Raw genomic sequence first — 57450 nt, forward strand, 5'->3', positions numbered from 1 at the left:
AGGAGGCGTTCCAGCAGCTGGCCGAGAGCGTCGACGCCATCGTGCACAACGGTGCCCTGGTCAACTACGTCCGCACCTACGACGCCCTGCGGCCCACCAACGTGGCCGGCACGCACGAGCTGCTGCGGCTGGCCATGACCTCACACCGGAAGGCGTTCCACCTGGTCTCCAGCACCTTCATCTACGGCTGGAGCACCATGCCGGTGGTCGGCGAAGATTATGCGAACGAGGAGATGAGCGGCCTGGACTTCGGCTACTCGCAGACTAAATGGGTCGCCGAGCAGCTGGTGCTGGCAGCGCAGCGCCAGGGTCTCGATGTGCGTATTTATCGTCCGTCGCTTATCTCCCCCACCAGCGCGGGCTTCGGCAGCCAGGACGACATCCTGGTGCGGCTCACCGCGTTCATGATCGAGCACGGGCTGGCCGTCGACGCCCGCAACCAGATCAGCCTGCTGCCGGCAGATTTGATCGCCGATCACGTCGTCGCGCTGATGGGCCTTCCGGCCGAGGCGGGCACGGTGTTCAACTTGACCGCCGACGACTACTACAACCTCACCGACATCACCCGGATGTTGTCCGAACGGCACGGCTACCGCTTCAGCTACCTGGACATCCCGTCGTTCACCGACGAGGTGAACCGCCGGTGCACGCCGGGCGATCCGCTCTATCCGCTGGTCGACTTCCTCACCCGCTCGGCGGGCAAGATCCAGGCAATGCGGGACAAGCGCTACGACAACAGCCAGTACCGGCAGGCGCGCTCGCTGGCCAAGGTTCGTCGCCGCGAGCCGGCGCTGGCCGACACGGTCGACGACCTCGTCCGGTTCCTGCGCCGCGAGCGTCTGATCACCGAGGCGGAGAGCGAGGCGCGGTGCAGCGCGTAACTAGACTGGGAGATTGCGATGTTCACCGTCGATGACCAGGCAGCGGGCCCGCACGACGAGACGCTCGATCACGAGCGAATCGTCCTGCAGGCGCGCGACGTCGACTTCGACTGGGCGAGGCTGCCGTTCTACTACGTGCCCAACGAGGTCTTCGCCACCCACTTCTGCAATGTCCTGCATCTGCTGCTGCCGGCGGGCGAAGAGTGGATCGTCGACGTCTTCAAGCGGGCGTTACCGCTGATCCGCGACGACCAGCTGCGGCTGGACGTGCAGGGGTTCATCAGCCAAGAGGCCATGCATTCCCAGGCGCACGCCGGTGTGGCCGAGCACCTGACGGCCAAGGGCATCGATCTCACGCCGTTCACCAGCCAGATCCGTTGGATGTTCGACAAGCTCATCGGGGACCGCCCCTGGTGGAGTGCGCGACGACGGCAGAGCTGGTTGGCAGAGCAGGTGTCGATCGTGGCCGCGCTCGAGCACTACACGGCCATCCTCGGCGAGTGGATTCTGGACACGCCGCAACTCGATGAGCTTGGCGCCGACCCGGTGATGCTAGACCTGCTGCGCTGGCACGGCGCCGAGGAAGTCGAACACAAAGCGGTTGCCTTCGACACCATGAAGCATCTGCGCGCCGGGTACTGGCGCCAGGTGCGCACCCAGTTGCTGGTCACACCGGCGATGCTGTGGTTGTTCGCACGCGGCGTGCGGTTCATGTACTCGATCGACCCGCACCTGCCGCCGGGAACCAAGCCGCGCTGGCGGGACTACTTCGACGCGGCGCGCCGCGGTTTGGTGCCCGGGCCGTTCGAGTTTCTGCGGGTGATCGGCGCCTACTACAAGCCGAGTTTCCATCCGTCGCAGCTGGGCGGGGTCGGGCGCGCGGTCGAGTACCTGGCCCGCTCCCGCGCTGCCCGCGCCGCGCACTGAGCACTCATGACCACCTCCTCTGTGACCGCGTCGGACGGCGTTTGTTTGGCGGTGCACGCCTACACCGAGATCGACGCACGGCGGCCGACCATCCTGGCCATTCACGGCTACCCCGATAACCACCACGTGTGGGACGGCGTTGCGGAACGACTTGCCGACCGCTACAACTTTGTGGCCTACGACGTGCGCGGGGCCGGCGAGTCGTCCAAACCGGCGAACAGGTCGGCATACCGCTTCCCCCAACTGGTTTCGGACATCGCCGCGGTGATCGACAGCCTGGGGGTCGACCAGGTTCACCTGGTGGCCCACGACTGGGGCTCGATTCAAGCGTGGGCCGCGGTAACCGACGAGCCGCTGATGGACAGGGTCGCCTCGTTCACGTCGATCTCCGGGCCGCACCTGAACTACGCGGGCAAGTTCCTGCGGTCACCGCGCACGCCACGCGCCGTGGCCGACGTCGCCAAACAGGTCCTGGCGTCCAGCTACATCTGGTTCTTCCTGTGCCCGGGTCTGCCGGAATTGACGATCCGGTCCCGGGCGACGGTGAAAGTCTTTGACGCCGTTGAACGTATCGGCCGGTCGAGTACCCGGAGTCAGCGCCCTGCGCCATACCGGTCGACTCACGACTACCTCAACGGGCTCAACCTGTACCGCGCCAACATGCCCGCGCCAATACTGGCGCCGCCGGAACAGTTGCCGGAAACACGGGTTCCGGTGCAGGTGCTGGTTGCGCGCAAGGACTACTTCGTCTCACCGCCCTTGCAGCGGTTCACCGGCTCTCTCTTGCCGGGCGGCAGGGTCGTCCCGATCGAGGGCGGGCACTGGGTGGTGACGTCGCGTCCCGACGTCATTGCCAGGCTCACCGGCGAATGGGTGGACCTGGTCACCGCGGGCGCAGCGGGCGATTCGGTCGTCAACACCGGATCCCGTGATGTGGTAGGCAAACTCGCGCTGGTCACCGGGGCCGGCGCCGGGATAGGCCGGGCCACCGCGGTGGAGCTGGCACGCCAGGGTGCGGCCACCGTCGTGGTGGTCGACCTTGATGTCGACAGCGCCAACGACACCGCCGAGGCCGTCCGGGCCGCCGGGGCCGAGGCCGCGGTCTACCAGGTCGACGTCAGCGACGAGACGGCAATGCATGAGCTTGCCGCACAAGTACACGACAAGCACGGTGTGGTCGACATCCTGGTCAACAACGCCGGGATCGGGATGGCCGGCCGGTTCCTGGAGACGACTCCGGAGCACTGGGACACCATCATGGGGGTCAACGTGCGCGGTGTCATCAACGGCAGCCGGGCGTTCGGCGCCCAGATGGTCGAGCGCGGCCAGGGCGGAACGATCATCAACGTGTCGTCGGCGGCGGCGTTCTTGCCGTCGAAATCCATGGTCGCCTACGGCACCACAAAGGCCGCGGTGCTCGCATTGAGCGAATCGCTGCGCGCGGACCTCGCCGACGAGGGCATCACGGTGACGGCGGTGTGCCCGGGTTTCGTCAACACCAATATCGCCAAAAGCACTGTATACACTAACCTTTCGACCGAGCAGCAGGAACGCGCCCGGCAGAAGGCCGACGCCGCCTATCGGCGTCGTAACTACACCCCGGAAGCCGTCGCAAGAGCGATCGTCAAGGCAGTCCGGACCGGTCCGGCGGTGCTGCCGGTCGCGGCCGAGTCCAGGGTGGGCTACGCACTGCGCCGCATCAGCCCGTCGCTAGTGCGGCTGTTCGCGAGATTCGACCTTCGGCAGATGTGAGCGAGACGACTGTGGCGCAAGGTATTTGGAGCAGTAGACCCGCCGACTTGTACGGCCGGCGCAAGCGCGACCGCGCGCTGACCGCGCTGTACGGCGTGGGCACACTGTTCGGCGGCCTGGCGTCGGCGTCGCGGTGGACCCCGTCGCGGGTGGCGCCGGTGCAGCGCACGATCCACGCGGTGGTCACCAAACGCGAAGTGCTGGCCCCCGATGTGGTGGCGCTGACGCTGGCGGATCCCGATGGTGGACTGCTGCCGTCGTGGACACCCGGTGCACATATCGATGTCCGGCTCCCGTCGGGACGGCGTCGGCAGTACTCGCTGTGCGGTCCGCCCGGCCGGCGTACCGACTACCGCATCGCGGTGCGCCGCATCGCTGACGGCGGTGGCGGCTCGATCGAGATGCATGACACCTTCGACGTGGGTGACACGCTGGTGTTGGAAGGTCCGCGCAACGCGTTCTATCTCGTCACGGACGAGCGTGAGGTGTTGTTCGTGATTGGCGGTATCGGGATAACGCCGATCCTGCCCATGGTTCAGGTCGCTCAGCAGCACGGAATCAATTGGCGCGCAGTGTATGCCGGCCGCACCCGCCAGTACATGCCACTGCTGGACGAGCTGGTGGCAGTGGCGCCCGACCGGGTCACGGTGTGGGCGGACGACGAGCGCGGCCGAATCCCCACCGCGGCGGACCTGCTCGCGGACGCGGGGCCGGCGACCGCCGTCTACGTCTGCGGCCCGACCGGCATGCTGGAGTCGGTGCGCGCAGCGCGTGACGAACATGCCGATGCGCCATTGCATTACGAGCGGTTCAGTCCGCCGCCGGTGGTCGACGGTGTTCCCTTCGAGCTGGAGCTCGCGCGGTCGCGGCAGGTGGTCAGCGTGCCGGCGAACCGCTCGGCGCTGGCCGTCATGCTCGACCGCAACCCGGCCACCCCGTACTCGTGCCAGCAGGGGTTCTGCGGAACCTGCAAGGTCAAGGTGCTGGCCGGCGAGGTAGAACGCAGAGGGCGCGCCGCGGAGGGCGATGACGAAATGTTGGTCTGCGTCTCGCGAGCCAAGGGCGATCGTGTAGTGATCGACGCTTAATCTTCTGCCGACTGTGCGGTTTCATACGCGACACACCGCGAAGAGCGTATGAGGACACACAGTCGGTGCATCGGTTGGGCGGTGACGAAACGTCAAGTCGCTGATGTAACCCTCGAGCGCACGTAGATCTCAGCGAGGAACTGCTCGACGGCCACCGCCGCGTGCTGGGCACGCACCGAACCGAAGATGTCGAAAGCGTGCTGCGCGTAAGGTAATTCGGCATACGCGACGGGAGCCTTGCTGACCCCGCGCAGCCGCACCGCGAAAGCCCGCCCCTGTTCGACCGGGATCAGCGAGTCGTTACACCCATGCAGCACGAAAAACGGTGGCGCTTCGGAACTGACGTGGCTGATCGGCGAGGCGGCGCGGAGAGCCTCCGCAGTTTCGTTGCGCGACAGCTTGAACACGTACTTGCCCAGCGTCGGCGTCATCAGTGGATGCAACGAATCGGAATAGGTGAAGTCGTAGACGCCGTAGAACGGGACCGCCGCTCGCACGCTGGTGTCAGCATCCTCGAAACCGGGTTGGAATTGCGGGTCATTCGCGGTCAACGCGGCCAACGCGCTCAGATGCCCACCTGCTGACCCGCCGGTGATCGCAATCCAGTCCGGGTCCCCGCCGTACTTGGCGATGTGCTCCTTGATCCAGGCCAGTGCACGTTTGACGTCGACGATGTGGTCGGGCCAGGTCGAGCGCGGGCTGAGCCGGTAGTTGATCGCGACACAGACCCAGCCCAATTCGGCCAGATGACTCATCAACGGATACGCCTGGTGGCGTTTACTTCCCAGCATCCACGCGCCGCCGGGAACCTGCAGTAGCACCGGGGCCTGTCCGCCGCGATCCAAATCTGGACGCCGCCAAATGTCGAGGTGGTTCCGGGAACCGTAAGGGCCGTAGCTGATGTTGGTGTCGTGCGCGTAGTCACCGTAGACCCGCATCATGCGGATGACGCCCGGTGTCTTGGCCGTGCCTGCGCCCGCCGGCCGCTTCCAAAGGTCGCCCGATTCGGTGCGACGGCCCGCACCCAACCCGACATCCAGTGCGGCCGTGAGCGGCCGGTCGGACTGGCGACCGATGCGATGCAAGCCCAGCAGCCCCAGCCACGACACCGCCGACACCAGCCAGCTGAACCAGCGCACCCGTGGCGAGAGCCTGCGGGTCACCGCGGCAAGCGCCGCGAGTTGGCCACCGAGAACCTGCAGCGGCAGTTCCGAGGCGAACACGCCGTAGGCGAAGGCGAACAGCGAGGGGTAGCCGCGCTTGCTCAGCGGGCGGTAGCCGTTGGCGGTGAACGCCAACCCCGTCAGGGACCCGAAGACAGCTGCCAATTGCTTCACGACGGCCACTTTAAGCGGCCACGCCGGATCCACTGTTGCTGGCGGGTCCCGAAACCCTCTTGAACCACTGTAACCACTTGCGCCACTGTGGTTTTGCTTGTGGGTTACTGGTGGCAGTTGTCCCCTCGGCCTGATAGTATTCGAACATGCGTTCGGATAGTCGGGAGGAGATCGTCGAGGTCTTCGACGCGCTCGAAGCCGACCTCAAACGCGCCCTAGACCTGTCCTTCGACGTGCTCACCACTCCGGAATGCCTGGCCATGCTGGAGCGCTGCGAAACCATCCGCCGGCGACTGCCCGCCGTGGAGCATCCGCTGATCAACCAGCTGGCCGAACAGGCCAACGACACCGAGCTGGGCGGCACACTGCGCTTCGCGCTGGCCGAACGGCTACGCATCACCCCGGCCGAAGCCAGCCGGCGCATCCACGAGGCCGCCGATCTGGGCGACCGACAGGCGCTCACCGGCGAACCGTTGGCGCCGCGGTTGCCCGCCACCGCCGCCGCCCAGCGCGGCGGACAGATCGGCACCGCTCATGTGGCAGTGATCCGCAGCTTCATGCACCGACTGCCCGGGTTCGTCGACGCCGAAACCCGCGAACACGCCGAAGCCCACCTGGCCGAATTGGCCGGGCAGCATCGCCCCGACGACCTAGCCATGTTGGCCCAGCGGCTCACCGACTGCCTCAACCCCGACGGCGACTTCACCGACGACGACCGGGCGCGCCGACGCGGCCTGACCCTGGGCAAGCAAGGCCCCGATCTCATGTCACACCTAAGCGGCTGGATCACCCCGGAACTGCGCGCCACCCTCGAAGCCGTGTGGGCCAAACTCGCCGCCCCCGGCATGTGCAACCCCGCCGATTCGGCACCGATTGTCGACGGCACCCCTTGCGAGGAGACAGCCCGCCGCGACACCCGCAGCACCGGGCAGCGCAACCACGACGCCCTGCTCGCGGGGCTGCGGGGGTTGTTGGCCTCCGGAAACCTCGGGCAGCACAACGGGCTACCGGCCAGCATCATCGTCACCACCAACCTCAAAGACCTCGAAGCCGGCACCGGACACGGCCTCACCGGCGGCGGAACACTGCTACCGATGTCCGATGTGATCCGGCTGGCCTCCCACGCCCACCACTACCTAGCCATTTTCGACAAAGGCAAAGCGCTAGCGCTGTATCACACCAAACGCTTAGCCTCGCCCGCCCAACGAATCGTGCTCTATGCGAAGGACCGCGGGTGCACGTTCCCGAATTGCCCCGTACCCGGCTATCACTGCGAAGCCCACCACTGCACCCCCTACGCCCAATGCCACACCACCGACGTCAACGACCTCACCCTAGGCTGCGGCGGCCACCACCCCATCACCGAAGACGGCTGGACCACCCGCAAACTGAAAAACGGCGACACCGAATGGATACCACCCCCACACCTCGACCACGGCCAACCCCGCACCAACCGATACCACCACCCCGAAAAGCTCCTTAGAGCCGATGACGACGAAGACGACGACGACCCGTAGGCCTTGTGCGTCCGAGCACACAAGCACATGCTTGGAATGCCCAAGCATTTGATTGGATGACGCCGTGGCCGACAGCACCCGCGATCGGATCCTGAACGAGGCGCTGCGGCTGTTCGCCGAACACGGTTATGCCGGCACGTCGGTCGCCTCGATCGAAGAAGCGGCCGGGCTGTCGCCGCACTCCGGAGCCCTGTACACCCATTTCGGGTCGAAGCAACAGGTCATGGCCGCCGCCGTCGAGCGGGCTATTCAGACCGCAGATGCGAGTTTCACGCTCGCGCCGATGCTGTCGCTGGGCAACCTCGAGGCCGAGCTGACGCTGGTTGCCCGTGGCTCGCTGGTGCTGATGACCAACTGGCGCAACCTGATTCGCGTGATGGCCAAGGAAGGCGACCGGTTCCCGGAGGTGATGGCCGACGCCCGCGACCGGCTATTCGCCCGGTCGCGGCAATTTCTGGCCAAGTGGCTCCAAGACAAAGCACCGCAAGACGATTCAGTAGACCGCGACTTCGAAGCGATCACCGCAATCTGGCTCGGTGCGATCGAGAACTATTGGATCGCAACGTCTATCCACAATGATCGTCCGCTGGGAATCGACGAGGACCGATTCATTCGCCAGTGGGTCCGCACACTGATGACCGCGATCGGAGCGCCCACATGACCCACAGTGTCTTCGATTTGAACGATCCGGCCGTCATTGCCGACCCGTACCCGCACTATGCCCGGCTGCGCGACACGGCGCCGGTGTATCACAGCAACGATCCGGATCTATGGATCCTCAGCCGCCACGACGACGTGGCGGTCGCGGTGCGCGATGCACAACGGTTCTCCTCGGATCTCGGCACAGCCTCACGCTTCGACGACAACCCGTTCAACCCCACCATGAAGATCCCGCACCGGCTCGCGGGTGCGCTCGGACGCGTTGTGCCGCTTCGTACCCTGCTCACCAGCGACCCGCCCGAGCACACGGTGCTGCGCCGCAAAGTGAGCCGGGCGTTCACCCCGAGACGTATCGCCGCGTGGGAGCCGCGCATCCGGCAGATCGCCGAGCACCTCGTCGACGACATCGCCGCAAAAGCCGGGCCGGGTGATCTGGTCACCGATCTGGCATCCCCGCTACCCACAATCGTGATCGCCGAGATGATGGGTATCCCCGCCGATCGTCACGACGACTTCAAGCGCTGGTCGGACAATCTGGTCAACGGGCTACTCACCGGCGGCAGCTTGACCAAGATGCTTGCCAGCGCCGCCGAGATCTCGTTGTTCTTCGCACGAACCGTGCGCAAGCGGCGCCGAAATCCCGGCGACGACCTGGTCAGTCTGCTGATCACCGGCGACAATGACGCACTGAGCCTCGCCGAACTCATCAACTTCTGCGTCCTGCTGCTGGTCGCCGGCAACGAGACGACCACGAACCTCATCTCCAACGCCATGCTGGCGTTGTTCGAGCGCCCAGATCTGTGGCGGCAGATCACCGCCGACCCGGCGCTGGCGGCGGCCGCCGTGGAGGAGACACTGCGCTTCGACGGGCCCGGCCAGGGCCTGCTCCGGATTACCACCACGGACGTCACCGTCGGCGGTACCACGATCCCCGCCGGCGCCAGAGTGCTGCCGCTGATCGGCTCCGCCAATCGCGACCTCCGCCACTGGGAAGACCCCGACGAGTTCCGGCTCGACCGAGAGTCCAACGAGCACCTTGCGTTCGGGTCCGGAATCCACTTCTGCATCGGCAATGCCCTGGCCCGCATGGAAAGCCGGGCGGCGATCGAGATGCTCGCACGTCGGCTACCACACCTAGCGCCAGGCGGGACTCCGACGCGGATCGCCGGCCCGGTACTGCGCGGACTTCGCCCGCTGCCGGTCGTCGTCGAACCCTCGGCCAGCCGGCGCGACCCCCGGATCGTGATCGTCGGCGCCGGCATGGCGGGCATCGCCGCCGCTCATACCTTCCGGCAAGCCGGGTTTACCAACTTCACGATTCTGGAAAAGGCTTCCGACGTCGGCGGCGTCTGGCATTGGAACCGCTACCCGGGTCTGCGATGCGACGTGCCGTCGCACACTTACCAGTTCGCGTTCGCGCCAAAGCCCGACTGGAAACACGTCTGGGCCACCGGCGAGGAGATCCGGCAATACCACCGCGACCTCGTCGGCCGCCTGCACCTGGGTCCACATCTTCGGCTGGACTGCGAGGTCACCTCGGCAGCGTGGACGGAAAACCGATGGCAGGTGTGCACCGCCGACGGTGACACGATCGACGCCGACTTCCTGGTCGCCGCAACCGGTGTCTTGCACCATCCGTCGATCCCGGACATTCCCGGACTGGACTCGTTCGCCGGGCCGGTGGTGCACACCGCCCGCTGGACAGAAGTCGGCACCGCCGGCCGACGCGTGGCGGTGATCGGCAGCGGATCCACTGGCGTACAAGTCTTTTCCGCACTACAGCCCGACGCCGCGCATATCACGCATTTCGTCCGCACCCCGCAGTGGGTGATGTGGATGCCGATGGGTCTGCGCCAACCCCGCGTCGTCGGTCGGCTGCTGCAAGCACTGCCAGGGCTCGCCTGGACCGTCGACCGTGCGCAGCGCGTCGGTTCCGATCTCGTGGTCGACCTGGTTACCCGGCCGACCTGGCGGAGACGCCTGGCCCAGCGCTACGCGCGGATGTGCCTTCGAGTGCAGGTGCGGGACAAGGACCTTCGCGCTCGCCTCACCCCCGGCTACCAGCCGTTCTGCAAACGTCAGGTGGTCTCCGCCAGCTACTACCGGCGGATCGGCAAGCCCAACGCCAGCTTCGTCACCGAGGCCATTGCCGCGGTCACCCCGACCGGGATACGAACCGCCGACGGCGTCCACCATGATGTCGACATCATCGTGCTGGCGACCGGGTTTCAGGCGCACAACTACATGCGACCAATGAACCTGCGCGGCCGCGACGGCCTGTCGATCGACGACGCCTGGTCAAAGGGACCGCGCGCGTGGGCGATGACCGCAATCCCCGGATTCCCCAACCTGTTCACCATTTTGGGCCCCAACTCCCCCTCCGGGTCGATGTCACTGCAACACGTCGCCGAACTGACCGCGCACTACGTCACCGGATGGCTGCGCCGATTCCGCGACGGCGAGATCACCGCCGTCGAAATCACCGAGGAAGCCACCAACCGCTTCGCCGACGACATTGCGGAAGCAATGAGACCAACAGTCTGGAATACCGGCTGCAACTCCTGGTACTTCGCCGACGACAACCACATCGACCTGTGGCCCTTCGACCGCAAGCGGCTGACCACGATGCTCACCGAGACCTGCGACCACGACTACAACCTCACTTCCTGAAAAACCTGTTGCCGAGGCTTGCGCAACCCCCCGCCACGGGGCGCATCATCGGGACATGGACGAATCAGCCAAGGTGATAACCCGTGGTTGGTTGGCCATGCTCGTCGGCACCGCCCTGCTCGCCGGCGGGCTTATCGTGCTGTGCTTGCCCGTCTACCTCGACGCACACGACCGGTGGGGCATCCAGATCAAATGCGGCAACGGCTACTACACCCAGTTGCTGCAGGCGACGGTCAGCGATCAAGAGCCCGCGCAGCATTCCAGGCCGGTCACCAACTACGTGGACCAATGCAAGAGCGCCCTGCTGCACCGTCGCGTCTGGGCGATTCCGTTGACCGCTGCCGGCACCCTGATCGTCATCGGCGAACTGGCGGCGTGGATGCGCGGCGATTCCCCGAGTGTTCCAGAGCCCGGGTCTCCGGAACCGGCGAGTGCGCGGCCGGCCGCCCTCCCCGAAGAGCAATTCCACGAAGCCGCCGCGCTGGATCGCCGCTACCGGTCACATCGGCCGCCGGCCCACGACACGACGTTGTGATCCCGGGGAGCGGCTGACATTACGTGATAAACGCAGCAGTCCCGCAGTGCAATCCAGTTACGCGACGACGACGTTGAGGAACGCCTGAGTGGGCGAGCGTCGATGATTTCTTCGAGCAACTGGACGACATTCGGCGGCAGGCATGCTTTGACACCGCCCCTTCGGAGCCACTTCCGGCGGCGGAACGAAGGCGTCAGGTGGCCCGATTGCCTCCGCGCTTGTCGGTTCTCGGCTGGTCCGACGGCCGCCCGCCGGCGAGTCGACCCAACGTGGTGACTCCCGGGAGGCTGGACAGCGCCTTGAATACGTCGTTGCCGGTCGCGACCAGCGCCTCCAGCTGTGGCAGCAAGCGGTCCATCGTTCGGAGCATAGGGTCGGCAAGCGCGATGTACCTTTCCGCGCGATCGATCGTTGTGTTGAGGCGCTCGGTCGCTACCGCGAGGTTCTCCACGAGATCCGGCAGCTGTGCAGCGATCTGAACCGAAGCCGGCGGAATTCGCATCGCACCGCTGGCGACCGACTGCGCCGTCTCCACGGCGGCCTGAGCGGCGGATTTGATGTCGCCGGGTTTCGGAACCTTCGGGTTCGGCGTCATGCCACTAAACTCTGCCACTGATTGGCGCACGACGTGAACGAACAGCCCTGCTACGCCGATTCCACCGGTTCTTCGATCACCTGGTACACCGGGTCGACCATCGACATCGGACGATTGCCGCCGCCGCGCACCTTTCCGGTGATGCGGAGCAGTTGGCCGGGCTGGACGTCGTCGCCGCGCCCCGGGTGGAAGGTCACCCGTATTTCTCCGCTGTCGTCGCCGATGACGATCCACCGAAATGTCTGGCGGCGCTTGGTGATGTCCTCGACCTGACTGACCCGTCCTTCGATGGTGGCCCGCTGTCCCTCGATGAGCCCGCCCACGGGAACCACCGCCGGCGGCCGTTCGGGGTGTTCGTATTGCTGGACCGTTTGTTGTTCCCCGCGGGAGATCCGCGCTTCGATCTTGTCCAGTTTGCGCGCGATCCGCTGCTCGAAGAGATCGGGGAACGCCTCCGCGATCCGGGATTGCACGTCGTAGGGCACGATGGTCGCGGCCGCGTCCGGGATCCGGCTGATGGCCCGGGCGATCTTGTCCGCGGTGCGGTCATGGAGCAGTCGCCCCAGCAGCGGCGCGTAGGTGCGACGTGGCAGCAGTACCGTCACGTTGGTGTCGGGATGCTCGCTGAGCGCCCGAAGCACCAGTTCTTGTGCCCCGCGGGTGATCTGGCGATCCGGACAGTCCACGACGCGCAACCGGGTGTCGAGTTCGAAGCGGTCCCAGCGCTTGCGCAACTGCGCGGCGTAGGCCGCGTCCACCATGAAATGCACCGCGATCAATTCGTCGGCGCGCAACCCTCTCCCGTAGCGCAGCGCCTCGATCACCGCCAGGTCGACGGAGTTGACGAAGACGAACACCCGGTGCCGCGCGTACTTGACCAATTCGGGGCGGTCGGTACGGAACATCTCGAGAATCGCGGCCTCGGCGCGGTATTCCTTGTTGAGCCGCATCAGCGCCAGCACCATCAACGGGAAGACCACTACCACCAGCCAGGCGCCTTCGGTGAACTTCGCCACCGCGAAGATGCCGACGATGATCGTCGACAAGATCCCGGTGGAGAGGTTGATCGCCAGCTTGTGCCGCCAGCCGGGCTGGCGGTGCGTCAGATGGTGTTTGGTCATTCCGTAGCCGGCCATCGAGAACCCGGTGAACACACCGATCGCGTAGAACGGCACCAGTGCATTGACCGAACCACCGGTGGCGATCAGCAGCGCCACCGACAGCGCGGTGAGCGCGATGATGCCGTTGGAAAACACCAGGCGATGACCGCGCTTGGTCAGCTGCCGCGGCAGAAACCGGTCCTCGGCAACGAAGCTCGCCAACGCCGGGAAACCGTTGAAACTGGTGTTGGCGCCCGTGAACAAGATGGCTGCGGTCGACGCCTGGACGAGGATGTACAGGGCGTTGCCGATCACCCCGTGACCGAACACCGCCCGGGCGATTTCGGAGAGCATCGACGGGTATTCGTCGACGTACGGGGTGGAGTGGGTGACATGGGCGAGGTAGGCCACACCGGCCAGCAGGAACCCGAGGATGCAGGCCATCGTGGTGAGGACGCGACGCGCGTTGACGCCCTGCGGTTTACGGAAGACGTTGACCGTGTTGGAGATGGCCTCGACGCCGGTCAGCGACGATCCCCCGTTGGCGAAGGCTCGCAGCAACACCAGGATCGTCGCACCCATCACCAGCCCGTTGCCCTGGTGAACCGGCACCGCTCCGGGAATGTGCTGCGGGTCGTATGTCGGTAAGCCCCAGAAGATGTGGCGGATCACCCCGGTCACGATCGTCAACGCGATCATGACGACGAACGAGTAGGTCGAGATCGCGAACGGCAGGCCCGCCTCCCGCAACCCGCGCAGGTTGGCGTAACAGATCACAAGCACCACGGCCACCGTGATTTCCAGGCTGTAGGGACCGAGCGCGGTTATCGCCGACACCACCGCGACCGTGCCCGCCGCCGACTGCACCGCCACGGTCACCACGTAATCGATCAGCAGTGCCGCGGCGGCGATCTGTGCCGTCCGGGGCCCGAAGTTCTCCCGGGCAACCACGTACGAGCCACCGGCGCGGGTGTAGGCCATCACCACCTGCCGATACGATGCGGCCACCAACACCAGGATCAACAGAATCACGCCGGTGATCGGCAGCAGCAACGCGAACGCGGCCAGGCCCGCATGTGGCAGCAGTTCGATCATGATCTGCTCGGGACCGTAGGCGGTGGACGAGATCGCGTCGGGCGAAAGGGCGCCCAACGCAACAGGATTCGAGAGCCGCTCGGAACTGAGCTCCTCGGTGATCAGCGGCTTGCCGAGGAAGATTCGCTTGAAGACGTCGGTGATCGACAGCGGGATGCGCGGCTGCCCGGCGGGCGACGTCATCAGTCGGTGACCAGCGCGCCGTCGACGAGCTCGTCGAACCGCTCGATCGCCTCGTCGCTGTCGGTGTCGATGCCGCGCAGCGGCCCGCGGTCGGCCAAGTATCGCTGCGCGTACAACCGGGCGACCAGCGCCTTACGGTCGGCCGCCCTGGTTTCGCGCTCCCAGGCGGCCTGCTCGGTGAGCAACGCGCCCGCGTACACGTCGCCCATGAATTGCGCGAGCGGGAATAAACGCGCTTCGGCCACATCGCCTTCCAGCTTGGTCCAGGCGGTGATAGCCGCATCCAGATCCGCGATGCGCCGGCTCACCAACTGCGTCGTGGCGTCGTCGTCGGACACCGACACCGCGTCGTGCAAGCGCTCCAGCAGCGGCTGGTGAGCCTGGATCTTCTCGATACCGCGACGCACGTCCAAGCACAGGATGTTGTCGGGCCCCTCCCAGATGGTGTTGACCTGCGCATCGCGCAATATCCTTGCCACCGGCCAGGTTTCGATGTAGCCGTTGCCGCCGTGGATCTCTATTGCGTCCGAGGCCATTGTGATGCCCAGCCGGCACACCTTGAGCTTGGTCACCGGCACGGCGATACGCTGCCTGACTGCCCGGGGTTGTCGATGGTTGGCGAAGCCGGTGCCGTCGAACACCAGCGCCAACGCGGCTTCGACGTCGACGATCATCTCGGCCAGCTTGCGCCGCATCAACGGCTTGTCGATCAGCGCGCCGCCGAACGCCTCTCGCCGCCGGGCGTAACACAGCGACTCGACCAGCGCCCGGCGCGCGTTGCCGACCGCGAACAGCGCGATACCCAGCCGCGCGGCGTTGGTCAGCTCCATCATCCGGCCCAGCCCCCTCCCGTCGTGCGAGCCTTCATCGGACGGTTCGCCGGACAGTAGGAATGCTTCGGCGTCAACGAATTCCACCTCACCGGAGGCCACCGACCGGGTGCCGAGCTTGTCCTTCAGCCGCCGGATCCGCACACCGTTGCGCGACCCGTCGCGACGGGTCCGCAGCACCAGGAAGTTCGCCACGCCGCGGCCGGAGTCGGGCGCACCGTCGGGTTTGGCCAGCACCACGAACACCTGGCCGTCGCAGTTGGACGCAAACCACTTGAAGCCGTTGAGAAGCCAGCCGTCGCCGTGCCGCGTCGCCGTCGTCTCCAGCGCGCCCAGATCCGAACCTCCGGTGCGTTCGGTCAGCAGCTGGGCGGTCTCGCCCTCCCACTCGCCCGTCTCGAACTTGGCCAGCACATGCTCGCGGACATCGGCCGGCGCGTACGCCGCGACCAGCGCCTTGACCATGCCGCCGCCGGTACCCAACGCGCAGCCCATGCCGATGTCGGCCTGGTCCAGCAGATAGTTGGCCGCGAACAGCGGCAACGACGGATTGACCCCGGCCCGCCGGGCGTCGTCCTTGAGCTTTTTGTGCGCGTCGAGCACCGCCCGCTTGGATTCGGTGAACGACGGCGGCTGCACCACCCGGCTGACGTCGTGGCCCCAGCGGTCGTAGCGCTCGAGCCGCGCCGGGTTGCGATCGGTCTCCTCGGCCCACCGCGCCACCGGCCCGCCCATCAGCTCGCCGATGCGGTCCAAATGCGGCTCGACCACGGCCAGCTCGTCGGGTTGCAGGTAGTAGGCCATCGTGAACTGCAGGCTCGGATCGGTGCGATACCAGTTGAGCCCGACCGCGCCGGTGTAGTTCTCCGTGCGATAGCGCTCGGATTTCTCTGGCGAGCTGAACGGCAGCCGGTCCACGGCCTCGACGTCGTAGTCGCTCATCCTGCGACCGTATTACAGCCGGGCGGCCGCCGCGGCGATCCGTTCATCGGTGGCGGTCAGCGCCACCCGCACATGGCGTGCGCCGCGGGGGCCGTAGAACTCGCCGGGCGCGACCAGGATGCCGCGCTGAGCCAGCCAGCCGACGGTGTCGCGGCAGGGCTCGCCGCGGGTCACCCACAGATACAGGCCGGCCTCGGAATGGTCGGCGGTGAAACCCGCCGAGCGGAAGGCGGGCAAAAGCAATTCGCGCCGCAGACGGTAGCGGTCGCGTTGCTCGCGCTCGTGCTCGTCGTCGTCGAGAGCAGCGACCATCGCGGCCTGGACCGGGGTGGGCACCATCATCCCGGCGTGCTTGCGCACCGCCAGCAGTTCGCTCACCACGTGCGGATCGCCTGCGACGAAGCCCGCCCGGTACCCGGCCAGCGAGGAGCTCTTGGACAGCGAATGCACCGCCAGCAGACCGGTGTGGTCGCCGTCGCACACCGACGGATGAAGGATCGACAGCGGCTCGGCGTCCCAGCCGAGGCCGAGATAACACTCGTCGGAGGCCACCAGCGCGCCGCGCTCGCGCGCCCAGCCCACGACCTTGCGCAGATGATCCACACCGAGCACTCGCCCGGTCGGGTTGCTCGGCGAGTTCACGTACACCAGCGCCGGGGTCTGCGGCCCCAATTGGGTGAGCGAGTCGGCGTGCAGCGTCTGCGCCCCGGCCAGCCGCGCGCCGACGTCGTAGGTCGGGTAGGCCAGCTCGGGCACGACGATCAGATCCGCGGCGCCCAGGCCCAGCAGCGTCGGCAGCCACGCGATCAGCTCCTTGGTGCCGATCACCGGGAGCACAGCCGTCTCGGCCAAGCCGGTGACGCCGAAGCGCCGGCTCAGCGCCTTGACGGCGGACTCCCGCAACTGCGGCGTGCCCGCGGTGGTGGGGTAGCCCGGCGAGGCACTGGCGCCGGCAAGTGCCTCCCGGATCAGCGGCGCGACCGGGTCGACGGGTGTGCCGACGGACAGGTCGACGATGCCGCCGGGGTGCGAATCGGCCAGTGCGCGTGCTTCGCTCAGGGTGTCCCAGGGGAACACCGGCAGCAGGGCTGACACGGCCGACCGGCGCCGGCGGATCACTTTCTCGCTCAGTCGCCCTCACCCTGTGGCGGCAGATCCTTGACCACCTGCGGGTCGTTTTCGGTCATGCCGACCTTCGCCGCGCCGCCGGGGGAGCCGAGTTCGGCGAAGAAGTCCGCGTTGATCTGCGTGTACTGGCTCCACTGCTCGGGCACGTCGTCTTCGTAGAAGATCGCCTCGACGGGGCAGACCGGCTCGCAGGCGCCGCAGTCCACGCATTCGTCGGGGTGGATGTACAGCATCCGAGCGCCCTCATAGATGCAGTCGACCGGGCACTCCTCGATGCATGCCTTGTCCTTGATGTCGACGCAGGGTTCGGCGATCGTGTACGTCACGAAGGTCTCCTCCAAGTGCTGTTCAATGACGCGGATCCGTTGGTTACTGATACTAGACGTTGCATCTAACACACCCGCCGCGCCACCCGCTATGCACCCCGGTGCAGTGCAACTAGTTGCATAGGCTTCGACCGGCCCCCTATGCTGCCCTGGTGGCGCTTCCCCACGCGATCCTGGTCTCCTTGTGCGAACAGTCCGGGTCGGGCTACGAGTTGGCCCACCGATTCGACCGCTCGATCGGGTACTTCTGGACCGCGACCCATCAGCAGATCTATCGCACGTTGCGCGCGATGGAGGACGACGGCTGGGTGCAGGCGACACACGTGGTCCAGCAGGGTCGCCCGGACAAGAAGGTCTACACCGTTTCCGAGGCCGGACGTGCCGAACTGGCCCGCTGGATCGCCGAACCGCTCACCGGCAGGGGCAGCGCGCTGTCGGACACCCGCACCCGCGACGTGGCCGTCAAGGTGCGCGGCGCAGCCTACGGCGACGTCGCCGCGCTGCGCACGCAGATCGCGACGCTGCGTGCCGAACACGCCGAATTGCTGGACGCCTACCGGGGATTCGAGAAACGGCAATTCCCCGATCCGTCGAAGCTGCGCGGCGCCGCCCTGCATCAGTACCTGGTGCTGCGCGGCGGTATCCGCGCGGAGGAGAGCGCAGTCGACTGGCTCGACGAAGTGGCCGCGGCGCTATGACGTATCCAAACCTGTTGTCGCCGTTGGACCTCGGGTTCACCACCCTACGCAACCGCGTCGTGATGGGGTCGATGCACACCGGGCTGGAAGACCGCGCCCACCACATCGACCGGCTGGCCGAGTATTTCGCCGAACGCGCCCGCGGCGGCGTCGGGCTGATCATCACCGGCGGCTACGCACCCAACCGCACCGGCTGGCTGCTGCCGTTCGCCTCCGAGCTGGTGTCCTCCACCGAGGCGCGACGGCACCGGCGCATCACTGCGGCCGTGCATGACGCCGGCGGCAAAATCCTGCTGCAGATCCTGCACGCCGGACGCTATGCGTACCATCCGCTTTCGGTGAGCGCGTCGTCGATCAAAGCGCCGATCAACCCGTTTCGGCCGCGGGCGCTGTCGTCGCGCGGTGTGCAGAGTACCATCTCCGATTTCGCCCGCTGCGCCTCGTTGGCCCGCGAGGCGGGCTACGACGGTGTCGAAATCATGGGCAGCGAAGGCTATTTGCTCAACCAGTTTCTGGCGCCCCGGACCAACAAGCGCACCGACGCCTGGGGCGGCAGTGCTGCGAATCGGCGTCGGTTCCCGGTGGAAATCGTGCGCCGCACCCGCGCTGCCGTCGGTCCCGACTTCATCGTCTGCTATCGGATGTCGATGGCCGACTACGTCGAGGACGGTCAGAGCTGGGATGAAATCGTCGCGCTGGCAACCGAAGTCGAGGCAGCCGGGGCGACCATGATCAACTCCGGGTTCGGCTGGCACGAAGCGCGGGTTCCGACGATCGTCACCTCGGTGCCGGCCGGCGCGTTCGTCGACATCAGTGACGCCGTCGCCGAACACGTGAGCATTCCCGTGGTGGCGTCCAACCGGATCAACATGCCGCAGGCCGCCGAACAAATCCTGGCCGACACGCGGATACAGCTGATCTCGATGGCCCGGCCGCTGTTGAGTGACCCGGAGTGGGTGCTCAAGGCCGCTGCTGATCGCGCCGACGAGATCAACACCTGCATCGCGTGCAACCAGGCGTGTCTGGACCATGCGTTCGCGCATAAGGCGGTGTCGTGTCTGCTCAACCCGCGGGCCGGCCGCGAAACGCAACTGGTGCTGGCCCCGGCCCGACGTGCTCGCACAGCGGCGGTGGTCGGGGCGGGGCCCGCCGGGCTGGCCGCCGCGGTCAACGCCGCGCAGCGCGGCCATGCCGTCACGCTGTTCGAGGCCAACGAGTTCATCGGCGGCCAATTCGACCTGGCCCGACGGATTCCCGGCAAAGAGGAATTCAGTGAAACGATCCGCTATTTCACCACGATGCTTGCCAAACACGGTGTCACTGTGCGGCTCGGCACCCGGGTGGCCGCCGCGGATTTGACCGGCTACGACGACGTCGTGCTGGCCACCGGTGTGGCGCCGCGGATTCCGCCGATTCCCGGCATCGAGCATCCCATGGTGATGACCTACGCCGAGGCCATCACCGGCGTCAGGCCCGTGGGTACGAGTGTGGCCGTGATCGGCGCCGGCGGTATCGGCTTCGACGTCAGCGAGTTCCTGGTCACCGGCTCCTCACCGACACTCAACCTCAAAGAGTGGAAGGCCGAATGGGGTGCGGCCGATCCGCAGGAAGCCCGCGGCGCGCTGGTGGCGCCGATTCCCGCGCCGCCGGCCCGCGAGGTGTATCTGTTGCAGCGTAGCAAGGGCCCCCAGGGCAGACGACTGGGCAAGACCAGCGGGTGGGTACACCGTGCGTCGCTGAAAGCCAAAGGCGTGCAACAGCTTTCCGGGGTGACCTACGAACAGATCGACGACGACGGGCTGCACATCAGCATCGGGCCGCGGCGGCAGCTTCTCGCCGTGGACAATGTCGTGATCTGCGCCGGCCAGGAGCCGGTCCGTGACCTCGAAGAAGACTTGCGCCGCAACGGGATTGAGCCGCATGTGATCGGCGGTGCAGCGCTGGCCGTCGAGCTGGACGCCAAGCGAGCCATCCGCCAGGGCACCGAGCTAGCCGCCCGGCTGTAGCCCCCATTTTGCGCGAGCGTGCGTGTCCTCGGCCGACACGCCGAGCGTGTCGCCGGGATCCCGCACGCTCGCGGCTACCCGCTGAACAAGCCCACGGTTGTGCCCTGGGCGCTGGCCGCATCCGCGATCGCTTTAGTCGCTTCGGGCGCCGGCGTCGTGGGAGCCAGCGCCAACGGCTTGTTCAGGGCATACAGCTGGAAACGGTAGTGATGCACTCCGCTGCCGGCCGGCGGGCACGGCCCGAAATACTCTGGCTTACCGGCGGAGTTCAGACTGACGCTCGCTCCCGGCGGTAGTGGCCCAAGCTCTGTGGTCGCCGTCGGGATGCCGGTGACCACCCAGTGGATATAGAGCCCCGAGGGCGCGTCGGGGTCGTCGACCACCAAAGCCAGCGACTGGGCGCCGGTCGGCACGTTGTCCCAGCGCAGCGGCGGCGGCACATTGCGGCCCTTGCAAGAGTATTCGACCGGGATCTGCGTGTTGTCGGCGAACGCGGGACTGCTCACACCGAGCTTGGCGGCTTTCGACGGCGTCGGCTGGTTTTGCGGATTCTCTTTAGCTCCGCTGCATCCGGGGAGCATCAGGATCAGCACCGCAAGAGCGGCCAACGCCGGTCTCATGAGCGTGTGTATACCCGCTCTCGGTCAGCGAGTAAAGGCCTGGCCCTGGCGCCATCGCCCGCGAGCGTGCGCAAACCCGTATGTCAGCCCGGCGTGTCGGGCCGGGGACACGCACGCTCGCGGCAAGAAGAGGCCCAAAAACGTTACGCGGCCAGCGGCGCGTACGTCGTGGTGCGCTGGCGGGCGGGACGCCCGATGCCCTCGGCGATCGCGACCAGCTCCGCGACGGTCTTGGCCGAGCCGTGTTCCGAACCGGCCATCCGGGAAATGGTCTCCTCCATCAGCGTGCCGCCCAAGTCGTTCGCGCCGCCGTTGAGCATCACCTGGGTGCGCTCGACCCCGAGCTTCACCCAGCTGGTCTGGATGTGAGAGATCCTGCCGTGCAACATGATCCGGGCCAGCGCGTGCACCGCGCGGTTGTCGCGGTGGCTGGGCCCCGGGCGCGACGCGCCGGCCAGATACAGCGGCGAACTCTGATGGACGAACGGCAGTGGCACGAACTCGGTGAATCCCCCGGTGCGGTCCTGGATTTCGCGCAACACGTTGAGGTGGCCCACCCAATGCCGGGGATTGTCGACGTGGCCGTACATCATCGTCGAGCTCGACCGCAGCCCCACCTCGTGCGCGGTAGTCACGATCTCGATCCACATCGAGGTGGGCAACTTGCCCTTGGTGAGCACCCAGCGCACCTCGTCGTCGAGAATCTCGGCGGCGGTGCCGGGGATGGTGTCCAGCCCGGCCTCGCGCAGGCTGATCAGCCACTCCCTGATCGAAAGCCCGCTCTTGGTCACCCCGTTGGCGATCTCCATCGGCGAGAACGCATGCACGTGCATCGACGGCACCCGCGCCTTGACCGCACGCACCAGGTCGGCGTAGCCGGTGACCGGCAGCTCCGGGTCGATGCCGCCCTGCATGCATACCTCGGTGGCGCCGGCGACGTGCGCCTCCCACGCCCGGTCGGCAACCTCGGCCGTCGACAGCGAATACGCGTCGGCATCACCCTTGCGCTGGGCGAACGCGCAGAACCGGCAACCGGTGTAGCAGATGTTGGTGAAGTTGATGTTGCGGTTCACCACGAACGTCACGTCATCGCCGACAGTGTCGCGACGCAGCGAATCCGCTAGCGCCGCAACGGCGTCCAGCGCCGGACCATCCGCACAAGCCAACGCCAGATATTCGGCGTCGCTAAGGCCGGCCGGATCACGTTCGGCCGAGCGCAGCGCGGCCAGCACGTCAGTGTCGATGCGTTCGGGCGCGCGGGCGGCCAACTCGTAGACATGCGCGCGGATCGAATCCCAGTCACCGAAAGCACTATCCAGGTCGCTGCGGGCCTCACTGGCACGGCCCTGCACGTCGATCGCCGCGTGCAAATCCACCCGGCCACTGGAACCCACGTCGTCGGGCTCCTGCCACGGCAACCCGACCGGGTTGACGTCGCGCGCCCAACCGGTGGCCGGATCTGCCAGTGCCGCAACATGTTCGCGTACCCGCGGGTCAATCCACGCGGCCCCGGCCTGTACGTACTTAGGCTGCGCGGTCAGCCGCTCCACCAGGTCGTAGCCCGCCTCGGCGGTCACGGCGGCCAGCTCATCCAAGGCGGGCCAGGGTCTTTCGGGGTTGACGTGGTCGGGGGTCAGCGGTGACACGCCGCCCCAATCGTCAACGCCTGCGGCGATCAGAGCCAGGCATTCGTCGCGCGACACCAGGTTCGGCGGCGCCTGGATGCGCATTCCCGGGCCGAGCACCAGGCGCGCGACGGCCACCGTCGCCAGGAAGTCGTCGATACCGGCGTCGGGCGTCGCGGCCATCGCAGTGTGCTCTTTGGCCCGGAAGTTCTGCACGATCACTTCCTGGACATGCCCGAACTCCTTGTGCGACTTGCGGATCGCATGCAACGTCTCGGCACGCTCGGCCAGCGTCTCGCCGATGCCCACCAGCAGACCGGTCGTGAACGGAATCGAGAGGCGCCCCGCGTCGGTCAATGTGCGCAGCCGCACCGCCGGGTCCTTGTCCGGGCTGCCATAGTGGGCCAGCCCGCGGGTTTCGAACAGCCGCCGCGACGTCGTCTCGAGCATCATGCCCATCGAGGGCGCAACCGGCTTGAGCCGCGACAGCTCCGACCAACTCATCACCCCGGGATTCAGGTGCGGCAACAGCCCGGTTTCCTCCAGCACCCGGATCGCCGTCGCGCGCACATACGACAGCGTGGAGTCATAGCCGCGCTCGTCGAGCCATTGCCGCGCCTCCGGCCAACGGTCTTCGGGCCGGTCGCCGAGCGTGAATAACGCTTCCTTGCAACCGAGTTCGCCACCACGGCGGGCGATGCCGAGGATTTCGTCGGGTTCCAGGTACATGCCGGCGCCCTGCGCACGCAGCTTGCCCGGCACGGTGACAAACGTGCAGTAGTGGCAGGTGTCGCGGCACAGGTGAGTCACCGGAATGAACACCTTGCGCGAGTAGCTGACCGGCAGCCGGCCATTCGCGCCCCGCCGTCCCGCCGATTCCAAACCCGCGTCGCGCACCCGCGCCGCGCTATGGCACAGATCCGCCAGATCCTCGCCGCGTGCGGTCATCGCGATGGCGGCCTCGTCGACGTTCAGCGCCACCCCGTCACGGGCCCGCCGCAACACACGGCGCAGCGCAGACGACGGCACCACAGGGGTCGGCAGGTCATCCGGGGTCAGCGGCACGTTGGTGTAACTTCCGCCCGGTCGAATTTCATCCGCGGTCCTGCCATACGGGCAACAGTAATCCCGGGCCGCACCGCTAGGTCTGCTCCCCCGACCTATGCGCCCGCCGCCGCCACAGCACCCACCCGGGTGGCAGCGCACCGAGCACGATCAGCAGAAGCGCGCTGTAGGCCATTACTCCGCGGCCACCCAGAAGGACGTCGTCACCGGGGCCGCCGAACGTCATCGCCGCCACCGTCAGCAACCACGTCCACAGCGGCAGCGCGGCCACCCGCGCCGACGTGGTCCACCGTCCGGCGGCCCAGACCAGGGCCGCGTTGACCAGGCCACTGATCAACGCGCTGATCGGAAACGGAACGGAGCCGATGTAGGCCGGCAGCAGCAGCGCGCCGGTGATCGCGGAGAGAACGCCGTCGACCGCCAGCAACGTCAAGACCACCAGACGAATGGCGGGATCCGTCGCGCCGGTGTCGTCGACTGGCCCGGCGCTCGGCTTGGTGGCGGTCAGGTGGGAATGCTGTCCAGCTGCGCGACCAGCGATCCGATTACCCACTGGAAGCTGTCAAGTCGGTCCTGCCAATGCTGCTGGTTGTAGTCCAGATCAGGATCCATCCCAAGTCCTTCCGCGGCTGCTTGGTCAGCAGCCTACCGGGTGGCCGACTCGGCGAGATCGAGTCCGGCGAGCAGATCGGTCTCCCAGCCGCGTTCGTCGCGCTTTCCGGCAGTGCCACTGGCCAGAACATAGTGCTCCTGGCCGAGGATGGGCAGGGCGAGATTGTTCGACAAGGCGCACGCCCGCCCGGTCGGGCCGACGACCACCTGGGTGGCGTGCGCGGCCAGCGCCGCCCGCTTGGCCGGCAGCGCGTGCTCGGCGTCAACGACGGCGTCGATGTCCTCGTCGGCGTAGCCCATACCGTCGAAGTCGGTGGCCTCGCCGGCTGGCACCGTCCATTCCGGCCGCAGATCCTCGGGCGTCAGCGCGGCCCAGCCCGCCAGAAAGGCGCTCCTGGCGATCACTGTCCAATAGAGCTTCGGCACCGACCACGGCGCGCCGGGGCAGTCGTCGGTGGCGGCAGCCGCGACCGCGGCGGTGGTGACGACGTGGGTGTGGATGTGGTCGGGGTGCCCGTACCCGCCGTCGGGGTCGTAGGTCACCACGACGTGCGGGCGCAGCTGGCGGATCAGCGCGACGAGGGCGCCGACGGCTTGGCGTTCGTCGGCGTCGACGAAACGCCGCTGCCGGCGCGCTGGCGTGCCGGCCATGCCGGAATCACGCCAGCGTCCCGCGCCGCCCAGGAAAATCGGTTCGCCGACGCCGAGGGCTTGCAAGGCCGCGGTGAGCTCGGCGATGCGGTAACCACCGAGCTGGTCGGCGTGGTCGACGGTCAGCTGTGCCCAGCGGTCGCCGATGACCTCGCCTTCCTCGCCGAGCGTGCAGGTGACGACGTGCACCTGCGCCCCGCGCGCGGCGTAGTGGGCGATTGTGGCGCCGTTGGTCAGGCTTTCGTCGTCGGGATGCGCGTGCACGAACAACAGTCGCGGCGTCTCCGGCATGCAGGCACCATACCGAGTGCAAAACGCTTGGGCCGCAGCCGGAGTCCGAACAACCGTCCGCAAAGAGAAACGCCACCGACTACTATCGGGGGATGGCCCAGCAGAGCAGCACCGTCCGCACCCGTCGGCGCGGCAAGGAACTCGAGCACGCGCTGTACGACGCTGCGCTGGCCGAACTGACTGCCGTGGGCTATGCCGGGCTGACCATGGAGGGAATTGCCGCGCGGGCCCGGACCGGCAAGGCTGCGCTGTATCGCCGTTGGCCCAGCAAGTATGCGCTGGTGCAGGACGCGCTGCGGTACGCGCTGCCGCCGCTGCCCGAGCCGCGCGACGATCGATCGGCCCGGGAAAATCTGCTCGCCGTGTTCACCGCTCACTGCGATGTGCTGGCCGGCAAGACCGCGTTTCCCAGCCTGGCGATCATGGGCCAGCTCATTCACGAACCCGAACTGCGCGCCATCTTCGCCGACGCCGTGGTGGCGCCCCGCCTGCGGATCATCGAATCGATCCTGCGCGCCGGCGAACAAAACGGCGAAATCGACTCCGCGGCGCTGACTCCGCTGACCGCGCGGGTCGGCCCGGCGTTGATCAACCAGCATCTGCTGCTCACCGGCGCTCCGCCGAACAAGCGCCAACTGATTCGCATCGTCGACACCGTGATCCCGCTCTCGGCAGCGGTGCGCGTCTAGCACTAAATAACTTGCGCAGCAACGTAATTACTGCGCAGTCTTCACCCACTGCCCGGCGTCGCCGACGATGCCGACCGGCACCGCACCGGACAGGCTCACATTAAGCACGCTCGGACCGGCCGCAACGATCGTGGTGTCCTGCAGGATCGGCAGCACCGTCGACATGTTCCACAGTCGCGGCTCGACGGCGTTGATCACGTCGTTGATGTTCTTGGTGCCGCCCAGCGCGGCGTCGATATTCGACTGGATGCTGTGGTCGCAGATGCCGGTGATGTTCGACGGCGCCTGCACCAGCGCCCCGGGCTCGGGTGTGCGGCTGGCCGTGGTCGGCGTCGTGCTTTTGGCGGTGGGGGCCGGTGCCGGCCTGGATGTCGGCGACGTGTCCGACGCCGGGGCCGGCGGCGGGGCCGACGTCGACACCGCCGTCGCCTCCAGCGCGGGGCAGCCGTACCGCGAGGCCAGCAGCGTCGCCAGGTTTCCGCCGGCTTGGCGCCACCCGACGATGGCGTCGACCCGGTTGTCGATCAGCGCGTCGCGGTACAGCACAACCGGGTCCAGGCCCAGCACGGTCGCGGCGATGCCGACGTTGCGCAACTGGTCGGCCGCGGTGTTGGCGACGGCGACCGCCGTCGGGTCGTTCGACGCCACACCGATGACCAGGGACAGCTGGTTTCCGTCCTTGCTGATCCGCCCGCGGGTGACCTCCGGCGGCCCGGTGGTCGCCGGGGCGGCTCCATCCGGTGGCGTCACCGCCGGCGAAGTGTCGTTTTCGATCTGGTACCCGGCCGCCTGCAGCAGCCCCAGCGCCGTCGCCTGGCTCATCGCCGGCGGCGCGGTCGGCACATAGCCGGGGTCACTCGGCGAGCGGATCTGCGCCTGGTCCAGCGTGACGGTATTGTCGCTGCCGGCGCCCACGGCGGCGAGCAGGTCGACGTCGAGAAGCCCGAAAATCGCTTTGCGCACTTGGGAATCCGCCAGCTTGGACACGTTCGCGCGCAGCGTGAGCTGCATGACCCGCGGCGTCATGATCCGGGCGGTCCGCACGTCCGGGATCGCCGACAGCTGCGCGAAGGCCGCCGAACCGCCGTGCACCTGAGCCACCTGGGTATCGCCGTTGCGGATGGAATCGGCCAGCGCCGCCGGCGCCCCCGCCCGCCGGAACAGGATCAGGTCCGGCTTGGCCGGCGGGCCCCAGTACCGGTCGTTGCGGGCGAGCAGGATTTCGTCGCGCTGCGGGTCGATGTTTTCCACCCTGAACTGTCCGCCGGTGACCGGCAGGGCACGCACCAGCCCGGCGGGGAAACCGCCCGGCACGTCCTTGACGATGTGGGCCGGCAGGATGTTGCTGAACAGCTCCCGCCAGGCCGGATACGGCCGGGAGAACGTGACCACGGCCTGCTTGCCGCCGTCGATCGACTGCACGCCGGTGATCAGGTCGTAGCCGGCCGGGTCCACCACACCGGGCTGGCCGACCATCTGGCGCCACAGGTACCAGAAGTCGTCGGCGGCAATCGGCGCGTTGTCGGTCCACGACGCCTCGGGCCGGATCTTGTAGGTGACCGTGAACGGGTTGTCGTTGGTCACGTCCGCCGACACCAGCAGCGTCGGGTCCATCTCCCAGCGCGACCCGGTCGGGGTGTTCGGGTCAGGCACGGGCCGGAACGCGCTCGGCAGCACCAGCGCACTGATCGCCGCGTTGACCGCCGACAGATCGGACACCAGGTGCGGATTGAAACCGGCGCCAATCGAGTCGATGCCCATGATGATCTGCGTGACCCGATGCGGCGGCGGAGCGGTGCTCTTCGACGTCTCGGTGCTCTGCGGCGCCGGCGGCGGGCTAACCGTGCAGCCCGAGACCAGCAGCGCCAACGACGAGATCAGCGCGCCGATCCGGAACCGGGTGCGGCGGGCTGGTTTCGGCACGCCCCACAGGGTATCGGGATGTGGTCTGGGCGATAGCCCCATCTACGCCCGGGCCTTGGCGCGGGCGCGGCTGCGGGCCCGAGCGGTGGCGTTCAGTTCGACCTTGCGGACGCGCACCACCTCCGGTGTCACCTCGACGCACTCGTCGGGCCCGCAGAACTCCATGGCCTGCTCGAGGTCGAGCTCGATCGGTTTGGCCAGCGTCTCGATGACGTCGGCGGTCGACGAGCGCATGTTGGTCAGCTTCTTCTCGCGGGTGACGTTGATGTCGAGGTCTTCGGGCCGAGGGTTGATGCCGACGACCATGCCCTCGTAGGTGTCCTGCCCGGGCTCGACGAAGAACTGCCCGCGGTCGGCCAACTGCAGCAGCGCGAACGGCGTGATGGTGCCGGAGCGGTCGGAGACCAGCGACCCGGTGTGGCGGGCCCGGATCTCGCCGGCCCACGGCTTGTAGCCGTCGAACACCGCGTTGCCGATGCCGGTGCCGCGGGTCTCGGTGAGGAAGTCAGTGCGCCATCCGATCAGCCCGCGGCTGGGAACCACGAAATCCATTCGTACCCAACCTGTTGCGTGGTTGGCCATCTCCACCATGCGGCCCTTGCGGGCGGCCATCAGCTGGGTGATCGCGCCGACGTACTCCTCGGGGCAGTCGATGGTCAGCGCCTCGAACGGCTCGTGCAGCTTGCCGTCGATGGTCTTGGTCACCACCTGCGGCTTGCCGACGGTCAGCTCGAAACCCTCCCGGCGCATCTGCTCGACGAGCACGGCCAGCGCCAGCTCGCCACGGCCCTGGACCTCCCAGGCGTCGGGGCGGCCGATGTCGAGCACCCGAATCGACACGTTGCCTACTAGCTCGGTGTCCAACCGCGACTTGACCATTCGCGCAGTCAGCTTGTGCCCGGGCACCTTGCCCGCCAGCGGCGAGGTGTTGGTCCCGATGGTGACCGAGATCGCCGGCTCGTCAACAGTTATGCGCGGCAACGCTTTCGGTTCCACAAGGTCGGCGAGCGTATCCCCGATCATGATGTCCGGGATGCCGGCGACGGCGACGATATCGCCGGCGACGGCCTCCTCGGTCGGTGAGCGCTCGACGCCCTCGGTGGCCAGCAGCTCGGTGATCTTCGCAGTGCCGGGACCGATCTCGCGCAGCCAGGCCACCTGTTGGCCCTTGCGCAGCCGGCCGTTGTAGATGCGGACCAACGCCAGCCGGCCGAGGAACGCCGACGCATCCAGGTTGGTCACCAGCGCCTGCAGCGGCGCGTCCGGGTCACCGGACGGCGGTGGAATGTGTTGCAGCAGAACGTCGAACAGCGGATCGAGGTTGTCGCCGTCGGGCACCTGCCCGTCGGCGGGCTGCACCGTGCTGGCCACCCCGGCGCGCCCGGACGCGTACAGCGTCGGCAACCCGAGTGCTTCCTCGGCGGCCTTGGCGGCCTCGTCGTCGAGATCCGCGGCGACGTCGAGCAGCAGGTCGTGGCTGGCCTCGACTACTTCGGCGATCCGGGCGTCGGGCCGGTCGGTCTTGTTGACGACGAGAATCACCGGCAGATGCGCGGCCAGCGCTTTGCGCAGCACGAACCGGGTCTGCGGCAGCGGACCCTCGGAGGCGTCGACCAGCAGCAGCACCCCGTCGACCATCGACAGCCCGCGCTCCACTTCGCCGCCGAAGTCGGCGTGGCCGGGCGTGTCGATGACGTTGATCACGGTCACGCTGCCGTCCGGGTGGTGGCGGTGCACGGCGGTGTTCTTGGCCAGGATCGTGATGCCCTTTTCCCGCTCCAGGTCGCCGGTGTCCATCACGCGTTCGGTCAGGCCGCCTCGTTCGTGCAGCGCTCCCGACTGCCGCAGCATGGCGTCGACCAGGGTGGTCTTGCCGTGGTCGACGTGCGCGACGATGGCGACGTTACGGAATTGCACCGGGCGATTCTGCCAGGCTGCCGGCTTCTCGCCCAATCTGGCCGATGCTGAGCCGTTCGACCTCTTCGGCATGCATCGCGGTCAGCGCCTCGAGGCGCTCGGCACCGTCATCGGTGAGCTGCAGGCGGATCACTCGGTGATCGTCGCTGTCGCGCACCCGCGCCACCAGCCCGGCGGCCTCGGCCCGCTGGATCAGCTCACCGGCGCTGTGGTGGCGTAGCAGCAGGTACTCCGCGACATCCCCGATCGTGGGCCCGCGCCGGTCGGCATGGCCGCGGATCGCCAGCAGCAGCTGGTGCTGCATGGGTGTGAGGCCGGCAGCCTGGGCCTGCTCGGCGCTCCATCGCTCGAACCGGCGCAACTCGGTCCGTAGCCGCAGCAACCGTGCGTAGACGTCGTCGGGCAGACCCATATCTGCCACGATATGACGCTCGAGCTACCAGCCGCGGCGTCGCGGCGCCGAGCCCACCAGCTGGTTCTTCTCCCCCGCGTCGCGGCCGCGAACCGCGTCGCGGCTGCGGTAGACGATGTAGGGCCGGAACAGGTAGGCGACCGGCGCACTGAAGGCGTGCACAAGCCGGGTGAACGGCCACAGCGCAAACAGCGCCAGTGCGATCGTCGCGTGCACCTGGAAATACAGCGGCGCCTGGATCATCAGGTCGCCACGCGGGTCCAGGATGAAGATCGACCGGAACCAGATCGACACGTTCTGGCGGTAGTCGTGTAGCTCGCCGTAGTGCGTCGCGCCCATCAGCGTGCAACTCATGCCGGCCACCATCGCGGCCACCAGCACCGGGTACATCAGCTTGTCGCTCAGGCTGGTGGCAAGGCGCACCGGTCCGCTGCGCCATCGCCGGTAGATCAGCAACCCGATCCCGATCAGCGCGGCGATGCCGGCGGGAACGCCGAGTATCAGCGCCTGCAGGTGGTAGAAGTGGTCGCTCATCCCGATGTCCTCGGTCACCCACTCGGGAATGCACAGGCCCACGACGTGGCCCATGATCACCACCAGGCTGCCGAAATGGAAAAGCGGGCTGCCGATCGACAGCAGCCGCGATTCGTAGATCTGTGAGGAGCGGCTGGTCCAGCCGAACTGGTCGTAGTGGTAGCGCCACCAGGTGCCGACCCCGGCGATCGACAGCGAGACGTAGGGCGCCACGTCCCAGAAGACCTCGAGCAGTTTGGTATTGGCCAATTCAGTTCCCGCCGGTTCGCTTGGGTGGCACGGTCAATGTGAACGGTTGCAGCCCAACGGCTTCGGCAGGCGGACCGGATTCGGCGAGCCGACGCGCGCGCTGCACGTCCTGGTCGGTGACCGGCGGCAGCGTCTCACACACGGCGGCGATGGCGTGGGCGTAGGGTGACTGCGCTTCGGTCAAGGCTTGCAGGAGCACGTCGATGGGCACTCGATGCTCGATCAGCAGCCGCCGGCCCGCCTCGGGGTCGACGGTGGCGGCGAACTCCAGCACCACCGGCAAGTGGTCCGGCGCTTCGCTTTTCGGCGGCTCGACGCCCGCTTCGCGGTAGGCGCTCGCGAACGCCAGCATCTCGCGGCCGCGGTTGCGAGTGTCGCCGGCGGTCCAGTAGGTCAGATACATCGTCGAGCGGCGGCGCATGTCGAAGGTTTCGACATAGTCGGCGGCGGCGGCCAGCGGGTCGGCGGCCCGCAACGCAGTAACCGTGCGCGCCAGCAGCTTTCGCGTCGGCCCGTCGATGTGGCTCAGCAGCCCCTCGACGGTGTCGAGCCGCTGGTCGCGGTGTTCGTCGGGATAGGCCAGCAGCAGAGAGGCCGCCTGCCACACCAATCGGTCGGCCAGCGCGGGCCCCCGCGACCTGCTCAGCAGCTTCATTGCTTTTGCTCTTCGGGAAACATCCCGGCCGGCACGCCGCCGCCGTCCCAATTCAGCAGGTTCATCCGCGAACGTGGACGCGTCGCGTGGAAGCTTTCGACAGCGACCGGCACAGGACCGTCAGTCGGGCTGGCGAACGGACCCCCCTCGTACATCCCCGGACCGCCGTCGCCGGACAACGAGCATTCCAAATCGTGCGCCGCCGCGGGGATCTCGCCGGTGTAGGCGGTCGGGATGACGTAGCGCTCTTCGTATTTCGCGATAGCAAGCAGCCGGTACATCTCGTAGATCTGCTCTTCGGTCATGCCGACGGATGCCGGAATGTGTGGCTGGGTGTCGCGGCCCAGGTTGATGTCGCGCATGTAGGAACGCATCGCGGCCAGCCGGCGCAGCACGTCGTCGACGGGCTTGGTGTCACCGGCGGTGAACAGCTCGGCCAGGTAGGCGATCGGGATGCGCAACGCCTCAATGGCGCCGAACAAATTGCCGACGTCTTCGCCGTCGTGGCCGTCGCGGCTGACCGCGTCGACCACCGGCGACAGCGGCGGGATGTACCAAACCATCGGCATGGTCCGGTATTCCGGATGCAGCGGCAGCGCCACCTTGTAGGTGTTGATCAACGCGTAGACCGGCGATCGCTGCGCGGCCTCGAGCCAGTCGTCGGAAATGCCTTCCGCCTTGGCGGCCGCGATCACCTCAGGGTCGTTGGGGTCCAGCAGGATTTCACACTGCGCCTCGTAGAGATCGGCGTCGTTTTCCACCGACGCCGCTTCCAGCACCTTGTCGGCGTCGTAGAGCACCAACCCGAGGTAGCGCAGCCGGCCCACGCAGGTTTCCGAACAGATCGTCGGCAGACCTACCTCCATGCGCGGGTAGCACAGCGTGCATTTTTCGGCCTTGCCGGTCTTGTGGTTGAAATACACCTTCTTGTAAGGGCATCCCGACACGCACATCCGCCAGCCGCGACAGCGGTCCTGGTCGACCAGCACGATGCCGTCCTCGCTGCGCTTGTACATCGCCCCCGAGGGGCACGACGCCACGCACGACGGGTTGAGACAGTGCTCGCAGATCCGCGGCAGGTAGAACATGAAGGTTTCTTCGAGCTTTTCCTTGACCTCGTCGCTGACCTTCTTCAGGATCGGGTCCTTGGCCATGGTCTGCGCCGAGCCCGCCAGGTTGTCGTCCCAGTTCGGGCCCCACTCGATCTTCATCGGCTCACCGGTGATCTGGCTGCGCGGTGCCGCTGTCGGAAGCGTGTCGCCCAACGGTGCCGAGGTCAGGTTCTCGTAGTCGTACGTCCACGGCTCGTAGTAGTCGTTGATCCCCGGCAGCCTGGGGTTGGCGAAGATCCGCAACAGTTTGGCCAGCCGCCCGCCGTCGCGCAAGCGCAACCGGCCCTTCTTGTCGCGGATCCATCCGCCGCGCCAGCGGTCCTGGTCCTCATAGGTACGCGGGTAGCCTTGGCCCGGCCGGGTTTCGACGTTGTTGAACCAGACGTATTCGGTGCCGGGGCGATTGGTCCAGGCCTGCTTGCAGGTCACCGAGCAGGTGTGGCAGCCGATGCACTTGTCGAGGTTCATCACCATCGCAAGTTGAGCCATGACCTTCATATCAGTACGTCACCTCTTGGCTGCGGCGGCGCACCACGGTCACCTCGTCGCGCTGGTTGCCGGTCGGGCCCATGTAGTTGAACGCAAACGCGTGCTGGCCGTAGCCGCCGGCCAGGTGACTGGGCTTGATCCGCACCCGGGTCAGCGCGTTGTGGTTACCGCCGCGTTTGCCGGTGGTCTCGCTGCGCGGTGTGTCGACGGTGCGTTCCTGCACGTGATAGACGAACACCACCCCGTCGGGCATCCGGTGCGACACGATCGCCCGGCAGACGAAGACACCGTTGGTGTTGACGGCTTCCACCCAATCGTTGTCGCGCACATTGATTTTCGCTGCGTCGCCCGGGCTCATCCACATGGTCGGTCCGCCCCGCGACAGCGACAGCATGTAGAGGTTGTCCTGATAGGTGGAGTGAAACGACCACTTCGAGTGCGGGGTCAGATACCGCACAGTCAAACCGATCCCGTCCTCGGTCGGGCCGAGCTCCGGCTGACCGAACAGCCGTGTCATGTCCAGCGGCGGACGGAACACCGGGAGATGCTCGCCGAGCTCCTCGACCCAGTCGTGGGCCAGGTAGAAGTGCATCCGCCCGGTGAGCGTGTGAAACGGCTTGAGGTTTTCGATGTTGACGGTGAACGGCGCGTAGCGGCGCCCGCCCGTCTCGCTGCCCGACCACTCCGGGCTGGTGATCACCGGGACCGGGCGCGCCTGGGTGTCGGCGTAGGTGACGCGTTTTTCCTCACTGCCCTCGGCGAGGTAGGCCAGCCGCTGCCCGGTGCGTTTTTCCAGCTCGCGGAAACCCTCCACGGCCAGTCGCCCGTTGGTGGTGCCCGAAAGCAGCAGCACCACGTCGGCCATCCGCTGGGCCGTGGTGATCGCCGGGCGGCCTTGGCCGGCACCGGAATTCATCACCCCGAACTTCGCGGCAAGTTCCTTGACCTCTTGATGAGGATGCACGGTGTAGCCCTTGACGGTCAGCCCGAACTTGTCGACCAGCGGGCCCAGCGTCTGCCACTTGTCGTAGATCGCGGTGTAGTCGCGCTCCACCACGGTGAGCTTTGCCATCGTCTTGCCCGGCACCGGCGTCTCGCCGGTGTGCAGCCAATCCCGTTCCGTGCCATCGGGATAGGCCATCGCATCCGGGGTGTCGTGCTGCAGCGCGGTGAGCACCACGTCGGTGCGCGTGCCCAGATGCTTCTTGGCCATCGCGGAAAAGGCGCGGGCGATGGCGCCGAACGCGTCGTAGTCGGTGCGGGTCTCCCACGGCGGATCGGTGGCCGCGCTAAACGAATGCACGTACGGGTGCATGTCGGTGCTGGACAGGTCGGCCTTCTCGTACCAAGTCGCCGCCGGCAGAACCAGATCCGACACCAGCGTCGTCGAGGTCATCCGGAAGTCGATCGACATCAGCAGGTCGAGCTTGCCCTCCGGAATCTCCCGGTCGCACGCGACATCGACCGGCCGCACCCCGTCAGCCGGTGGGTCGCCCAGCACGTTGGAGTCGGTTCCCAACAGGTGCTTAAGGAAGTACTCGCCGCCCTTGCCCGACGATCCGATCAGGTTGGCCCGCCAAACCGTAAGCACCCGAGGCCAGTTCACCGGATTGTCCGGGTCGGTGACGGCGAGCTTCAGTTTCCGCTGACCGAGCTGTTCGGCCACGTACTCGATCACGTCGCGTCCTGCGTCGCGTGCCTCGTCGGCGACATCGAGGCTGGAGCGGTCGAACTGCGGATAGAACGGGCTCCAGCCCATTGCCGTCGACGACGCCAACAGGTCCATGGTGTGCTTGCCGGCGAACCGTCCCCGGCCCAGCGGGCTGGCCAACTTGTCGGCTCCGTAGGCGTCGTAGCGCCACTGGTTGGTGTGCACATACCAGTACGACGCGCCGGGCACCTGCCGCGGCGGACGCACCCAGTCGGTGGCCATCGCCATCGTCTGCCAGCCGGTCAGCGGGCGCACCTTCTCCTGGCCCACGTAGTGGGCCCAGCCGCCGCCGTTGCGTCCCATCGACCCGGTCAGCATCAACAGCGCCAGCACCGCACGGTAGATCGTGTCGCCGTGGAACCACTGACAGATACCGCTGCCCATGATGATCATCGACCGGCCACCGGATTCCTCGGCGCTGCGGGCGAATTCGCGTGCGACGCGGATGACCTGCCCGGACGACACCCCGGTGATCGTCTCTTGCCAGGCCGGCGTGTTCGGGTAGGTGGCGTCGTCGTAGCCGGTGGGCCATTCGCCGGGCAGCCCGGGCCGCGCAACCCCATAGTGCGCCAGCATCAGGTCGAACACCGTGCACACCAAGTGATTACCGACCTGGCGTACCGGCACACCGCGCGTCACCGTGGTGCCTTCGCCGTTGATCGTGTCGAAGCTCGGCAGCGAGACGAGCGCGGTCCTGCGATCGCCGTTGGTGGCGGCGGGATGTTGCACGGTGAGCGCCGGTACGACGCTGCCGAGGTCGAGATTCCACTTGCCGACGCCGTCCTCGCCGTAGCGGAAACCCAACGAGCCGTGCGGCACCACCACGGTGTCGGTGGCCTCGTCCAGCAGCGCCGGCTTGAGGGCCGCGTTCTCGACGGCCTCGCCGATGTCGGCCGCGGTCAGATTCTTGCCCGGCACCAACGTGTCGCCGCGCTGTTCCAACTTGATCAGGAACGGCAGGTCGGTGTATTGGCGGGTGTAGTCGAGGAAGAACGGAACCTGCTGAGCCACATAGCATTCCGAGAGGATGACGTGGCCCATCGCCATGGCCAGCGCCCCGTCGGCCCCGGCGGCGCAGGGAATCCACTCGTCGGCGAACTTGGTGTTGTCGGCGTAGTCCGGGCTGACCGTGACCACCTTGGTACCGCGATAGCGGGCCTCGGCCATCCAGTGCGCGTCCGGTGTGCGGGTGATCGGGACGTTGGAGCCCCACATCATCAAATACGCTGCGTCCCACCAGTCACCGGACTCGGGCACGTCGGTCTGGTCACCGAAGACTTGCGGTGAGGCCACCGGCAGGTCGGCGTACCAGTCGTAGAACGACGTCATCGGGGCGCCGATCAGCTCGAAGAACCGCGAGCCGGCGGCGTACGAGACCATCGACATGGCCGGGATCGGTGAGAAGCCGGCGACCCGGTCCGGCCCGTAGGTCTTGATGGTGTGCACGTGGGCGGCGGCGATCATCTCGGTGGCTTCGGCCCAGGACACCCGGACCAGACCACCCTTGCCGCGGGCCCGCTGGTAGCGCCGACGGCGTTCGGGGTCGGCCTGGATGTCGGCCCAGGCCAGCACCGGGTCGCCTAGCCGGGCCTTGGCTTCGCGGAACATCTCGACCAGCACGCCGCGCGCGTACGGGTAGCGAACGCGGGTCGGCGAGTAGCTGTACCAGGAGAATGAGGCGCCGCGTGGACAGCCCCGCGGCTCGTATTCGGGCCGTTCCGGGCCCACCGATGGATAGTCGGTCTGCTGGGTTTCCCAGGTGATGATGCCGTCTTTGACGTAGATCTTCCACGAGCACGACCCGGTGCAGTTGACGCCGTGCGTCGAGCGCACCACTTTGTCGTGGCTCCAGCGGTCCCGGTAGAAGACGTCAGCCTCCCGACCGCCACGGCGGGTGACCGTGCGCAGGTCGGCGGAGAACTCGCCAGGCGTGAAGAAGCGGCCGCTGCGCTCCAACAACTCCTCGAGAGGGCCTCCGACGTGGGGCGTGACAGTCAAGGAGGACCTCCTCACAAGTAGCGGCGCGCCTCGTCGCTCGGTTGTGGGCGTAGTGCCCCGTCGTCGTGTCTCCCGGATTGGTCAGCGACTCGACGACGATCTCGCCGACCCGTCCGACCAGCCTCGGCGTGGCCATCACCCTCGGCGGCCCGCACGCTGGTCAGCAACCGGCCCCCAGCATAGGTCGTAGGGATCGCCACAGCCACGCTGTCGACCGAGAGGGTGTTGATAGCCGCCCCCCGATCCCTGCCCGCGCGTGCTCCGGCATTCGGCGAGGTCGCCGCTCCCACGCGTTACAGGAAACCATCCGGCGTACTACCAACACGAGAAGTAAAGGTTAATGTTTCGTTTAGTTTTGTAAAAACGGAATGACGGCGCCTTGCTTCGATTGTTCTGTGACTTTCCTGCAAATCACCTGTGAATTTTTTGGTGCCTTGGAATGTCGTCGATCACCGGCGTGCGAGCGCACGAGCCAGCGCGGGCAACCATTCTCGGTCGGCGGGCACCCAGTCGATGTCATGCAACTCGGCCAGAGTGATCCAGCGCAGCGCGCGATGGTCATGCGGGTGGGGTTCGCCGCGCAACAGACTCACCCGATACGCCCGCAAGATCGTCGTCGCATTCAGCGCCACATCGCCGCCCAGCCGTTCGCCGACCGCGACGGCGACGCCGAGTTCCTCCGCCAGTTCGCGGGCCAGCGCGTCGGGTTCGGTCTCGCCTGCCATCACCTTGCCGCCGGGCAGTTCCCAGCGCCCGGCCAGCTCCGCGGGCCGATGCCGTTGTGCCACCAATACCGCCGCGTCCGAGATGACGGCACCGGCCACGACGATCTGGTTCCGCATCGTCGTGACGGTATACCGTCGGTATATGGCTATGCGGCCGTAGGGTTGCCACACCCAAATGAGGGTTTACCTGAGGTAGTACTGGATAGCTACTACGTGGCGGGTAGTGCCGTCGCCTTCTGGGTGGATGGCCTGCCGTATGGCCAGAGCCTGTCGCCGTGGCTTGGGTTCACCAAGGCGTTTGGGCGCAACGTGCGGGTGCGCCTCGGTGGAGGGTCGGCCTAGGGGAACCGCCAACGACGTAGCTGAACACTCGCACCGTGGCGGGATGCCGCTTATGACAGCGGGTTGAAGGTCAGGCTCCACTACCCCTCGGTGTTGGAGACGTGGAACGTGGTGCGCCCGGTGGCGCGGTAGGTGGTGGTGCCGGAAACGCCACTGGATGGGTCCTGCCCTATGGCATCGATCAGGGCAATGCCGTCACTGCCGTCTGCCTGCACCGGCGCCACGATCAGCGTAAAGCTGGATGCCTGGTAGGTGACGGTGTAACCGTGGGCTACCAGGTCGGCCGTTTAACCCTGCTCGCCGCTGCCGGTGATGGTAACCGGCACCGCTGGCACCGAAGGGCTGGAAACGGTACTGATGGGCGCCCCGGTATCACTGACTATCCCGTGATAGTTCTTGTCGGTGTCGGTTATCGGGGCACAGGCGCTGAGTGCAGCTACCGCTGCCCCGATGGTAGCGGCCACCAACACCGACGCCTTTTGCCGTGTCAACGAAAACCCCTCCTTATGAGTGGACGTTGGTACACCCGAGCGCGCTGACAGATTAATCGGTGACCGGCACTCGCGGCGGCAGATCGACGAATGCCTTGTCCCGCCACACTGCCACCTTGCGTTCGGAGCCGTGCGGCGTTCTCAGCGGGCCCGGCTCTCAAACCCGGCTTGCATATGCGATGCCGAGGTTGAGCCACTGAGTGGTGGCGCGGTGCAAAGTTTTTCCGGGCTTATGGGTGACGCCGGCGAAGGTGGTTTGGATTTGTACCCCCGTTTAAACTTCGGTTCCCCCTCGGGCCCCCTACCCGCTTGGGCGCCGGAAAATGCACCCATGACTTGATTAACGGCTGGCGCGCCCGGCGAATGCGCCGCGACGGCACGACCTACCGCGACAATGCCGCCACCGTCGAAGCCAGGCTCCCGTAGGTTCGCAAGGCGTTACGCGAAGCTCACAAGGTCGGACGACGGCGCGAGATGCGCCAGGAGATCCGCGACGCTGGCGGACTGGGGACGTGGTGGGACTTGGACGGGACTGCGAATCGCCCCTCGAAGGAGGGCAACGTCAGGCACCATAAGCGCCGTGGCAGATCCATATGACAAGCTCCACGAGACCCGTGAGAAGAGCGAGGCCGGGCTCAACGCCATCTTCGATGACATACACCCCAATGAGTCGCCGCTCGCATACGGCATCAAAGCAAGGGTCGGCGACGAACTCATCGTCGGAGTGCTAGACGGTCTGGTGCACGCGCTAGCCGAATTGGAAAAACGAAGCGGCGGTTGAGGCATCCCGCCGCCGTTCACGCCAGCCAGTAGCCCAAGGCGATGATCTCGGCGACGGAGGCGATGCCGCCTGCCATGCCGACGGCGACTGCGCCATGCGGGTACAGCCGGTCGATCATGGTTGACCGCCTGTGATGTGCCGCTGCGCTTTGCCGATGGGGCGCGCGATTGAGCTGGGCGGTGGCGCCGGGGGTGGCGGTGGTAGCTGTGACCATGCGCGGCCGTCCCAATACCGCTGGTTACCCGCCGGGTCTGGGTACCACCCCGCAGGCGGCAACACGGGTGGCGGCAGTGGCGGCGGTAGCGCCGCCGCGGCGGCAGAAGGTCGAGCCGAGGGAGTACATATCACTACGATGAGCCCGATGAGCCCGAGCAACCCACCCCACGCGAGGCCGTAGCCCCAGCCGCGGCCCTTGGCGTTGCTGATGCCGCCCGCCGCGACGGCGAAGACGATCCACCACAAAATCAAAAATTCCATCTCGCCATCCCCTTTCTCGGCTGACCGCTCGCCACCTACTACCACATTTTAGGCGGACGCGGTGGCACTTCGCAGATAATTCATTGCGCCACAATGGGTTTCCAGATGCGGAACGGCGTCGGTGTAACGCACGCCTTCATACTCCGCGGGGGCCTGATTTCGCCGAAAACCCTTACGCATAATGTGGGGTCACCGGTACCATGAATTGCTGGGAATCCCCTGGTGGCTATACCGGTATTGTCAGGCGTATGGCTGTGTTAACGGATGAGCAAGTAGACGCCGCACTGCCCGAACTCAACGGTTGGAAGCGCGAGGACGGCGCCCTGCGCCGGTCGATCAAGTTTCCGTCGTTCCTCGACGGTATCGACGCCGTGCGCCGGGTCGCCGAGCACGCCGAAGCCAAGGATCATCACCCTGACATCGATATCCGTTGGCGGACAGTGACTTTCGCGCTGGTAACGCATTCGGCTGGCGGCATCACGCAAAACGACATCGACATGGCGCGCGATATCGACGGGATTATCGGGGACTGACCGTCCGCCGTCCCGTCGTTGCGATCCACGCCAGGGTCGCCAGCGTCGCAACGATGTACACCAGCCCGGCCCAGGCCAGATACCACGGCCGGTCGCTCTGCCAGATGGTCGGCTGGGCGAAGCTAAGCAGCCACGGCACGCCAACGAGGGTGAGCACCAGCCAGCCCCACCCAAGGATGCGGGCGCCGCGAAGCTCCGACAGCGGGCCGTGAATCAGCCAGATCATCAAGGGCACCAACCACACCCAGTGATGCGTCCACGAAATCGGCGAGAGCAGCAGCCCGAACAACTCGACGACCAGCAGTTGGCCGAGTCGGTCGTTGTCGAGCGCTCGCCAGGCCAGGACGGCCAGTAATGCGGTGACCGCGATACCGGCCAGCACCAGCGGGCCGTAGCCGGCGTCGTGCCCGACGATGCGGGAGATGCCGCCGCGCCAGGACTGGTTGAACGACGTACCGATCGGACCGACGCGTTTGGTGTCCCGCAAGAGATCGGCGAAGTAGTAGCGGGCCTGGTCGCCGACCACCAGCGCCGACACCGCGACGGTGCCCAGGAAGACGACGGCCGAGAACACCGCGGCGCCCCATCGCCGGGCACCGACGAAGTAGAGACCGGTGATCGCCGGCGTCAGCTTCACCCCCGCCGCCGTGCCGACTAACAACCCGGACAACCACCATCGGGTGGTGTAGACCGCGCACAACCCTGCCAGCACCAGCAGCACGTTGACCTGTCCGTAGTCAAAGGTGCTGCGCAGCGGCTCGATCCAGATCGCCACCGCCGTCCAGAGCATCGCGACTCGATGGCCTTCGCGGGCCGCCACGCCGAGCAGTCGCTGGCTGACACGCACCACGCCGTATAGCGCGGCCATGGTCCCGACCTGCCAGCAGAAGGCGACCACGCCGAACGGCAGTAGGTGCAGCGGATAGAAGACCACCGCCGCGAACGGCGGATAGGTGAACGGCAGCGGGAAATCCGGCGTCTGATCGGCGTAGACGTAGCTGTATAAGCTGCCGGGATGGTCGAGGGCGGCGGCGCCGCCGATGTAGACGTGCAGGTCGACGAAGTTGGCGCCGTTGGGAGTCAGGTACGTCCAGGCCAATCGGGCGGCGACGCTGAGTACCAGCAGCAACGGCCCGGCGGCGTGCGGCGCAATCGCCCGCCGACGGGTGGTCGGTGCCGCCGGGGCGGCCGAGGTCGTGTCTACCTGCCCGACTGTAGCGAGGCTTGCGTGGCGGCGGCCTTCTCGCGGCGGCGGGTCACCGCCACCGCTCGGTGCCGTAACGATCGAATAACCGCCACACGTGTCACTTGAGTCACTCTGACATCACGCGAACTATCAGGCCCGGATGTGTCGTCGAGACCCAGGGAGAGTCATGCCAACCTTTTGGACATTGTTACGTGCCGGCGCCGTCGTCGTCGGTTCGTCGGCCGCGTTGTTGACCGGCGGGATTGCCCATGCCGACCCGGCGCCGGTGCCGGTTCCCGACATCGGGCAACAGCTCGTCGGCACCGCCGCCAATGCACCGCAAATGCTGCAGAGCGTGGCATCGGCGCTCGGGGCTCAGCCGCCCGCGCCGCCGCCGCTGGCCAGTGCCGGTATCCAGGTACCGCAACCGCCGACGGGATCGGTGCCGGGCGCAAGTTCCGTTCCGGGAACCGGCTCGCTCATCCCGGGCGCAAACTCGCTGGTTTCGGGCGCGACCACTCCCGTTTCGGGTACGGCGCCGGCCGCGCCGGGGACAACGGGCATCCCGGGGCTTACCCCGGCAGTTCCGGCGACTGCACCGGCGACCGGGCCCGCGCAGATGATGCCGCAGGCACAGCTCAACCTGCCGCAGGTGCCGTTCAGTCCGGTGCCGCTGCCCCAGCACCTGTCGCTGCCCGGTGATCTGGCGTCGCTGGCCCCGGGCGGTGTCCCGGTGCCCCGCGGCATCCAACAGGGCACGACAGCGGTATCCGCTCCGGGCACAGCGGCTGGCACGTCCAGCAACCCACTGCTGTTCCCGTTGTCCGCCCTGCCCTGACACCCACGGTCGGCCGGTCAACGCTCGGTTGGCCGGCCGACCACAACCAACGATCGGGAGAAACACCGTGGTACGCACTTGGAATCTGGTCAGTGGCATCGCTGCCGCAGCCGTCGCATCGACCGCCGCATTGGGCCTTTGCCCGAACGCCGCTGCCGATCCCGCAGCACCTCAGCCGTTGCCCGCCCAGCAGATGCCTGGGCTGCCGGCACTTACCCAGTTGAGCCCGATCATCCAGCAGGCCGCCGCCGACCCGCAGCAGGCCCAGCAGCTGTTGATGGCCGCCGCGTCGGCGTTCAGTCACAGTCCGACGGCGCCCGAAGAGTCCAAAAGCGTTGCTTCGTCGGTGAATCAGTTCGTGCAGGACCCGACGGCGCACACCCCGCCGGTCGGCGTGGAACCTGGTGCTCAAGCACATCTGCCGACGGGTATCGACCCCGCGCATGCGGCAGGCCCGGCACCCGAGGCGGCGCCGGCACCCGCTCCGACGCCGGCCGTCACGCCGATAGCGGCACCTGTGCCCGCTCCGGCCCCGCCCGCCGAGGCGCCGGCTCCGGCTGCGGCCCCGACCTACAACCCGGACAGCCCGCCCACGCAGGACTTCATGTACCCGTCGATCGGCACGGGCTGCGCGGCCGACGGCGGCAACGTCATCGCCACTGCCCTTTCGGTCGCCGGGCCGGCCAAGATCCCGACGCCCGGACCCCAACCCGGTCAGACCGCCTACGTGTTCACGGCCGTCGGCACCCCCGGGCCAGCCGACGTGCAGAAGCTGCCGTTGAACGTCACCTGGGTCAACCTGACCAACGGCAAGTCGGGCAGCGCCACGCTCAAGCCGCAGCCGGACATCAACCCCGACGGGCCGACGACGTTGACCGCCATCGCCGACACCGGTTCGGGCAGCATCATGTCGACGATCTTCGGGCAGGTCACCACCAAGGACAAGCAGTGCCAGTTCATGCCCACCATCGGTTCGACGGTGGTGCCCTAACCGCATAATGCCGAGTGGCTACTTATGACACGCTTTTCGCCCCCTCTCGCGTGCCATAACTGGCCACTCGGCGCGCTATTAGTAGGCCATGAACAGGATGGCGTCGCGGTCGTACTCCAGACCGGGATGAACGCTGGCCAGGTGCGCCTGGGTCAGTTCGACCAGTTCGTCTTCGTCCTTGCCGACGATGGCCTCTCCGCACGGACACGTCAGGTGTGTCTTCACTTCGCCGCCTTTCCCTTCATCTGCTTCTTGTAGGACCGAACCTGCTCGAGCGAACCGGCGTCGACGATGTCGGCGACCGACATGTGGCTGCCCGCCTTGCCGTAGTCACCGGCCGCTTCCCGCCAGCCGGGCGGTGTCACGCCGTACTGCTTGCCGAGCAGCGCCAGGAAGATGCGCGCCTTCTGCTCGCCGAATCCTGGTAAGCCTTTGAGCCGTCGCAGCAGCTCCGCTCCATCAGGGTCGCCGGCGGTCCACAGCGCGGCCGCGTCACTGTTGTAGCGGTCGACGATGATCTGCGCCAGGGCCTGGATGCGTTTGGCCATCGATCCCGGAAAGCGGTGGACCGCAGGCTTTTCCGAACACAATGCGGCGAACTTGTCCGGGTCGTAGTCGGCGATGTCGGCGGCGTCGAAGCCGCCCATCCGGTCGGCGATTTTCTTCGGGCCCGCGAACGCGGTTTCCATCGGCACCTGCTGGTCGAGCAGCATCCCGACGAGCAGTGCGAAGGGGTTCTCGCTCAGCAACGCGTCGGCGGCCGGGTCCTGGGCAAGCTGCAGCTTCGGCACCCGCATAGTCTAAAACTGTGTCGGGTGAGCCGTACTGCGGCCGGGCATAAGTGCTAGCCGTGGTCGGCGTACGTGTGGGCCAGCGCGAAAAACGTTGTGCGCTAACCGCTCTTACGGCGAAATTCCCGGCGGTTCTCCACCGGACCGTGGGTCCGTGACTGCTTGGCGCCGCCGTCCTTGTGCGCCGATCCGCCGGCCGACTTTGCGTTCTTGCGGTCCAGGGCTTCGCGGAACTTGCGTTTGGTGTCGTCCTCGGCCATGACGGCAGCGTACGCGATCAGCGCATGCCCGGCGGCATGCCGTAGACGTGGCTGATCGGCATCGTCAGCAGCACCCGCCGATCGGTGACCATCGCCTGGCGATACTCGTCCCAGTCCGGATGTTCACCGGCGATGTTGCGGTACAAGGTGATCAGTCCCTCGACAGTGGCGTCGTCGGGCGCGGCCGCCGGCGGTGTCAGCTCCGCGGTCCCTTCGGCGACGGCATAGGACCACCCGTCGTCGGAACTGACCAGCAGCGACGCCCGCGGGTCACGGCGCAGGTTGCGGGTCTTGGCCCGTGGCTCGGTGATCGACACCTGCACCGCGTTGCGCCGGGCGTCGAAGTAGTACTGCACGTTGGACAGCTGGGGGCGTCCGTCGCGTTTGATGGTGGCCAGCACTCCGATCGAGTTCCCGGCGATCACGGCCAGCAACTTGTCGTCGAACACTTGGCGTCCCATGCCGAAAGCCTAGTCCCGCCAATCCGCCGGCAGACCCCGATTCGGCTAGCATCACCGCGTGAGAACGGTTCATCCTTGCCGCCGCAGGCTTTTCAGGGTCGGCGCATGACGCGGTATGCGGCGTTCCTGCGCGGGGTCAATGTCGGCGGAGTCAACCTCAAGATGACGGAGGTGGCCGCGGCGCTGACGGATGCCGGGTTGGCGAACGTGCGCACGATCCTGGCCAGCGGCAACGTCCTGCTGGAATCGCCCGAGGATGCCGATGCGGTGCGCGCCACTGCCGAGACCGCACTACGGCAAAGGTTCGGCTACGACGCGTGGGTGCTGGTGTACGACATCGACACGGTGCGCGCCATCATCGATGCCTACCCGTTCGAACCAGAATTGCAAGGGCACCACTCCTACGTCACGCTGGTCGCCGATCCCGACGTGCTCGACCAAGTGGCCGCGCTGACCCCCGGGCCGGCGGAGAAGATCGCCCGCGGCGACGGCGTCATCTATTGGCAAGTAGCCAAGGGCGACACGCTGAACAGCACCATCGGCAAGACGATGGGCAAGAAGCGCTATAAGTCGTCCACCACCACCCGCAACCTGCGCACGCTGGCTAAAACCGTCGTGCGGTGACCCGCGACAGGTAGGGTCAGCGTCGATGAGCCTCGCCAAGCTAACCCCTAGCCTGACCGGTGTTTCCGAGACCGCGCTTCTGACGCTGCACGCGCGCGTCGGGGAGGCTCGCCGCCCCGACGGGGTCATCGACGACCCGGTGGCTATCTCGCTGGCGGACTCCATCGATTTCGATTTCGCAAAGTTCGGCCCGCTCCACCAGGGCATCGCACTGCGCGCATTGGCCTTCGACATCCACACCCGCAGCTACCTGCAGCAGCATCCGTCGGCCACCGTGGTGGCGCTGGCCGAGGGCCTGCAAACCAGTTTCTGGCGTTTGGACGCCGCCATTCCGGATGCGCAATTCCGTTGGCTGACAGTCGATTTGCCGCCAGTGGTCGATCTTCGCACGCGGCTGCTGCCGGAATCGTCCCGCATATCGATGTGCGCCCAGTCGGCGCTGGACTACAGCTGGGCGGACCGCGTCGACGCGTCAGACGGCGTGTTCGTCACCGCCGAGGGCCTGCTGATGTACCTGCAACCCGAGGAGGCGTTGGCACTTATCGGGGAGTGCGCCAAGAGGTTTCCCGGCGGTCAGATGATGTTCGACCTGCCTCCGACGGGATTCGCTTGGTTTACCCGACGCGGGCATTGGAGCTCGTTGCACTACAAGATGCCGCCGATGCCGTTCAGCATGTCGGTCGCGGAGACCGGCGATCTGGTCAACACGGTGCCGGGAGTCCGTGCGGTGCGCGATCTGGATTCGCCGCAGGGCCGCGGGCGGGTGTTCAACTCGCTGCTGTCGATGACCTACCGAACCCGCGCCCTGGCCGCACTGCGTCCGACGCTGACGTTGTTGGACTTCGGCTAATCGTCGAACGCGGCCTCGAGGTAGCGCAGCGCCTCACCCTTGCCTAGTCCGAGCCCGCGTGCCACGTCGGCATACGCGCGGGCCGCGGCGGCCATCGCGCTATCCGACGGGTCGGCACGGGCGACGAATGTGCCGAAGCGCCGGCGGGTTTCGACGATTCCGGCCGCCTCAAGCTCACGGTAGGTGCGAGCAACGGTGTTGACGGCCAGGCCGAGTTCGCCCGCCAGTTCCCGCACAGTGGGCAGTCTGGTGCCGGGCGGTAACGTGCCGGTTCGAATCGCCTCGATGATCTGTGTCCTGATCTGGTCGAACAACGGCCGGCCCGCGTGCTCGTCGATCCGTAGCCACTCCCCCAACCGCACCTGGCCAGTCTATGTTGGGGGTGTGCGAGTAACGGTGCTCAGCGGTGCGGGAATCTCCGCCGAGAGCGGCGTGCCGACGTTTCGCGACGACAAGAACGGGCTGTGGGCCAAGTTCGACCCCTATGAGCTGTCCAGCACGCAGGGATGGCTGCAAAATCCCGAACGAGTGTGGGGATGGTATCTGTGGCGGCATTACCTGGTGAGCCGCGTCGAACCCAACGCCGGGCACCGCGCGGTCGCCGCCTGGCAGGACCACGCCGAAGTCACCGTCGTCACCCAGAACGTCGACGATCTCCACGAGCGCGCCGGCAGCAAGCCGGTCCACCACCTGCACGGCAGTTTGTTCGAATTCCGTTGTGCCGCTTGTGATCAGCCCTACAGCGGCGAACTGCCCGAGATGCCCGAGCCGGCCCTGGAAGTCGAGCCGCCGACCTGTTCCTGCGGCGGGCTGATTCGGCCCGACATCGTGTGGTTCGGTGAGCCGCTGCCCGAGCAACCATGGCAGCGGGCGGTCGAGGCGACCGCGGCCGCCGACGTGCTGGTCGTGGTGGGCACCTCCGGCATCGTCTATCCGGCCGCCGGCCTGCCGGACGTGGCGCTGGCCCGCGGCGCGGTCGTGATCGAGGTGAATCCGGAGCCGACGCCACTGTCGCCCAGCGCCACGCTGACCGTGCGGGAATCCGCCAGCAAGGCACTGCCGACGCTGCTGCAGCGCCTGCCCGCCCTGCTCGATTAGCTAAGGCCGCCGAAACTGCGCACAGATCGCGATTGGTGCACAGATCTCCGCCCGCCGCGGGGCATCCATACCTACGACATTGGCCTGCGCGCCGACGAGATCAGCGTGGTCGCCAGCCTGCCGGTGACGACACCCGAACGCACGGCATTCGACATCGCTCGCCGCGGTGCACACGGTTCCGCAGTGGCACACCTTGACGCCCTTGTCCAAGCGACCGGGGTCAAGTGCCCGACATCGCCGACCGACATCGCGGGGCACGTGGCCGCAGACAGCTCGTCGGCCTTCCTCGGCCGACCACCCAAATTGAGGTCATGAATCCCGACGCCGGGCAGAGGTACTACCTCGACATGGGCTGGGAGGCTGTCATGATCGCTGTGGAGTACGACGGTGAGCAACACCGGCTGGATGGCTGGCAATACACCAAAGACATTCGACGCCTCGAGGCGCTGGAACGGCTTGGCTGGATCATCATCCGGGTGGTCGCCGGCGATCACGCGGCCGACATCATCCGTCGGGTCCGCGATGCGCTGGATTCTCGACGCGCGAGCCTGCGGTAGCGGCGTCGAACCTGCACACAGTGCGTGCGTGGCGCGTGCCGGCACACCATGAGCGCAGTCTCGGCGATACAACCTAAGGCCGCCGCGCGCGGCCCAGCGCGAACTCCGCTACCGGCAGCGGCACCCACGCCGGAAAGGTCGCCTCCCGCCGGGCATCGTCCACGTCGAATCCGGCGCCGATGATCGCCCGCTCGGTGTCGCGGTGGGTGTGACAGTTCCCCAACAACCGAGGCCAGAGGGTCGCGTCGGCCAGCCGCTGCAGCTTGCCGCGCCACCCGTCGCTGGCCACATGCTCGAGATACCGCAGCTGTCCACCCGGACGAAGCCGCGAATGTAGTTGCCGCAGTACCGAATCGGGATCGCCCACCGAGCACAGCACCAGCGAGCACACCACGGCGTCAAATGGTTCGTTGGCGGCGAAGTCCTCCACCGTCGCGTCGGTCACCTGAACCGGAACCGGCGCCTCGGCCGCTGCGGCCCGGGCTCGCTCGGCCAGCCGCGGCTCGGGCTCGACGGCCACCACCTGCTCGACGGACTCCGGGTAGAACGCGAAATTGGTCCCGACGCCGGCGCCGACTTCCAGCACCCGGCCCGACAATCCGGCCAGGTTCTCCCGCCGCAAGGCACGGATCTGCTCGGTTTCGTGCGCCGCGATGGTAGGCCAGATCCGGGCGAAAAACGGGTTGTCGACCGTCGTCGCGGATGTCATAAACCTGAACCCTCCGAACGTCTCTCCGGCATCAGCCACTCCAGGGTCTGCTGCGGCGTGGCGTCTGCTCCGACCAATCCCGCCACGATATGCCCGCAGGACACCGCGCGCATCACCCGGTCGGCGAACGCTTCCACATCGCCGAACGGCAGATGCGGCTTGGCGATCAGCAGCGCCACCACGCCGTGCGCGGCGCTCCACAGCTGCAGGGCAACCGTGGTCGGGTCGCCGGGCGGGTAGATGCCCTCGTCCATCAGTGTCTGCACCGTCCCGCAGATGTGTTCGAACGCCGAACTGGCCAGGGCGATGTCGACGTCGCTTCCGGACCGCCACTCGCCCATCGTGGCGATCCGGTACAACCCCGGGGTCTGCAGGGCGAATCGGACATAGGCCAGGCCCTGCGCACGCAGCACGTCCGCGGTGGAGGGCTGCCCCGCCGCCACCCGCTGCATTTCCAGATCCAGTTTGGCGAAGTAGCGCGCGCACACCGCGTCGAGCAGGGCGTCCTTGTCCTCGAAATGCAGATAGATCGACGGCGACGTCACGCCGACGCGCGTTGCGCCACCGCCCGGATCGAGACCGCCTTGGCTTGCCCGGTTTCCAGTAGTAGGCCGGTCGCCGCGTCCAGGATTTCCTCACGAAGCTGATCGCCCGAACCACGGGGCGCCCGGCGGCGCCGAACATCGGCCACGCTAACCATTTTCGGTCACCGAAGCGTGATCGCTGTGCCGCACCGCCGTGCCGGCCAGTGGCAGAGCGCTTCGGCGGTGCCGCCCCGGGGCGGACCGGGGCGGCGCGGTAGCCACCTCGCTGATCCCGAACCGCTCATGCAGCCACCCCAACGGTTTGGGCGCCCACCAGTTCCACCGTCCCAGTACATGCATGAACGCCGGCACCAGCACCATGCGCACCAGGGTGGCATCCACCAGCACGGCAAGCGTCAGCCCGATGCCGAACATCCGCATGAACGACACCTGCGCGGCGATCAGCGCCGCAAACGATATCGACATCACCAGCGCAGCGGCAGTGATCACCCGGCCGGTGCGCGCCAGCCCCAACGCAACGCTGTTGTCGTTGGCCCGCCGGGTACGCGGTGAAGCCAGCCAGTACTCGCGAATCCGCGAGACCAGGAACACCTCGTAGTCCATCGACAGGCCGAACGCGATGCAAAACAGCAACACCGGCATGTTGGCCTCCAAGGTGCCGCTTGACGTTGTGCCGAGCGCGCCGAGGTGGCCGTCCTGGAAGATCCAGACAAGTGCGCCGAACGCCGCCGTCAGCGATAACACGTTGAGCACCAACGCTTTCAGCGGCAACACCACGCTGCCGGTCAGCAGGAACAGCAGCACGAAGGTGATCGCCGCGATCAGGCCGAGCACCAGCGGGAGGCGGGTCATGATCGCGTCCACGCTGTCGCGGTTGATCTGCGCCAGCCCGGCCATGTCGACGGATCGACCGGCCGGGCCGGGCACCTGGTGCAGTCGGTCGAGCTGGACAGCGGAGGCCTGCGAGAACAACGGCGCGGTGCTGTTGACGGTCAAAAACGCACTGCCGTTGGCCACTCCGGCGGGCGCCGCGGGGGGCCCTGCCCGCTTCCCGGAAATGAAGGTCGCGGTCGGGGTGGTCACCGCCGACACGTCGGGCACCCGCGACAGGTCGGCGGCATAGCGGTCCAGTTCGGCCGGATACAAACCACGCGCGTCGGGGACGACGACGGGCACCGCAGTCGCCGAGTCGTCGGGGAAGTCGGTGCGCAACTGGTCACCGACCTGATGCGCCGACGCCGAACTCGGCAGCACCCGGTCGTCCGGCGAGCCGAACTTCACCCCGAGGAACGGGACGCCGAGCAGTAGCAGCAGCGCGACGACGGCCAGACCGATCGGCACGGCCCGGCGCATCACGAACTTGGTGGCGCGGTACCAGAAAACCTGATCGACCGGTTTGCGCGCGGCGGCCGGGCGACGCAGCACGCGGCGCGCCAGCCGGCGTACGTCCAGGGAATCGAGTCGCGGCCCCAGCAGGGCGATGGCCGCCGGCGTCACCATGATCGCCGCGGCCGCGACCAGTGCGACGGTTGCCACACCGGCGTAGGCGAACGACTTCAGGAAGTAGCCGGGGAACAGCACCATCACGGCCATCGACAACGCGACGGTGGTCGCCGAGAACAGCACTGTGCGTCCCGCGGTGGCCATGGTCCGGACCAGCGCCTCGTCGCGTGGTGTCCCGTCGGCCAGCTCGTCGCGGTAGCGGCTGACGATCAGCAGCGTGTAGTCGATGGCCAGCGCCAGGCCCATCGCTGTGCTCAGGTTGAGCGCGAAGATGGACACGTCGGTGCTGAAGGTGATCAGGCGCAGCACCGACATGGAGCCGACGATGGCGAGCGCGCCCAGCGCCATCGGCAGCGCCGCCGCGAGCAGCCCCCCGAACACCCAGACGAGGACCAGGAAGCTCAGCGGAATAGCGATCGACTCCATCAGCAGCAGATCGCGCTCGTTTTGCTCGTTGATCTGGGCGTACACCATCGCCACGCCGCCGGCGCGCACGCTGACGCCGTCGCGGTCGTGGACGACTTGCTCCGAGAGCGTCTTGGCGTATTTCTGGGCGTTGTTTTCGCCGCCCTTGAGATTGGCGACGATCAGCCCGGACCTGCCGTCGGTGCTGACCAGCCCGGCGGCGGCCGGCGGCGGCGACGTCCAGGGTGAGGTCACATTGAACACCAGTGGCGAGTGCTTCAACTCCTCGGCGATGTCGGTGCCGACCCGGCGGGCCTGTTCGCTGGCGGCACCGGCCGGCGCGGTCACCACGACCAGCATCTTCTGGTCACTCTGGCCGAACTTGTCGGTCAGCAGCCCGATGGCTCGCGACGCCTCCGATGTCGGGTCCTGGAAGCCGCCCGCCGAGAGGTTCTTGGCGACGGGGATGCCGAAAATCGCGGCCGCCAGCAACACGAGCGCGGCTACCGCGAGGACCTTCCCCGGCGCGGCAAGGGCCAGTCGAGCGGTTCGCTGAAGCATGCGCGTCCCCTCACCGGAAATAGCTGCGGTAACTTACCGGCGGTAAGTAATGGGTACGGCCTGGTCGCCCGGTAGTTAAGACGATGGGGCGCCCGGGATGGTTCACCGCAACGCCGACACGATTCAGGACGTCGCGCCGAGCTTAGGGCTTATACACCTGCCAAATAAGTGTCATTCCGGATTTCCGGACTAAAAATCCAATCCACCAGACCGACAGCCGACCCTACCGGGCGGTAAGAATTGCCACCATTTTCCGAATCGTGACTCAACGATTCCTTAATGGTGACCCATACGCTCATGAACATGTGGATCGACGACTCAAGTGCCGACGTCATCAAGGTTGATTTCGAGGCTCTCTACCACGGCGACGTGTTGGTGGAAGGCGAGACCTCGGAGCAGCTCGACGAGTGGCATCCGCTGCCCGCAGCGGTTTGACGGCGACGAGCGCGGCGGCCGCCGCGCTCGTGATGAGGTGAAGTTCCCCTCGATGCGTTGCTTGTCGATATTCCTATTGCTTTGGTCCCCGCCTAACTTTTTGGTGGCGACCCGCTGTGCCCGGCTCCGCCGCGCTTGCGATCGCCACTAAGCGGGGATCTTTTCTTCTTCGTCGTCGGCGACCATGTCGGCCAGTCGGCCCGTGATCAGGTCTTCGGCCTCGGCGACGATCCGCGCCACCAACTCCCCGACCGTCGGGATGTCGTTGATCAGGCCCATCGCCGTGCCCACCGACCAGATGCCGGCGTCGAGGTCGCCGTCGTCGAACACCTTGCGGCCCCGCACGCCGGCCACCAGCTCCTGCACGTCGGCGAATTGGCCACCGCGGTCGAGGATTTCAACGACCTCGCGCGACACCGCGTTGCTGGCCACCCGCGCGGTGTTGCGCAACGGGCGGAAGATCAGCTCGGTGTCGCGCTCGTCGCCGGCCACGATGGCTTCCTTGACGTTCTGGTGGATGCACGACTCGACCGTGCACATGAACCGCGACCCCATGTTGATGCCGTCGGCGCCCAATGCCAGCGCGGCCACCAGCCCGCGGGCGTCGGCGAACCCGCCCGAGGCGATCATCGGGATGTCGATCTTGGCGGCGGCCGCCGGGATCAGCACCAGACCGGGAATGTCGTCCTCGCCCGGATGCCCGGCGCATTCGAAGCCGTCGATGCTGATCCCGTCGACGCCGAGGCTTTGCGCCTTGATCGCGTGGCGCACCGAGGTGCACTTGTGCAGCACTTTGATCCCGTTGTCGTGGAACATCGGCAGGTGCGGCGCCGGGTTGGACCCCGCGGTTTCGACGATCTTGATGCCGGCGTCGACGATCACCTGCCGGTATTCGTCGTAGGGCGGCGGGTTGATGGTCGGCAGGATGGTCAGGTTGACCCCGAACGGCTTGTCGGTCAGCTCGCGGGTCTTGGCGATCTCGGTGGCCAGGTCCGCGGGGGTGGGCTGGGTCAGCGCGGTGAGGAACCCCAGTGCACCCGAATTGGCTACCGCCGCAACAAGTTCCGCGCGGCCGACCCACTGCATGCCGCCCTGGACGATCGGGTGCTCGACCCCGAACGCCTCCGTGAACTTCGTCGTCAGCATCAGCGCGGCGCCATCCGGATCGCGCCGTCCAGCCGGATCACCTCGCCGTTGAGCATCGGGTTCTCGACTATGTGCACGGCCAGCGCGCCGTACTCCTCGGGTTTGCCCAGCCGGCTCGGGTGCGGCACCTGCTTGCCCAGCGACTCCTTGGCCGGCTCGGGCAGCCCGGCCAGCAGCGGGGTGTCGAACAGGCCGGGCGCAATCGTGACCACCCGGATGAGCTTGCTCGCCAGGTCGCGCGCAATCGGCAGGGTCATGCCGACCACGCCGCCCTTGGACGCCGAGTAGGCGGCCTGGCCGATCTGTCCGTCGAACGCCGCCACGGAGGCGGTGTTGATGATGACGCCGCGCTCCTCGCCGATCGGCTCTGTCTTGGCGATCCGCTCGGCGCCCAGCCGCAGCACGTTGAAGGTCCCGATCAGGTTGATGTCGACGACGATGCGGAAGAGATCCAGCGGGAAGACGCCGTCCTTGCCCAGCACCCGGATCGCGTTGCCGGTGCCTGCGCAGTTGACCACGATGCGCAGCGGTCCCAGCGACTCGGCGATATCCAGGGCCGCTGCCACCGCCTTCTCGTCGGTGACGTCGGCGGGCGCGAAACGTGCGCGGTCGCCGAGCTCGCGGACGACTTCTTCGCCCTTGAGGTCGAGCACGACCACCTGGGCGCCGGCGTCGAGCAGCCGCTTGGTGGTGGCCAGGCCCAGGCCCGACGCACCGCCGGTGACGAGTGCTACGGCGTCTTTGATCTCCACTCGAGCTTCCTTTCCTCCGGCCGACGGCTGGGCCGACCTACTGGTTGGTTGGGGACTATACCCAGTCGCTGAAGACGGCTTCGGTGTCGGCTCCCGGCTGCCCCGGCGGTCGCGGCTGGTCGGGGACCGTGCGGGAAAACCGCGGGGCCGGCCGCGGCTGCAGCCCGCCGTCGGCCTGGTAGAAGGTGTTGCGCTCGGTGACATGCGGCTCGGTCTCCACCTCGCCGAACGCCAGCACCGGTGTCACGCAGGCATCGGAATCGGCGAACACTTTGGCCCAGTGGTCGCGGTCCTTCGAGGCGAACACCTCGGTGAGCCGGGCCCGCAGCTCGGGCCAGCGGGTGCGGTCGTTCTGGCCGGGCAGGTCGGCGGCGTCCAGGCCGAGGCCCTTGAGCAGTTCGGCGTAGAACTGCGGCTCGATGGCGCCGACCGCGACATAGCGGCCGTCGGCGCATTCGTAGGTGTCGTAGTACGGGGCGCCGGTGTCCAGCATGTTGGTGCCGCGCTCGTCGGACCACATTCCCAGCGCGCGCATCCCCCACATCATCTGGATCAGCACCGACGAGCCGTCGATCATCGCCGCGTCGATGACCTGGCCCTTGCCGGAGCTCTGCCGCTCCCACAACGCGGACAGGATGCCGACCAGCAGGAACATCGACCCGCCGCCGAAGTCGCCGACCAGGTTCAGCGGTGGCACGGGCCGCTCGCCTTTGCGCCCGATCGAGTGCAGCACGCCGTTGAGCGAGATGTAGTTGATGTCGTGACCGGCCTGCTTGCTGCGAGGTCCGGTCTGGCCCCAGCCGGTCATTCGGGCGTAGATCAGCCGTTCGTTGACCCGGGCGCAGTCGTCGGGACCGAGGCCCAGCCGTTCGGTGACTCCGGGGCGGAACCCTTCGATCAGCACGTCGGCCTTGGCGACCAGCTTGAGCACCAGGTCGCGTCCCTCGTCGGACTTCAGGTCGGCGGTGACGAAGCGGCGGTTGCGCAGCATGGGGTCCGTGCCACCGGCGCCGGGCCGGTCGATGCGGACGACGTCGGCGCCGAGGTCACCGAGGATCATCGCGGCGTGCGGGCCCGGCCCGATACCGGCCAACTCGATAACCCGTAGCCCTTTGAGCGGTCCCGCCATCTCACGACCTCCTTGTCGATGCCTACCGCTCGCATCTTCGCAGCCGCGCTCGAAGCGGCCGCATCCCGGTCACTTATGGTGATCCGCATGTTGGATTCAGCCGCCCTGACGCCCGTCGCGGGCCTGTCTGTCACGCGCGCCGACGAGGTGTTGTCGGTGACCATCGACCGCCCCGACAGCCTCAACTCGCTGACGACGTCGGTGTTGGCCGGCATCGCCGAAGCGATGGAGTACGCGGCGACCGACCCGCGGGTGAAGGTGGTGCGACTCGGTGGCGCCGGGCGAGGCTTTTCCTCCGGCGCGGGCATGAGCGCCGACGACGTGTCCGGTAGCGGCGGGCCGGGAACCGAGATCATCGTGCAGGCCAATCGTGCGGTGCAAGCGATCACGGCGCTGCCCCACCCGGTCGTCGCCGTCGTACAGGGACCCGCCGCCGGTGTAGGGGTCTCGCTGGCGCTAGCTTGTGACCTTGTATTGGCTTCGGACGCAGCGTTTTTCATGCTCGCCTTCACCAAGATCGGGCTGATGCCCGACGGCGGCGCGTCGGCGTTGGTGGCCGCCGCAGTCGGGCGCACCCGCGCGATGCGGATGGCGCTGCTGGCCGAACGACTGCCCGCCGCCGACGCGCTGGCGGCCGGATTGATCAGCGCGGTCTACCCCGCCGACACCTTCGAAGCGGAAGTGGAGAAGGTGATTTCGGGACTGCTGGCCGGGCCCGCGGTGGCGTTCGCCAAAACCAAGCAAGCCATCAACGCCGCCACCCTCACCGAGTTGCAGCCCACACTGCACCGCGAGTTGCAGGGCCAGGCCAAGCTGCTGCGCTCACACGACTTCCTCGAGGGCGCAACGGCTTTCCAGCAGCGGCGCACGCCGAACTTCACCGACCGCTAATCGCGCCGAACGTGTACTGAGGGCGGGATTTGCGCGATTTTTCCGCCCTGGATGCACGCTCGGCGTCTAGAAGCCGAATATCGGCGGCAGCGCCAGCAGCACGACCAGGCTCCACACGAAGTGGGTCAGGATCGGCGCCAGGACTCCGCCGGTCGCGCGGCGCTCCAACACGCACACCGTCCCGAGGATGATCGCGGCGAATCCGAGCATCAGGTTCTGGCTGGCCAAGGTGGCGACCACATAAATGGTCGTCGAGATGAGCACCGGATGGTGGCGGCCCAGCGCGGTGTAGAGCGCGCCGCGGTAGAACAACTCCTCGGCGATCGCCCCGAGCAACGCGATGGCCAGCGTCAGCCGCCACGAACCCTGGTCGGCGAATTGCATGACGAGCGTGATCAATTCAGCAACCGGCGGGATCTGCTTGGCAATGAGCCCGCCGAGCACGAACACCCCGCCCAGCACCAGACCGGTGGTGCTGCCAGTGATCACCGGGCGCTGATTGCGACCGCGCCAGCAGATGCCGCCCAGATGCAGCGGCCCCGACGCCAACGCTCCGAACAGCCACACCGCACTCAGCGCCAGCGTCAGCCAGTAGAAGCTCGCCTCCCCCGGGTGGCGCCGCATCGACAGACCCAACAGCACCGCGCCGACTACCAGCACGACAGCGACGACGACGCGCCGCCGTCGCACCACTGACGGTGGTTCATGATGTGGCACAGCGACATTCGTGATTGCGCGGCGGATCTCCTGCAGCGCGCTGGTGCGGGGACGGGTACTCAGGTCGGTCATGCAGAACGCACCTTCGGGGTCAGAGTGATCAGCATGTCGAGGCCGGTGCGTAATGCACCGGCGATCGGGCCCGGGACGCTGTCGACGAGCCCGAGACCGGGCCGCGCAATGGACGGTGTCACGGCCTGGGCGAGCCGCCGGATGCGCAGCGCGTCACCGCCGGCCCACACCGGGTCGCTGTCGGCGAGGTGATGCGGGTCGGCCAACTCGTTGACCGGCTTGGACTCGCGGCTCGACAGCGACCGTTTGATCGCTTCCTCGACGCCGATCAGGCCGCCCGGCGGGTCGGGCACCAGCTCGCGCAGGCCGGTGCCCGAGGCACACATCGGATGGTCCAGCGACTCCACCAGATCGGCGGCCAGCCCGTCGGGCACGGGCAGGGCGAGCGCGCTCACGCGCGACGCCACCGACGTATCCACTCCGCGCACCGGCACGCCGGTGTGCCACTGACCACTGATCCGGGCATACGTTTTCAGCAGCGCGCTGTAGGAGGTGGTGTCGGGGCCGGCGATGTCGTATGCGCCCGGCGGTACCAGCCTCAAATCGGCGGCTGCGACCAGATAGTGCAGCACGTCGCGAATGGATATGGGGTCCACCGGGTTGTCCATCCACGGCGGTATCGGCATCAGCGGGAACCTGTCGCCGACATAGCGCAGCATCTCGAACGATGTCGAGCCGGCGCCCAGGATCATCGCCGCGCCCAGCCACACCACCTCCGGGCCGCCGTCGATGGACAGGGCGGCGGCGACCTCGGCCC

53 protein-coding genes and 2 pseudogenes (2 of these 55 only partly in view) are annotated in these 57450 nt (G+C 67.2%); 21 read left to right on the top strand and 34 right to left on the bottom strand.

Annotation, left to right across the window (positions count from 1 at the left end; all coding sequences use genetic code 11):
- The 4 genes in view from AWB95_RS22100 to AWB95_RS22115 are tightly spaced (at most 18 nt apart) and all read left to right on the top strand, a layout consistent with a single transcriptional unit that may run on beyond the window.
- Positions 1-881: the end of a fatty acyl-AMP ligase gene (locus tag AWB95_RS22100; protein WP_062539319.1), read on the top strand. 2359 nt of this gene lie to the left of the window's left edge; only the last 881 of its 3240 coding nucleotides appear in the window; the start codon falls outside the window, past its left edge; it ends in the stop codon at positions 879-881.
- An 18-nt stretch (positions 882-899) separates the two neighbouring features.
- The gene (locus AWB95_RS22105) at positions 900-1808 is read left to right on the top strand and encodes a metal-dependent hydrolase (protein ID WP_062539307.1); all 909 of its coding nucleotides are present in this window, start codon (positions 900-902) and stop codon (positions 1806-1808) included.
- 6 nt (positions 1809-1814) lie between these two features.
- Positions 1815-3560: an SDR family oxidoreductase gene (locus AWB95_RS22110; RefSeq protein WP_062539308.1), complete on the top strand. Its 1746-nt coding sequence runs from the start codon at positions 1815-1817 to the stop codon at positions 3558-3560.
- Positions 3557-4648 carry a PDR/VanB family oxidoreductase gene (locus AWB95_RS22115; RefSeq protein ID WP_193830649.1) on the top strand — a complete coding sequence of 364 codons (1092 nt, stop codon included), beginning with the start codon at positions 3557-3559 and terminating at the stop codon, positions 4646-4648. Before AWB95_RS22110 ends, AWB95_RS22115 begins: the two co-directional genes overlap by 4 nt.
- 92 nt (positions 4649-4740) lie before the next feature.
- On the opposite strand, the gene AWB95_RS22120 is transcribed toward AWB95_RS22115, so the two are convergent.
- Complete coding sequence (locus tag AWB95_RS22120; protein WP_062539309.1) at positions 4741-5994, bottom strand: alpha/beta hydrolase; 1254 nt, start codon at positions 5992-5994, stop codon at positions 4741-4743.
- A 137-nt stretch (positions 5995-6131) separates the two neighbouring features.
- Here AWB95_RS22120 and AWB95_RS22125 point away from each other — a divergent pair, with 137 nt between their 5' ends.
- From AWB95_RS22125 to AWB95_RS23540, 4 genes are all read left to right on the top strand, one after another.
- Entirely contained in the window at positions 6132-7502 is a 1371-nt protein-coding gene (locus AWB95_RS22125; RefSeq protein WP_062539310.1) for a 13E12 repeat family protein, read from the top strand.
- Between the two features lie 64 nt (positions 7503-7566).
- Entirely contained in the window at positions 7567-8163 is a 597-nt protein-coding gene (locus AWB95_RS22130; protein ID WP_062539311.1) for a TetR/AcrR family transcriptional regulator, read from the top strand.
- Complete coding sequence (locus tag AWB95_RS24045) at positions 8160-10832, top strand: cytochrome P450 (protein ID WP_084707018.1); 2673 nt, start codon at positions 8160-8162, stop codon at positions 10830-10832. Before AWB95_RS22130 ends, AWB95_RS24045 begins: the two co-directional genes overlap by 4 nt.
- A gap of 55 nt (positions 10833-10887) precedes the next feature.
- Entirely contained in the window at positions 10888-11367 is a 480-nt protein-coding gene (locus tag AWB95_RS23540) for a hypothetical protein (protein ID WP_062539312.1), read from the top strand.
- A 193-nt stretch (positions 11368-11560) separates the two neighbouring features.
- On the opposite strand, the gene AWB95_RS22145 is transcribed toward AWB95_RS23540, so the two are convergent.
- The 5 genes from AWB95_RS22145 to fdxA are packed head-to-tail and all read right to left on the bottom strand — an operon-like array spanning position 11561 to position 17566.
- A complete protein-coding gene (locus AWB95_RS22145; RefSeq protein WP_062539313.1) occupies positions 11561-11962 on the bottom strand; it encodes a hypothetical protein in 402 nt (133 codons plus the stop codon).
- Between the two features lie 50 nt (positions 11963-12012).
- Positions 12013-14340 (bottom strand): APC family permease, encoded by a 2328-nt coding sequence (locus tag AWB95_RS22150; protein ID WP_062539314.1) that lies wholly within the window; start codon positions 14338-14340, stop codon positions 12013-12015.
- Positions 14340-16112 carry an acyl-CoA dehydrogenase family protein gene (locus AWB95_RS22155; protein WP_062539315.1) on the bottom strand — a complete coding sequence of 591 codons (1773 nt, stop codon included), beginning with the start codon at positions 16110-16112 and terminating at the stop codon, positions 14340-14342. The genes AWB95_RS22150 and AWB95_RS22155 overlap by 1 nt, the downstream gene beginning before the upstream one ends.
- Positions 16113-16124: 12 nt before the next feature.
- Positions 16125-17207: a succinyldiaminopimelate transaminase gene (gene dapC / locus AWB95_RS22160; protein WP_099539637.1), complete on the bottom strand. Its 1083-nt coding sequence runs from the start codon at positions 17205-17207 to the stop codon at positions 16125-16127.
- 32 nt (positions 17208-17239) lie between these two features.
- Entirely contained in the window at positions 17240-17566 is a 327-nt protein-coding gene (fdxA, locus tag AWB95_RS22165) for a ferredoxin (protein ID WP_045380648.1), read from the bottom strand.
- 152 nt (positions 17567-17718) lie between these two features.
- Between fdxA and AWB95_RS22170 the strand changes: the two genes are divergently transcribed.
- The gene (locus AWB95_RS22170) at positions 17719-18264 is read left to right on the top strand and encodes a PadR family transcriptional regulator (protein ID WP_062539317.1); all 546 of its coding nucleotides are present in this window, start codon (positions 17719-17721) and stop codon (positions 18262-18264) included.
- Entirely contained in the window at positions 18261-20270 is a 2010-nt protein-coding gene (locus tag AWB95_RS22175) for an NADPH-dependent 2,4-dienoyl-CoA reductase (RefSeq protein WP_085168652.1), read from the top strand. Before AWB95_RS22170 ends, AWB95_RS22175 begins: the two co-directional genes overlap by 4 nt.
- 74 nt (positions 20271-20344) lie before the next feature.
- On the opposite strand, the gene AWB95_RS22180 is transcribed toward AWB95_RS22175, so the two are convergent.
- The 4 genes from AWB95_RS22180 to mshB form a co-directional block, all read right to left on the bottom strand.
- A complete protein-coding gene (locus tag AWB95_RS22180) occupies positions 20345-20890 on the bottom strand; it encodes a YbhB/YbcL family Raf kinase inhibitor-like protein (RefSeq protein WP_084707306.1) in 546 nt (181 codons plus the stop codon).
- Positions 20891-21033: 143 nt separating this feature from the next.
- Positions 21034-23580 (bottom strand): bifunctional FO biosynthesis protein CofGH, encoded by a 2547-nt coding sequence (locus AWB95_RS22185; protein ID WP_062541309.1) that lies wholly within the window; start codon positions 23578-23580, stop codon positions 21034-21036.
- A gap of 76 nt (positions 23581-23656) precedes the next feature.
- Complete coding sequence (locus AWB95_RS22190; protein ID WP_062541310.1) at positions 23657-24088, bottom strand: hypothetical protein; 432 nt, start codon at positions 24086-24088, stop codon at positions 23657-23659.
- 137 nt (positions 24089-24225) lie between these two features.
- Positions 24226-25134 (bottom strand): N-acetyl-1-D-myo-inositol-2-amino-2-deoxy-alpha-D-glucopyranoside deacetylase, encoded by a 909-nt coding sequence (mshB, locus tag AWB95_RS22195; protein WP_062541308.1) that lies wholly within the window; start codon positions 25132-25134, stop codon positions 24226-24228.
- Positions 25135-25226: 92 nt separating this feature from the next.
- Here mshB and AWB95_RS22200 point away from each other — a divergent pair, with 92 nt between their 5' ends.
- Positions 25227-25823, top strand: a complete 597-nt coding sequence (locus tag AWB95_RS22200) for a TetR/AcrR family transcriptional regulator (RefSeq protein WP_062541307.1) — start codon at positions 25227-25229, stop codon at positions 25821-25823.
- Between the two features lie 27 nt (positions 25824-25850).
- Here AWB95_RS22200 and AWB95_RS22205 read toward each other — a convergent pair whose 3' ends face one another.
- From AWB95_RS22205 to AWB95_RS23405, 9 genes are all read right to left on the bottom strand, one after another.
- Positions 25851-27788, bottom strand: a complete 1938-nt coding sequence (locus tag AWB95_RS22205) for an ABC transporter family substrate-binding protein (protein WP_085168653.1) — start codon at positions 27786-27788, stop codon at positions 25851-25853.
- Positions 27789-29663, bottom strand: coding sequence for a translational GTPase TypA (gene typA, locus AWB95_RS22210; RefSeq protein WP_062540581.1), 1875 nt, complete (start codon positions 29661-29663; stop codon positions 27789-27791). It abuts the gene before it with no gap.
- The gene (locus tag AWB95_RS22215) at positions 29650-30075 is read right to left on the bottom strand and encodes a MarR family winged helix-turn-helix transcriptional regulator (protein ID WP_062540582.1); all 426 of its coding nucleotides are present in this window, start codon (positions 30073-30075) and stop codon (positions 29650-29652) included. Before AWB95_RS22215 ends, typA begins: the two co-directional genes overlap by 14 nt.
- Positions 30076-30099: 24 nt before the next feature.
- On the bottom strand, positions 30100-30858 hold the full coding sequence (gene narI, locus AWB95_RS22220; RefSeq protein WP_062540583.1) for a respiratory nitrate reductase subunit gamma: 759 nt from the start codon (positions 30856-30858) through the stop codon (positions 30100-30102).
- Position 30859: 1 nt separating this feature from the next.
- A complete protein-coding gene (gene narJ / locus AWB95_RS22225; RefSeq protein ID WP_062540584.1) occupies positions 30860-31513 on the bottom strand; it encodes a nitrate reductase molybdenum cofactor assembly chaperone in 654 nt (217 codons plus the stop codon).
- The gene (gene narH, locus AWB95_RS22230; protein WP_062540585.1) at positions 31510-33123 is read right to left on the bottom strand and encodes a nitrate reductase subunit beta; all 1614 of its coding nucleotides are present in this window, start codon (positions 33121-33123) and stop codon (positions 31510-31512) included. Before narH ends, narJ begins: the two co-directional genes overlap by 4 nt.
- Before the next feature lies 1 nt (position 33124).
- On the bottom strand, positions 33125-36823 hold the full coding sequence (locus tag AWB95_RS22235; RefSeq protein ID WP_062540586.1) for a nitrate reductase subunit alpha: 3699 nt from the start codon (positions 36821-36823) through the stop codon (positions 33125-33127).
- A gap of 449 nt (positions 36824-37272) precedes the next feature.
- Positions 37273-37665, bottom strand: coding sequence for a (deoxy)nucleoside triphosphate pyrophosphohydrolase (locus AWB95_RS22240; RefSeq protein ID WP_062540587.1), 393 nt, complete (start codon positions 37663-37665; stop codon positions 37273-37275).
- Positions 37666-37970: 305 nt separating this feature from the next.
- Positions 37971-38114, bottom strand: a complete 144-nt coding sequence (locus AWB95_RS23405) for a hypothetical protein (RefSeq protein ID WP_157011550.1) — start codon at positions 38112-38114, stop codon at positions 37971-37973.
- Positions 38115-38961: 847 nt separating this feature from the next.
- Here AWB95_RS23405 and AWB95_RS22245 point away from each other — a divergent pair.
- A complete protein-coding gene (locus AWB95_RS22245; protein ID WP_062540588.1) occupies positions 38962-39162 on the top strand; it encodes a hypothetical protein in 201 nt (66 codons plus the stop codon).
- Positions 39163-39276: 114 nt separating this feature from the next.
- On the opposite strand, the gene AWB95_RS22250 is transcribed toward AWB95_RS22245, so the two are convergent.
- Entirely contained in the window at positions 39277-39639 is a 363-nt protein-coding gene (locus tag AWB95_RS22250) for a DUF2510 domain-containing protein (protein WP_084707182.1), read from the bottom strand.
- 248 nt (positions 39640-39887) lie between these two features.
- Here AWB95_RS22250 and AWB95_RS22255 point away from each other — a divergent pair, with 248 nt between their 5' ends.
- Positions 39888-40172, top strand: coding sequence for a 4a-hydroxytetrahydrobiopterin dehydratase (locus tag AWB95_RS22255; RefSeq protein ID WP_062540589.1), 285 nt, complete (start codon positions 39888-39890; stop codon positions 40170-40172).
- On the opposite strand, the gene AWB95_RS22260 is transcribed toward AWB95_RS22255, so the two are convergent.
- Positions 40159-41457 carry a mannosyltransferase gene (locus AWB95_RS22260; RefSeq protein ID WP_062540590.1) on the bottom strand — a complete coding sequence of 433 codons (1299 nt, stop codon included), beginning with the start codon at positions 41455-41457 and terminating at the stop codon, positions 40159-40161. The two genes, AWB95_RS22255 and AWB95_RS22260, sit on opposite strands and share 14 nt — an antisense overlap.
- Before the next feature lie 88 nt (positions 41458-41545).
- On the opposite strand from AWB95_RS22260, the gene AWB95_RS22265 reads away from it, so the two are divergent.
- Both AWB95_RS22265 and AWB95_RS22270 read left to right on the top strand, forming a co-directional pair.
- Positions 41546-42196, top strand: a complete 651-nt coding sequence (locus AWB95_RS22265; protein WP_062540591.1) for a hypothetical protein — start codon at positions 41546-41548, stop codon at positions 42194-42196.
- A 27-nt stretch (positions 42197-42223) separates the two neighbouring features.
- Positions 42224-43187: pseudogene (locus tag AWB95_RS22270) on the top strand (Rv1157c family protein); the annotation flags it as partial.
- Positions 43188-43265: 78 nt separating this feature from the next.
- Here the strand turns inward: AWB95_RS22270 and AWB95_RS22275 are convergent.
- The 4 genes from AWB95_RS22275 to AWB95_RS22285 all read right to left on the bottom strand — a co-directional run bounded on the left by AWB95_RS22275 (position 43266) and on the right by AWB95_RS22285 (position 44699).
- Positions 43266-43412 carry a hypothetical protein gene (locus tag AWB95_RS22275; protein ID WP_007169078.1) on the bottom strand — a complete coding sequence of 49 codons (147 nt, stop codon included), beginning with the start codon at positions 43410-43412 and terminating at the stop codon, positions 43266-43268.
- Positions 43409-43978 carry an HhH-GPD-type base excision DNA repair protein gene (locus AWB95_RS22280; protein WP_062540806.1) on the bottom strand — a complete coding sequence of 190 codons (570 nt, stop codon included), beginning with the start codon at positions 43976-43978 and terminating at the stop codon, positions 43409-43411. Before AWB95_RS22280 ends, AWB95_RS22275 begins: the two co-directional genes overlap by 4 nt.
- A 101-nt stretch (positions 43979-44079) precedes the next feature.
- Positions 44080-44238 (bottom strand): DUF5302 domain-containing protein, encoded by a 159-nt coding sequence (locus tag AWB95_RS23410; protein WP_099539634.1) that lies wholly within the window; start codon positions 44236-44238, stop codon positions 44080-44082.
- Between the two features lie 17 nt (positions 44239-44255).
- The gene (locus AWB95_RS22285; RefSeq protein ID WP_062540790.1) at positions 44256-44699 is read right to left on the bottom strand and encodes a PPOX class F420-dependent oxidoreductase; all 444 of its coding nucleotides are present in this window, start codon (positions 44697-44699) and stop codon (positions 44256-44258) included.
- Between the two features lie 105 nt (positions 44700-44804).
- Between AWB95_RS22285 and AWB95_RS22290 the strand changes: the two genes are divergently transcribed.
- Positions 44805-45323 carry a DUF1697 domain-containing protein gene (locus AWB95_RS22290; protein WP_062540791.1) on the top strand — a complete coding sequence of 173 codons (519 nt, stop codon included), beginning with the start codon at positions 44805-44807 and terminating at the stop codon, positions 45321-45323.
- Between the two features lie 25 nt (positions 45324-45348).
- Entirely contained in the window at positions 45349-46173 is an 825-nt protein-coding gene (locus tag AWB95_RS22295; RefSeq protein ID WP_062540792.1) for a class I SAM-dependent methyltransferase, read from the top strand.
- Here the strand turns inward: AWB95_RS22295 and AWB95_RS22300 are convergent.
- Positions 46170-46535: an Rv1152 family transcriptional regulator gene (locus AWB95_RS22300; protein ID WP_062540793.1), complete on the bottom strand. Its 366-nt coding sequence runs from the start codon at positions 46533-46535 to the stop codon at positions 46170-46172. The two genes, AWB95_RS22295 and AWB95_RS22300, sit on opposite strands and share 4 nt — an antisense overlap.
- Positions 46536-46557: 22 nt before the next feature.
- On the opposite strand from AWB95_RS22300, the gene AWB95_RS22305 reads away from it, so the two are divergent.
- The gene (locus tag AWB95_RS22305) at positions 46558-47271 is read left to right on the top strand and encodes an NAD-dependent deacylase (protein ID WP_062540794.1); all 714 of its coding nucleotides are present in this window, start codon (positions 46558-46560) and stop codon (positions 47269-47271) included.
- 311 nt (positions 47272-47582) lie between these two features.
- Complete coding sequence (locus AWB95_RS23545) at positions 47583-47828, top strand: DUF559 domain-containing protein (RefSeq protein WP_062540795.1); 246 nt, start codon at positions 47583-47585, stop codon at positions 47826-47828.
- A gap of 73 nt (positions 47829-47901) precedes the next feature.
- Here the strand turns inward: AWB95_RS23545 and AWB95_RS22315 are convergent, their stop codons facing one another.
- From AWB95_RS22315 to AWB95_RS22325, 3 genes and pseudogenes are all read right to left on the bottom strand, one after another.
- Positions 47902-48537 carry a class I SAM-dependent methyltransferase gene (locus AWB95_RS22315; RefSeq protein ID WP_062540796.1) on the bottom strand — a complete coding sequence of 212 codons (636 nt, stop codon included), beginning with the start codon at positions 48535-48537 and terminating at the stop codon, positions 47902-47904.
- Positions 48534-49237: pseudogene (locus tag AWB95_RS22320) on the bottom strand (TetR/AcrR family transcriptional regulator). Before AWB95_RS22320 ends, AWB95_RS22315 begins: the two are co-directional and overlap by 4 nt.
- Positions 49230-51551 carry an MMPL family transporter gene (locus AWB95_RS22325; RefSeq protein WP_062540797.1) on the bottom strand — a complete coding sequence of 774 codons (2322 nt, stop codon included), beginning with the start codon at positions 51549-51551 and terminating at the stop codon, positions 49230-49232. The pseudogene AWB95_RS22320 and the gene AWB95_RS22325 overlap by 8 nt, the downstream one beginning before the upstream one ends.
- Before the next feature lie 303 nt (positions 51552-51854).
- Between AWB95_RS22325 and AWB95_RS24005 the strand changes: the two genes are divergently transcribed.
- On the top strand, positions 51855-51986 hold the full coding sequence (locus AWB95_RS24005) for a hypothetical protein (RefSeq protein WP_099539639.1): 132 nt from the start codon (positions 51855-51857) through the stop codon (positions 51984-51986).
- A gap of 147 nt (positions 51987-52133) precedes the next feature.
- Here AWB95_RS24005 and AWB95_RS22330 read toward each other — a convergent pair whose 3' ends face one another.
- The 3 genes from AWB95_RS22330 to AWB95_RS22340 are packed head-to-tail and all read right to left on the bottom strand — an operon-like array spanning position 52134 to position 55013.
- Positions 52134-53135: an NAD(P)H-dependent flavin oxidoreductase gene (locus AWB95_RS22330; RefSeq protein ID WP_062540798.1), complete on the bottom strand. Its 1002-nt coding sequence runs from the start codon at positions 53133-53135 to the stop codon at positions 52134-52136.
- Entirely contained in the window at positions 53132-53884 is a 753-nt protein-coding gene (locus AWB95_RS22335; RefSeq protein WP_062540799.1) for a 3-hydroxyacyl-CoA dehydrogenase, read from the bottom strand. Before AWB95_RS22335 ends, AWB95_RS22330 begins: the two co-directional genes overlap by 4 nt.
- A 55-nt stretch (positions 53885-53939) precedes the next feature.
- Positions 53940-55013: a CaiB/BaiF CoA transferase family protein gene (locus AWB95_RS22340; RefSeq protein ID WP_062540800.1), complete on the bottom strand. Its 1074-nt coding sequence runs from the start codon at positions 55011-55013 to the stop codon at positions 53940-53942.
- 87 nt (positions 55014-55100) lie between these two features.
- Here AWB95_RS22340 and AWB95_RS22345 point away from each other — a divergent pair, with 87 nt between their 5' ends.
- Positions 55101-55904 (top strand): enoyl-CoA hydratase, encoded by an 804-nt coding sequence (locus AWB95_RS22345; protein ID WP_062540807.1) that lies wholly within the window; start codon positions 55101-55103, stop codon positions 55902-55904.
- A gap of 66 nt (positions 55905-55970) precedes the next feature.
- Here AWB95_RS22345 and AWB95_RS22350 read toward each other — a convergent pair whose 3' ends face one another.
- Positions 55971-56693, bottom strand: a complete 723-nt coding sequence (locus tag AWB95_RS22350; RefSeq protein WP_062540801.1) for a CPBP family intramembrane glutamic endopeptidase — start codon at positions 56691-56693, stop codon at positions 55971-55973.
- Positions 56690-57450, bottom strand: the 3' portion of a protein-coding gene (locus tag AWB95_RS22355; protein WP_062540802.1) for an NAD(P)H-binding protein. 379 nt of this gene lie beyond the right edge of the window; 761 of the gene's 1140 nt are visible here — the last part of the coding sequence; its start codon lies off the right edge, out of view — the gene reads right to left on this strand; the stop codon is at positions 56690-56692. The genes AWB95_RS22350 and AWB95_RS22355 overlap by 4 nt, the downstream gene beginning before the upstream one ends.

Origin of the sequence: Mycobacterium celatum, assembly GCF_002101595.1 — a bacterium.
GTDB lineage: Bacteria > Actinomycetota > Actinomycetes > Mycobacteriales > Mycobacteriaceae > Mycobacterium > Mycobacterium celatum.

Bases quoted from the DNA above. Each gene is read 5' to 3' on its own strand.
- AWB95_RS22340 (WP_062540800.1), bottom strand. From the start codon at position 55,013: ATGGCGGGACCGCTCAAAGGGCTACGGGTTATCGAGTTGGCCGGTATC.
- AWB95_RS22110 (WP_062539308.1), top strand. From the start codon at position 1,815: ATGACCACCTCCTCTGTGACCGCGTCGGACGGCGTTTGTTTGGCGGTG.
- AWB95_RS24005 (WP_099539639.1), top strand. From the start codon at position 51,855: ATGTGGATCGACGACTCAAGTGCCGACGTCATCAAGGTTGATTTCGAG.
- AWB95_RS22105 (WP_062539307.1), top strand. From the start codon at position 900: ATGTTCACCGTCGATGACCAGGCAGCGGGCCCGCACGACGAGACGCTC.
- AWB95_RS22325 (WP_062540797.1), bottom strand. From the start codon at position 51,551: ATGCTTCAGCGAACCGCTCGACTGGCCCTTGCCGCGCCGGGGAAGGTC.
- AWB95_RS22315 (WP_062540796.1), bottom strand. From the start codon at position 48,537: ATGACATCCGCGACGACGGTCGACAACCCGTTTTTCGCCCGGATCTGG.
- AWB95_RS22125 (WP_062539310.1), top strand. From the start codon at position 6,132: ATGCGTTCGGATAGTCGGGAGGAGATCGTCGAGGTCTTCGACGCGCTC.
- AWB95_RS22145 (WP_062539313.1), bottom strand. From the start codon at position 11,962: ATGACGCCGAACCCGAAGGTTCCGAAACCCGGCGACATCAAATCCGCC.
- AWB95_RS23545 (WP_062540795.1), top strand. From the start codon at position 47,583: ATGAATCCCGACGCCGGGCAGAGGTACTACCTCGACATGGGCTGGGAG.
- AWB95_RS22265 (WP_062540591.1), top strand. From the start codon at position 41,546: ATGCCAACCTTTTGGACATTGTTACGTGCCGGCGCCGTCGTCGTCGGT.
- AWB95_RS22240 (WP_062540587.1), bottom strand. From the start codon at position 37,665: ATGCGGAACCAGATCGTCGTGGCCGGTGCCGTCATCTCGGACGCGGCG.
- AWB95_RS22285 (WP_062540790.1), bottom strand. From the start codon at position 44,699: ATGGGACGCCAAGTGTTCGACGACAAGTTGCTGGCCGTGATCGCCGGG.
- mshB (WP_062541308.1), bottom strand. From the start codon at position 25,134: ATGCCGGAGACGCCGCGACTGTTGTTCGTGCACGCGCATCCCGACGAC.
- AWB95_RS22215 (WP_062540582.1), bottom strand. From the start codon at position 30,075: ATGGGTCTGCCCGACGACGTCTACGCACGGTTGCTGCGGCTACGGACC.
- AWB95_RS22290 (WP_062540791.1), top strand. From the start codon at position 44,805: ATGACGCGGTATGCGGCGTTCCTGCGCGGGGTCAATGTCGGCGGAGTC.
- AWB95_RS23540 (WP_062539312.1), top strand. From the start codon at position 10,888: ATGGACGAATCAGCCAAGGTGATAACCCGTGGTTGGTTGGCCATGCTC.
- AWB95_RS22250 (WP_084707182.1), bottom strand. From the start codon at position 39,639: ATGGAATTTTTGATTTTGTGGTGGATCGTCTTCGCCGTCGCGGCGGGC.
- AWB95_RS22175 (WP_085168652.1), top strand. From the start codon at position 18,261: ATGACGTATCCAAACCTGTTGTCGCCGTTGGACCTCGGGTTCACCACC.
- AWB95_RS23410 (WP_099539634.1), bottom strand. From the start codon at position 44,238: ATGGCCGAGGACGACACCAAACGCAAGTTCCGCGAAGCCCTGGACCGC.
- AWB95_RS22255 (WP_062540589.1), top strand. From the start codon at position 39,888: ATGGCTGTGTTAACGGATGAGCAAGTAGACGCCGCACTGCCCGAACTC.
- AWB95_RS24045 (WP_084707018.1), top strand. From the start codon at position 8,160: ATGACCCACAGTGTCTTCGATTTGAACGATCCGGCCGTCATTGCCGAC.
- AWB95_RS22295 (WP_062540792.1), top strand. From the start codon at position 45,349: ATGAGCCTCGCCAAGCTAACCCCTAGCCTGACCGGTGTTTCCGAGACC.
- AWB95_RS22150 (WP_062539314.1), bottom strand. From the start codon at position 14,340: ATGACGTCGCCCGCCGGGCAGCCGCGCATCCCGCTGTCGATCACCGAC.
- AWB95_RS22205 (WP_085168653.1), bottom strand. From the start codon at position 27,788: ATGGGGCTATCGCCCAGACCACATCCCGATACCCTGTGGGGCGTGCCG.
- AWB95_RS22345 (WP_062540807.1), top strand. From the start codon at position 55,101: ATGTTGGATTCAGCCGCCCTGACGCCCGTCGCGGGCCTGTCTGTCACG.
- AWB95_RS22200 (WP_062541307.1), top strand. From the start codon at position 25,227: ATGGCCCAGCAGAGCAGCACCGTCCGCACCCGTCGGCGCGGCAAGGAA.
- AWB95_RS22180 (WP_084707306.1), bottom strand. From the start codon at position 20,890: ATGAGACCGGCGTTGGCCGCTCTTGCGGTGCTGATCCTGATGCTCCCC.
- AWB95_RS22155 (WP_062539315.1), bottom strand. From the start codon at position 16,112: ATGAGCGACTACGACGTCGAGGCCGTGGACCGGCTGCCGTTCAGCTCG.
- narH (WP_062540585.1), bottom strand. From the start codon at position 33,123: ATGAAGGTCATGGCTCAACTTGCGATGGTGATGAACCTCGACAAGTGC.
- AWB95_RS22350 (WP_062540801.1), bottom strand. From the start codon at position 56,693: ATGACCGACCTGAGTACCCGTCCCCGCACCAGCGCGCTGCAGGAGATC.
- narJ (WP_062540584.1), bottom strand. From the start codon at position 31,513: ATGAAGCTGCTGAGCAGGTCGCGGGGGCCCGCGCTGGCCGACCGATTG.